Consider the following 57671-nt stretch of genomic DNA (forward strand, 5'->3'; position numbering starts at 1 on the left):
CTGCACCACCGGCTGCTCGACATGGGGCACTCGCACTTCCACGCGGTGCTCATCTTCTACGCGTGGACCGCGACCGTCGCGTTCGGGTGCCTCCTGTTCCTGTTCGTGGACTGGTACTGGGTGTTGACCTTCGTCGCCGTCGGGTTCACCGTCTGCGCCGTCGCCACGTTCGCCCCGCTCGGGCGGAAGCGCGCCGAGTTCGCCGCGCAGGCCGCCACGCGGTCGTCCCCCGTGGTGGACGCCCGCCTCGACCCCCTCGACCGCGCCGCCAACGACCGATCGATCCCTGGAGACCCCTCGTGACCGCACCGAACGCCCTCGACCACGTCCGGCCGGTCTTCCGCCGCATCCTCCTCTGGGCGGGCCTGCTCGCCGTCGCGCTGGCGGTCGTCGGCGGCGTCGTCGGGCTCGTCGTGAGCGGTACGCCCGGCCTGGTCGGGGGACTGCTCGGCGCGGTGCTCAGCGTGGTGTTCCTCGGGCTCACGGCGCTGTCCGTGCTCGTCGCCCTGCGGGTGTCGAAGGGGCAGATGATCTCCGGTGCCTTCTTCGGCATCGTGATGGGCACCTGGATCCTGAAGTTCATCCTGTTCCTCGTGGTGCTCATCGCGCTGCGTGACCGGGCGTGGGTGGACTTCCCGGTGCTCGCGGTCGTGATCATCGTCGGCGTCGTCGGATCCCTCGTGATCGACGTCGTCGCGGTCGCCAAGGCGCGCATCCCGATCGGCGTCAGCCTGCCCGGTGACGGCTCCGCTCCTGGGAACGACACCCCCCGCTCCTGAGAGCCCGGGAAGCCTCTCGCACCTGATAGGCTTCTCGAAGTCCACGTCCGGAGCCTCGCTCGGAGCGGACGAGCCTCCACACAGTCCACCATCGCGTGCCATGACGTGCGCGCGCCGACACAGGAGACAGCGCTGCTATCCCACGCTCTTCCCCTGTCCCTCACCGCTGCGGCCAACACCGTGGCGGCGGGGAGCAGCAAGGCCGCCGAATTCCATGGTCCGTCGATCAACGAGTTCTTCCCGGACCCGATCTTCTTCGCCGGGACCCCGATCGAGATGGACCGCATCGTCCTCATCCGCTTGTTCGCGGTGGCCGTGCTGCTCGTCTTCGCGTTCGTCGGGACGCGCGCGCTGAAGCTCGTCCCGAACCGGGGCCAGGCCTTCATCGAGTACGCGTTCGACGTCGTCCGCCGCAACACCTTCGACAACCTGGGTGAGAAGGACGGCAAGCGCTTCCTGCCGCTCCTCGCCACGGTCTTCTTCGGTGTGCTCTTCATGAACCTGACGGGTCTCATCCCGTTCATGAACATCGCCGGTACCAGCCGCATCGCGATGCCGATGATCCTCGCGATCGTCGCCTACGTCGCCTTCATCTACGCCGGTCTCCGCAAGCACCCGGGCACGTTCCTGCGGAACGCGCTGTTCCCGCCCGGGGTGCCGTGGCCGCTGTACATCATCGTGACGCCGATCGAGATCGTCTCGACCTTCGTGCTCCGTCCGGTGACGCTCACGCTGCGACTGCTCATGAACATGGTCGTCGGCCACCTCCTCCTGGTGCTGTTCTTCTCGGCGACCTGGTTCTTCTTCTTCGACGCCGACAGCCTCTTCAAGCTGTTCGGCGTCGGGACCCTGGCGTTCGGCATCGCGTTCAGCTTCTTCGAGATCCTCGTCGCGCTGCTGCAGGCGTACGTCTTCATGCTGCTGACCGCTGTGTACATCCAGCTCGCGCTGGCTGACGAGCACTGACCTACTGACCCCCTACGGCACGACATCCGTCGGGCCGCACTCGAAAGGAAAACACGTGGACGCAACGACCGTTCTCGCGGCAATCAACGGCAACATCGCGACGGTTGGCTACGGCCTCGCCGCGATCGGTCCGGCCATCGGCGTGGGCATCGTCGTCGGCAAGACGATCGAGTCCGTCGCTCGCCAGCCTGAGCTCCAGGGCCGTCTGACGACCCTCATGTACATCGGTATCGCCTTCACGGAGGCCCTGGCCTTCATCGGTATCGCGACGTACTTCATCTTCACCAACTAAGGCTTCTCGATGCAGACTGCACTCATCATCGCGGCGGAGGAGACCCACAATCCGCTGATCCCGCCGGTGTACGACATCGTGTGGTCCGCGGTGGCCTTCGTCATCATCTTCATCGTGATGTGGCGCGTCGTGACGCCGCGCATCACGAAGATGCTCGATGAGCGCACCGAGGCCATCGAGGGTGGCATCAAGAAGGCGGAAGCCGCTCAGGAGCAGGCCGCGGCCGCGCTCGAGGAGTACAACAAGCAGCTCGCCGACGCGCGTGCCGAAGCCTCGCGGATCCGCGAGCAGGCCCGTGCCGACGCGACCGCGATCGGCAACGAGGTCCGCGAGCAGGCACAGGCGGATGCGGCACGCATCACCGCCAACGCCCAGGCGCAGATCGAGGCCGAGCGGCAGAGCGCGCTCCAGTCGCTGCGGAGCGAGGTGGGCACCCTCGCCCTCGACCTCGCCTCCGGTGTGATCGGCGAGTCGCTCCGCGACGACGCGAAGTCGGCCGCGGTCGTGGACCGCTTCCTCGCCGACCTCGAGGCATCGCAGGGCCAGTCGGCCGGGGAGCGCTGAACATGCGCAGCGCCACCAGGGAAGCACTCACGTCGACGAGGGCGGTGCTCGCCGACCTCGGCGGGTCGGTCGACCTCGGCGCGGGTGTCGAGATCCTCGCCTCCGGGCGTGCGATCGCCGGTGCGCCCCAGCTGCTCGGACTGCTCTCGGACCCGACGGCGGACGTCGTCGGCAAGAAGGTCCTCATCGACCGCGTCTTCGCCGGCCAGTCCGACGCGACGCGTGCGGTCTTGACCGCCGTGGCCGGCTCGCGCTGGTCCTCGCAGCAGGACCTGCTCGCCGGCATCGAGGACGCGGGCATCCGCGCCGTCGCGGCCACCGCGTCGTCGGACACCTCGATCGAGGCCGAGCTGTTCGCGTTCGAGACCGCCGTCCGTTCGGACGCGTCGCTCGAGCTCGCACTCGGCACGAAGCTCGGCAGCCCGGCGGAGAAGGCCGCGCTCGTCGAGCGTCTGATCGGGTCGAAGGCCTCGGCGCAGACGACCGCGATCGTCGCCCACCTCGTGCAGCAGCCGCGTGGCCGCCGCATCGGTGAGCTCGTCCGCGACGCCTCGCGCATCGTGGCCGACCAGGCGGGCAAGCTCGTCGCGACGGTCATCACCGCGTCCCCGCTCTCGGACGGCCAGGCGGCTCGCGTCGCCCGGGGTCTCGCCGAGCGGTACGGCAAGGACATCAGCGTCAACCACGTCGTCGACCCCGCGGTCGTCGGCGGGGTCCGCGTGCAGGTCGGTGGCGACGTCATCGACGGCACGGTGTCCACGCGCCTGTCGGAGCTCCGGCTCCAGCTCGCCGGCTGAGCGTACGGTCGAAGCCGCCCCACCCAAGTCCACAACGGGAACTGCCGAGTCAGGCAGCGTCACCCTCTCGGAGCCGAAGGGCCCCGGAAACCAACAAGGAAAATCCCATGGCAGACATCACCATCAGCCCCGATGAGATCCGTGATGCCCTGAAGGACTTCGTCTCGAACTACGAGCCGACGAAGGCCTCCACGGCCGAGGTCGGGCACGTCACCGACGCGGGCGACGGCATCGCGCACGTCGAGGGCCTCCCCGGCGTCATGGCGAACGAGCTCATCCGCTTCGAGGACGGGACCCTGGGTCTCGCGCAGAACCTCGACGAGGACGAGATCGGCGCCATCGTGCTCGGCGAGTTCGCCGGCATCGAGGAGGGCCAGGAGGTCACCCGCACGGGTGAGGTCCTGTCCGCCCCCGTCGGCGACGGCTTCCTCGGTCGCGTGGTCGACCCGCTCGGCAACCCGATCGACGGCCTCGGCGAGATCCAGGCCGAGGGCCGTCGTGCCCTCGAGCTCCAGGCCCCGGGCGTCATGTCCCGCAAGTCGGTCCACGAGCCGCTCCAGACCGGCATCAAGGCGATCGACGCCATGATCCCGGTCGGCCGCGGTCAGCGTCAGCTGATCATCGGCGACCGCCAGACCGGCAAGACGGCGATCGCGATCGACACGATCATCAACCAGAAGGCCAACTGGGAGTCCGGCGACGTCGAGAAGCAGGTCCGCTGCATCTACGTCGCGATCGGTCAGAAGGGCTCCACGATCGCCTCCGTCAAGGGTGCGCTCGAGGACGCCGGCGCGATGGAGTACACCACCATCGTCGCCGCTCCGGCCTCCGACCCGGCCGGCTTCAAGTACCTCGCCCCCTACACCGGTTCGGCCATCGGCCAGCACTGGATGTACGGCGGCAAGCACGTCCTGATCATCTTCGACGACCTGTCGAAGCAGGCCGAGGCCTACCGCGCCGTGTCCCTCCTCCTCCGTCGTCCGCCGGGCCGCGAGGCCTACCCGGGTGACGTCTTCTACCTGCACTCCCGTCTGCTGGAGCGTTGCGCGAAGCTGTCCGACGACCTCGGCGCCGGCTCGATGACGGGTCTCCCGATCATCGAGACCAAGGCGAACGACGTCTCGGCGTACATCCCGACCAACGTGATCTCGATCACCGACGGCCAGATCTTCCTGCAGTCGGACCTGTTCAACGCGAACCAGCGTCCGGCCGTCGACGTGGGCATCTCGGTTTCGCGCGTCGGTGGTGACGCCCAGGTGAAGTCGATCAAGAAGGTCTCCGGCACGCTCAAGCTCGAGCTCGCGCAGTACCGCTCGCTCGAGGCGTTCGCGATGTTCGCGTCCGACCTCGACCAGGCGTCGCGTCGTCAGCTCGACCGCGGTGCGCGTCTGACCGAGCTCCTCAAGCAGCCGCAGTACTCGCCGTACCCGGTCGAGGAGCAGGTCGTCTCGATCTGGGCCGGCACGAACGGCAAGCTCGACGAGGTGCCCGTCTCCGACGTGCTCCGCTTCGAGTCGGAGCTGCTCGAGCACCTCCGCCGCAACTCGGACGTCCTGACGACGCTCCGCGAGACCAACCAGCTCAGCGACGACACCGTCGCCACGATGGACCGCGAGATCGACGCCTTCAAGAAGGGCTTCCAGACGAGCGACGGCAAGACGCTCGGCTCGGAGCAGTTCGACGCGGCGCAGGCCGAGGACGTCGACCAGGAGCAGATCGTCAAGGGTCGTCGCTAGATGGCGGCACAGGTCCGGGTCTACCGACAGCGAATCAAGTCGGCGAAGACCACGAAGAAGGTCACTCGCGCGATGGAGCTGATCTCGGCGTCGCGGATCCAGAAGGCACAGGCGCGCATGGCCGCGTCCGGCCCGTACTCGCGGGCCGTGACGCGTGCTGTGTCGGCCGTGGCGACGTTCTCGAACGTCGACCACGTGCTGACCACCGAGCCCGAGTCCTCGACCCGTGCGGCGGTCGTCCTGTTCACCTCCGACCGCGGCCTCAACGGCGCGTTCAGCTCCAACGTCCTCAAGCAGGGCGAGGAGCTCGCCTCCCTGCTCCGCAGCGAGGGCAAGGACGTGGTGTTCTACCTCGTCGGTCGCAAGGCCGTCGGGTACTTCACGTTCCGTGATCGTGCGTCGGAGCGCCAGTGGATCGGCGGCACCGACCAGCCGGAGTTCTCGACGGCGAAGGAGATCGGCGACGCGGTCGTGTCGAAGTTCCTCCAGGACACGGCGGAGGGCGGTGTGGACGAGATCCACATCGTGTTCAACCGCTTCCTGAGCCTCGCCACGCAGGAGCCCCAGGTCGTGCGTCTGCTGCCGCTCGAGGTCGTCGAGGGGGTCGAGGCGCCGTCGAACGACGAGCCGCTCCCGCTCTACGAGTTCGAGCCGGACGCCGACGCGGTGCTCGACGCGCTGCTCCCGGTCTACATCGAGAGCCGCATCTTCAACGCCATGCTGCAGTCGGCCGCTTCCGAGCACGCCGCCCGCCAGAAGGCCATGAAGTCCGCGAGCGACAACGCCGACTCGCTCATCAACGAGTTCACCCGGCTCGCGAACAACGCGCGTCAGGCCGAGATCACCCAGCAGATCTCCGAGATCGTCGGCGGCGCCGACGCCCTCTCGTCGAAGAAGAAGTAGTCCGCGGACGCCCGCGGACAGACACCACCCCTCAGGAAGGCACACGCCATGACCGACACCGCCACCACCGCGGTCGAGACGTCGTCGGCGCCCGGTGTCGGACGGATCGCCCGTGTCACGGGTCCCGTCGTCGACATCGAGTTCCCGCACGACGCCATCCCCGACATCTACAACCTCCTGCACACGACCGTCACCATCGGTGACGACTCGCAGGAGATCGGCCTCGAGGTCGCGCAGCACCTCGGCGACGACCTGGTCCGCGCCATCTCGCTGAAGCCGACCGACGGTCTCGTCCGCGGTCAGGAGGTCCGTGACTCGGGCGCCCCGATCTCGGTCCCCGTCGGCGACGTCACCAAGGGCAAGGTCTTCGACGTGCTGGGCAACGTGCTCAACACCGACGAGGCGCTCGAGGTCACCGAGCGTTGGCCGATCCACCGCAAGGCCCCGGCCTTCGACCAGCTCGAGTCGAAGACCACCATGTTCGAGACCGGCATCAAGTCGATCGACCTCCTCACGCCGTACGTGCAGGGTGGCAAGATCGGCCTCTTCGGTGGTGCGGGCGTCGGCAAGACGGTCCTCATCCAGGAGATGATCCAGCGCGTCGCGCAGGACCACGGTGGTGTCTCGGTGTTCGCCGGTGTCGGTGAGCGCACCCGTGAGGGCAACGACCTCATCGGCGAGATGGAAGAGGCCGGTGTCTTCGACAAGACCGCCCTCGTGTTCGGCCAGATGGACGAGCCGCCGGGAACGCGCCTGCGCGTGGCCCTGTCGGCGCTGACGATGGCGGAGTACTTCCGCGACGTCCAGAAGCAGGACGTGCTCCTCTTCATCGACAACATCTTCCGCTTCACGCAGGCCGGTTCCGAGGTCTCCACGCTGCTCGGTCGCATGCCGTCCGCGGTGGGCTACCAGCCGAACCTCGCCGACGAGATGGGCGTGCTCCAGGAGCGCATCACCTCGACGCGTGGTCACTCGATCACCTCGCTGCAGGCGATCTACGTGCCGGCCGACGACTACACCGACCCGGCGCCGGCGACCACGTTCGCGCACCTCGACGCGACGACCGAGCTCTCGCGTGAGATCGCGTCGCAGGGCCTGTACCCGGCCATCGACCCGCTGACCTCGACGTCGCGGATCATGGACCCCCGGTACCTGGGCGCGGACCACTACGAGACCGCGACGCGTGTCAAGCAGATCCTCCAGAAGAACAAGGAGCTGCAGGAGATCATCGCGATCCTCGGTGTCGACGAGCTCTCCGAGGAGGACAAGATCACGGTCGAGCGCGCTCGTCGGATCCAGCAGTTCCTCTCGCAGAACACGTACATGGCGAAGAAGTTCACGGGTGTCGAGGGCTCGACCGTCCCGCTGAAGGACACCATCGAGTCGTTCCGCGCGATCGCCGACGGCGAGTTCGACCACGTCGCAACCCAGGCCTTCTTCAACGTCGGTGGCATCAACGACGTCGAAGAGAAGTGGGCGCAGATCCAGAAGGAGAACCGCTGACATGGCGGCACTCACCGTTAGCGTCGTCTCGGCCGACCGCGAGGTCTGGTCGGGCGACGCCACCATGGTCGTGGCTCGGACGTCCGAGGGCCAGATCGGCATCCTCGCGGGGCACGAGCCGCTGCTCGCCACCCTCGCGCAGGGGCAGGTCCGCATCACCCGAGCCGACGGCTCGACGGTGGCGGCGGACGCCGAGGACGGCTTCCTGTCGGTCGAGCACGACACGGTCACGATCGTGGCGCGCCAGGCCGCGCTGGCGTCCTGACCGGACTGACCGTCCTCCTCCCGCCTTCGGAGACGAAGCGGGAGGGCGGGGACCCGGACCGCACGCTCGACCTGCGTGCGCTGTCCTTCCCGGAACTGGCCGACGAACGGGCCGCGGTGATCACCGCGGCCCGTTCCGTCAGTTCCGAGGAGTCCACGGCACGGACGGCCCTGAAGCTCGGCCCGAAGTCGATCGCCGAGCGTCTCCGCAACCTCGAGCTCGACACCGCGGCGACCCTGCCGGCGATCGAGCGGTACACCGGGGTGCTCTACGACCCGCTCGCCGCCGACGCGGCCGACGACGCCACCCGACGCTGGTGGGCGGACCACGTCGTGGTGCAGTCAGCGATGTTCGGCCCGATCGGCGCCGGCGACCACATCCCCGCCTACCGGTTGTCGCACGACTCGCGCCTCGGCCCGCTCCGGCTCGCCCGGCACTGGCCGGAGGTGTCGTCCCGCGCGATCGGCAGCCGCGGCGCCGGGCTCGTGCTCGACCTGCGGTCCGAGGGGTACCGCGCGCTCGGTCCCGTGCCCGGAGCGGTCGCTCCGCGCGTGGTGAGCGTCGACGCCGGCGGACGACGCAAGGCGTTGAACCACTGGAACAAGACCGCGAAGGGTCGGCTCGTCGCGCTCCTCGGTCGGACGGGGGCGCAGGTCGCGTCGGTCGACGACCTCGCCGCGTGGGCTCGTGCGAACGGCGTGACGTTCGACCGCACGGCCGACGGCTGGGACCTCGTCGCCGAGAGCCTGGAACCCGCTTCGGTCTGATCCTCCACAGGAGCGCTCCGGCGGCTGTCCGTCCACAGACGGGCCGCGGACGTCGGCCTGGAGGCGCGTGGCGCGTCACGATCTCGTGCATGACCTCGTCGACGAACACCCACCCGTCCACCTTCGTGCGCTGGCCACGCGAGATCGCGGCCGCCGTCACCCTCCGCGCGGCCTGCGCCGCGCTCGTCGCCCCGGAGCACCCGGAGGATGTGCTCGACCCGCGCCGCGCCGTCGTCGTCACGACGGCCTGCGGGGCGCTCGCGACGCGCTTCGCGCTGGTCGCGTTCATCGCGGCGCGCGACACCCCGGCGCCGCGCTCGGTGCGGTCGTTCGACCCGTTCCGCGACCCGACCCCGCCGGCGCTCACCGGGACGGGGCCGGCTCCGGACCGCGTCCGGCTGCGGGTCGCGGGGGACCGCTGCGCCTCGGCGTGGCGCCACTGGCGGGCGGAGCGACCCGGCGGGGTGGACGACGTGATCGGGGCTGCCGGAGCCCTGGCCCTCGCCGCGTGGTGCTCGTGGGCACTCGGGTCGCCCGCACGAGCGCTCGTGCGCGCACAACACGCGCTCGACACCTGGGCCGACGATCCCCTCGCGGCGCTCGTAGCGCGCTCGGTCCGCGCCGGCAACGGACCGAGCTGGTCGACGGACCACACGGGGCGGACCGGATCGTCTACGGTGGGATGACGATGCAGCGACAGTGGACGGACGAGGACGACCTCGACGACACGGTGATCCGACCCGGGCGGACCGGCGCGGACCCGGCGGTCGCTCCGGACGACGACACCGTCATCCGACCCCGATCCGATGAACCGGGATCGCACGGGGCGTTCGGTGCTCCCGACGACGACACGGTCATCCAGGTCGCCGGGCCGGCCGCGCCGTCCGAGGTGAGCCGGTCCGACGGGGCAGCGACGATCCTCCCGGCCGATCCCGCACCGGTCCGTCGACTGCCGTCGATCCGTGTGGCCGGCCGTGTCGTCCGGCTCGACCACCCGGTCGTGGTCGGCCGACGGCCGACCCTGCCCCGGGTGGTGCGCGGTCCGACTCCCGAGCTCGTGACCGTGCCGTCGCCGAGTGGGCAGGTGTCGTCCTCGCACGTGCTCGTGCACGCCGACGGCGAGGCCGCGGTGGTCGAGGACCTCCGTTCGACCAACGGCACCGTCGTCCGTCCCGCGGGAGCCGCGCCGTTCCGGATGCCGTCGGGTGCCTCGATCGTCGTGCTGACGGGTACGCTCATCGAGATCGGTGACGGCAACGTGATCGAGGTCCTGTCGCCGCACCTCCGCGTCGGACCCGCGGACGGCATCCCACCGCTCCCTCCGACCCCGTTGCCGCCGATCCCGTCCGCGCCGATCCCGTGACGGCGCCGGTGTGCCCGACGCCGCCCGTTCCCCTGACGACCAGAGAGCGACCCTGAAACCGTGACCGAACTCGGCCGAGCAGCCACCGAGCACGCCATCGACGTCCCCGGCGCCGCCGGCACCACCCTCACGCTCTCGTGGGGCGCCGCCACCGACGTCGGACGCCGTCGGGACCACAACGAGGACAGCTACGTCGTCGGTGCACCGTTCTTCGTCGTCGCCGACGGGATGGGCGGGCACCTCGCGGGGGACCGGGCGAGCGACGCGGTCGTCCGCCGACTCGACCAGGTCGCCGACGGTCCGTTCACGACACGGCAGCAGATCCAGCGCGCGCTCCTGCTCGCGACCGCGGACATCGAGCGGGCGGCCGGCGGCAACGCGCTCGGTGCCGGCACGACCGTGACGGGTGTCGCGCTGGTCGCGTCGCACGGACTCCCGGCCGCGCTCGTGTTCAACGTGGGCGACTCACGCACCTACCGGATCGAGGACGGCACCCTGCGTCGGGTGACCGTCGACCACTCGGTCGTCCAGGAGATGGTCGACGCGGGGCTCCTGCGCGCCGAGGACGCCGAGCAGCACCCGGACAGCAACGTCATCACGCGCGCCGTCGGGTTCGGCGAGCCGCCGGAGCCGGACTGGTGGACGCTGCCGCTGCGCGCCGGCGACCGCTACATCGTCTGCTCCGACGGGCTGACCAAGGAGCTCGGGGACGTCGGCATCGGTCGGATCGCGGCCCGCGTTCCCGCCGCGCAGGACCTCGCCGAGCGTCTCGTCGGGGACGCCGTCGTCGCGGGTGGGCGGGACAACGTCACCGTCGTCGTGCTGCAGGTCGACGCGGCGCCCGCCGATCCGGACGTCGAGGACACGCTGCCCCGCCACTGACTGCGAGCAGCGGCCACCGGCATCGATCGCTGACGCCGCACTCCGCTGCGGTCACCCCCGAAGTGGGGGCGTGGGTCCGTGCTGGGGGGCGGCAGCGGGCCCGGGGCGTCGGTGCCTCGTCCGTAGGATGTCAGGGCCGAGACGACACAGCCGGCCGTCCGGCCGGGGAGAGGGAGGACGACCATGGCGCGACGCCTGCCGTCCACCCCGCCCGTGATCGCCGGCTCCACGCCCGTGCACGTCCTGGGCAGCGGCGGCTTCGCCGACGTGTTCCTCTACGAACAGGACATGCCGCGCCGCCAGGTCGCCGTGAAGGTGCTGCTCGACGAGGTCGTCGACGACCGGGTGCGGCAGATGTTCCAGGCCGAGGCGAACCTCATGGCCCGGCTCAGCACCCACCCGTCGATCCTCACGGTGTTCCAGGCGAGCGTCGCGTCCGACGGGCGGCCGTACCTCGTGATGGAGCTGTGCTCCTCGTCCCTCAGCGAGCGCTACCGCCGCGAAGCGATCCCCGTGTCCGAGGTCCTGTCGATCGGGGTCAGGATCGGGTCGGCCCTCGAGACCGCGCACCGCGAAGGCGTGCTCCACCGCGACATCAAGCCGTCGAACATCCTCCGGACGGCCTACGGCAACCCGGTCCTGTCCGACTTCGGCATCGCGGCCAGCATCGGGAGCGCCGACCCGGACGAACCGGTCGGGATGTCGATCCCGTGGTCCGCGCCGGAGGTCCTGGCCGACGAGTCGCGCGGGTCGATCCAGTCCGAGGTCTACTCCCTCGCCGCCACCGTGTACTCGCTGCTCGCCGGCCGCAGTCCGTTCGAGGTGCGCGGCGGGAAGAACGGCGCGGCCGACCTGATGGCGCGCATCGACAAGGGCGGGGTCAAGCCGACCGGCCGCGCCGACGCGCCGCCGTCGCTCGAGCGGCTGCTCGCCACCGCGATGTCGCGGAAGCCCGCCGCGCGTCCGGCGACCGTGATGGAGTTCGTCCGCGGACTGCAGCAGGTGGAGGCCGAACTCGGCATCCCGCAGACGCCAGCAGACGTCGCGGTCGAGGCATGGGCCGCTGCGACGCCCACGCTCGACGCCGACCACACGGTCGTCCGGGAGCTCCAGCCCGCGGGCCGGTCCTCGGTCCGCCGTCGGACCCGTCGGGCGCTCCAGGGCGGGGCGGCGAGCGGAGCCGAGAGCATCGGTACCCTGCACCGCACCGGCTCGGCCACCCGCGCCCGGCGAGGTGGCCGGTCGACGCTCGTCTGGGCCACCGCACTGTCCACCGTGGTCGTGGCGGCCCTCGCCGTGGTCGCGGTGCTCGTCGTCACCCGACTGGGCACGGGGTCGATCCCGGTGGTGCAGGACGTGCGGGCCGAGGCCGGCGCGGACGCGGTGTCGTTCAGCTGGGCCGACCCCGGACTCCGCGCCGGCGACACCTACGTCATCACCTCCGGTGGGGCCTCCAGCCAGCAGACCGGCACGACCTTCGTCGTGTCCGGGACCTCCGGTACCGAGGAGTGCATCACCGTCGCGGTCAACCGCGACGGCAAGACCGGTGCGGCCAGTGCGCAGCAGTGCGGGACCGTCGGGAGCGCCGGGTGATCCGCGCCTTCCTCGCGAAGCACCGGTCCGCCGTGGTCGGCGTCGGCGCCTCGGTCGTCGTCGCCGCCGTGGTCGCGACCGCCGCGGTGGTCTCGACGGGGTACCACACGCAGCGCGTGGACCTCGGGGACGGCACCGTCTGGGTCCCGTCCGCCGAGTACGGCGCGGTCGGTCGGGCGAACACCGGCGTGCTCGAGCTCAACACCGCGGTCGAGACGGCCAGCGACGACCTGTCCGTCCTGCAGCGCGGGCGCCAGGTGTACAGCGTCGACGGCACGAAGGGCACGGTCGCGAAGGTCGACGTGGCCTCGGCGACGGTCGGCGACCCGGTCACGCTGCCGGCGGGAGCGCCGCAGGTGTTCTTCGCCGGGGACACCGCCGTCGTGGGGAACGGCGACACCGGCGAGCTCTGGGCCACACCCGCGTCGGAGCTCGGCGACTTCGACGCTGCCGCCAAGGCCGACCTCACGCTCGGCGCGGACGCGGTGTTCGACGCGTCCGACTCGCACGTCGCGGTGTACTCGCCGCGGACCGGTCGGGCGTCCCTCGTCGACGTCGGGACCGGTCTGACCGTGGACCGTCGGTGGAACGTCCGGTTCGACCGCGACCACGACTTCCAGGTGGCGTCCTTCGGCGACCACGTCGCCGTGCTCGACCGCACCAGCGGCGCGCTGTCGGTGGACGGCGACACCGTCGACCTGGGGGAGCGCGTCGGCAGCGCACCGGCGCTGCAGCACTCCGTCGACGACGCTGCCGACGTCGTCGTCGCGGGGACGGCGGGCATGGTCCGCGTCGGCGCCTCCGGCCAGGTCGAGCAGACCGCGCTCCAGGTCTCCGGCCGCGCCGCACGGCCGACGGTCGTCGGGTCGTGCACGTACGCCGCGTGGACCGGCGGACAGGCGCTCGACACGTGCGACGGCCGCGCGCTCCAGCGGCTCAGCGACACCGCCGGCGCGAGTGACCTGCAGATCGTGCACAACGGCGACACCGTCGTCGCGAACGACCCGCGCAGCGGGCGCTCGTGGGCGATCGACCGCAGCGGTCAGCTCATCGACAACTGGGCCGACCTCGTCAAGCGGGACGACGAGCAGCGGCAGGAGCAGGTGTCGTCCGACGACCCGGAGGTCGACAAGGACCAGAAGCCGCCGATGGCGGTCGACGACGACCTGGGCGCGCGTCCGGGACGCACCACGAGCCTCCCGGTCCTGCTCAACGACTACGACCCGAACGGCGACCCACTCGTGATCAGCGAGGTCGGCACGATCGACGCGGGGGTCGGGACGGTGCGCATCGTCGGCGACGGCCAGCGGCTTCAGATCACGCTCGCCGCGGGTGCCAGCGGCACCGTCTCGTTCCCCTACACGATCACCGACGGCAACGGCGGGTCGGCGTCCGCGACGGTCCGCGTCAGCATCCGGCCGGAGTCCGAGAACGAACCGCCGCGACAGGTGCGCGACACGTCGGCGGACGTCGTCCGCGGCGGCCACGTCGTGACGAACGTGCTCGCCGACTGGGTCGACCCCGACGGCGACCCGGTGTACCTGAAGTCGGCGTCCGCCGAGGGCGACCAGGTGTCCACCACGCCGGACGGGCTGCTCGACTTCCGCAACCAGAGCGGCCGGACCGGCGACCGTACCGTGCAGATCGTCGTGAGCGACGGCCGCGCCGACGGCCGCGGCGCGGTGACGGTGCACGTCGCGGACCCCGGTCAGGTGCCGCTCTTCGCCGACCCGTTCGCGGTCACCGGGTACGCGGGCAAGTCCTTCGAGGTGCAGCCGCTCCGGCACGTCCGCGGCGGGAACGGCACCGTCACGCTGACCAGCGTGTCGTCGTCGGCCGGCCTGACGGTCACGCCGGCCTACGACGCCGGGACGTTCCGGGTCGTCGGGGCGTCGGCCGGGGACCACCAGCTCGAGTACACGGTCACGGACGGCACGAAGACGACGAGCGGCGTCGTGCGCGTGACGGTCGCGGCGCCGCCGGACGCCTCGACCGCGCCGATCACCACCCCGAAGACGGTGTTCGTGAACACGCTGTCGACGAAGGACACCGACGTCACCGCGACCGACATCGACCCCGCCGGCGGCGTGCTCATGGTGACGGCGCTCGACGCCCCGGACCGGTCCAGCGGCGTCCAGGCGAGCGTCCTCGACCAGCACACCGTCCGGGTCACCCTGACGGCCCCGCTCGACGGACCGGTCACCTTCGGCTACACCGAGTCGAACGGGCTCGCCACCGCGACCGGCACCGTCACCGTGGTCGAGATCCCGAAGCCCGACCGCATCCAGCCGCCCGTGGCCCAGGCGGACACGGCGACCGTGCGCGTCGGGGACGTCGCCGAGATCGACGTCCTCGCCAACGACACGCAGCCGGAGGGCGAGCCGCTCACGCTGCAGCCCGAACTCGTGCAGAACGTGCCCGGCAACGGTGGCCTGCTGTTCGTGTCGGGGGACCGGTTGCGGTACCTCGCTCCCGAGACCCCGGGCAACTACACCGCGGTGTACCGCGTCGCCGGACCAGACGGCCAGTACGCCGACGCCACCGTGTCGATCTCGGTCCGCGAGCGCGACGCGGCGACGAACAACCCGCCCGTGCCCCGGACGGTGACCGCCCGCGTCGTCGCCGGGCAGTCCGTGCGGGTGTCGATCCCGTTGAACGGCATCGACCCGGACGGTGACTCCGTGCAGCTCGTCGGTGTCGCGGACAACCCGGAGAAGGGGTCCGTCAGCGACGTGTCCTCCGACGCGCTGACCTACGAGGCCGGCGACTACTCGGCGGGCACCGACGAGTTCACCTACACGGTCGTCGACGCCCTCGGCGCCCGTGCGACCGGGACCGTCCGGGTCGGCATCTCGCCCCGGGCGGAGCAGGCCTCGAACCCGGTGGCGCAGGCCGACCACGTCACGATCCGCCCCGGTGGCAGCGTCACTGTCCGGGTGCTGCAGAACGACTCCGACCCCGAGGGCGGCGCGCTCCGGGTCACCGCGGCCGAGCCCACGGCGAGCGGGGTCGCCGCGAAGGTGCTCCGCGGGACCGAGGTGCGCGTCACCCCGCCGCGCTCCGCCGACCGCGGTGACTTCGCGGTGCTGTACACCGTCGCGAACGACACCGGCGGCTCGAGCACGGCGTTCCTCACCGTGACCGTCGACCCGGACGCCCAGCCGCTCCGGCCCGAGGTCGAGGACACCACGCTTGACCTGCAGGACATCCTGCACCGGCAGAGCGTGACCGTGGACGTGCTCCGGAACGTCTTCTTCGCCGAGGGATCGACCTCCCGCCTGCGGGTGGGCGTGGTCGACGGGTACGGCGACACCGCGCAGACCACCCCCGACCGGCGGATCACCGTCCGCCTGACCGACGCGTCACAGGTGATCCCGTTCTCGGTCACGCGCTCGGACCACCCCGACGTGGTGTCCTACGGCTTCATCCACGTCCCCGGGTTCGACGACGCCCTGCCCCAGGTCGACCGCAGCGCCGGCGTGGTCACCGTGAAGAGCGAGGCGACCGTCCGGATCCCGCTCGAGAAGTACGTCGTGACGGCGAACGGCCGGACCGCGCAGCTCACCGACCGCGCGACGGTCAAGGCCACGCACGCGAACGGCGACGACCTGGTCGTGGACCGCTCGACGCTCCAGTTCACGTCGTCGAAGCTCTACTACGGCAACGCCTCGATCTCCTTCGAGGTCACCGACGGCTCGAGCGCGAACGGGGGCAAGGGACGCGTCGCGACGCTCGTCCTGCCGATCAAGGTGACCCCGCGGGCGAACCAACCCCCGGCGTTCACGGGTTCGACGGTCGACATGCAACCGGGTGACACCCGGACGATCGACCTCACGAAGCTCACCGACTACCCGTACCCCGCCGACCTCCCCGAGCTGCGCTACAGCGTGGTGAGCCGACCGGGGTCCGGGACGACCGCGACGATCGACGGGCAGCAGCTCCGCATCTCGGTCGCCGACACGGCGCCGAAGGACACGACGGCGTCGATCGGCATCGGCGTCGCGGACGCGGCGAACGCCGGACGCGCCGGCAGCGTGACGGTCGACGTCGTCGGCTCCACCCGGCCGCTCGTGCAACCGGGGGCCGACCGGGCAGTGACGAAGCGCGGTGCGACGACGACCATCGACGTCCTGTCGAACGACCAACCGACGAACCCGTTCCCGGACGAGGCGCTCCGCGTCGTCGCGATCCGTGGTCTCGGCGGCGGTCTGCCCGCCGGGGTCTCGGTGACGCCGAGCAGCGACCGCTCGCGACTCCAGGTGTCCGTCGCGGACGGTGCGCAGCCGGTCGACGCGCACCTGCAGTACCAGGTCGCCGACGCGACGAACGACCCCGACCGGTACGTCTGGGGCGACGTGACGATCTCGGTCCAGGACGTCCCGGACGCACCCGGCGCCCCGAGCCGCACCGGGTCGAACCAGGGCGGGCAGGTCACCCTCGCGTGGTCCACCCCGCAGGCGAACAACTCGCCGATCACCGGGTACCGCGTGCAGGGCACCGACGGGGTCGCGAAGGACTGCGGCACGTCGACCGTCTGCACCGTGACCGGTCTCGACCCGTCCGCTTCGTACCGCTTCACCGTCGTCGCGACGAACGCGATCGGGGACTCCGTCGCGTCGGCGTCCTCGGCGCCGATCAGTGCGGACTTCGTGCCGGCCGCGCCGAAGGGCCTCGCGGTGACGGCGAGCCAGGGCACGCCGAACCAGCTCGACGTGCGGTGGGACGCGGTGCCCGCACCGAACGGCGGCACCCCGGTGTCGAACTACGTCGTGACGATCTCGGGCCCCGGCCTCACGACGACCCGCAGCACGGGGACGTCGACGTCGACCTCGTTCTCGGGCGCGCAGAGCGGGCAGTCGTACGACGTGCAGGTCTCGGCGAGGAACGCCGCGGACCGTGACGGTTCGGTCGTGGAGTGGAACCAGGCGCGTGCGTCCGGGACCGCGGTGGGCGTCCCCGGGACGCCGATCCTGAACGCGACCGGCCAGAAGGACGGCACCTCGACAGCGGTGTCGCTGCAGGCATCCGAGGGCGACTGGGGTGGCGGTGGCAGCCAGAACTGGAAGATCGCCAAGTTCGCGGTGAGCACCCCGATCCCGAACGGCTGCTCGACGAGCGGAGCGGTGCAGGTCTGGAACGCGGCCTCCGCCACGGACCGGATCTCGACGCAGTTCCGCTACGTGGCGTACGCCGACAACGGATCGTTCTGTTCCGCGTCGCAAGCCGCGAGCGTCCAGGGCTACGAGACCCCCGACGCTCCGAGCGGATCGGTCACGACCGACGACGTCGACAGCGACGGGAACGTCGACCTGACCGTGCAGGCCACGCCGACGTCGCCGTACCTGTACTACTCGGTGAACGGCGGGTCGCCGCAGCGGTTCTCCGGTTCCGCCTCGATCGGCGCCGGTGCCGGCTACGGGGTCGACAGCAGCGTGGTGTTCACGTCCTGCGCCGTCGACGGTGACTACTGCGCATCGAGCAGCGCGTCCACCGCGACCGCGTTCACGACACGGGTGAGCATCTCCCTCGCGACCGAGGGACAGCGACCGGTCATCAATCCACCAGCGAACGACTCCGAGTACAAGCCGACCGCATACAAGCTGGCAATCCAGTACTGCCCGGCGGCTGCGCACCTCCTGTGTTCGACGACCAACCCGGCGACCGGGGCAGCCTGGACGACCTCCGACGCCGTGCCGTCGGGCTACGCGACGATCTGGGTCCGGGCGACGGTCAACGGCATCCAGGATCCCGAGGGCGTCACTCGACAGATCGACCAGGCGCCGAGCAACGATCCCTCCACACCCACGGCCGGGTGACCCCGGGCCGAGCCCCGCTCCCCGTACGCTGCTGACACCGCATCCCCGAGAACGAGGACCCTCCCGCATGAGCATGACCCCCGAGCAGGCCACCTGGTTCGCCGACGTCGCCGGCCGCATCGTGACCAACGTCGAGCAGGTGCTCCTCGGGAAGACGTTCGTGATCCGTCTGGCCGTCACCGCGATGCTCAGCGAGGGACACCTGCTGCTCGAGGACGTCCCGGGCACGGGCAAGACCAGCATCGCCCGCGCGATGGCGCAGAGCGTGCAGGGGTCGACGAACCGCATCCAGTTCACGCCGGACCTGCTCCCGGGTGACATCACCGGCATCAGCGTCTACGACCAGCGGTCCCAGGAGTTCGACTTCCACCGCGGCCCGGTGTTCGCGAACATCGTGCTCGCCGACGAGATCAACCGTGCCAGCCCGAAGACCCAGTCCGCCCTGCTCGAGGCGATGGAGGAGTCCGCAGTCACGGTCGACGGCGTGAACCACCGCCTCGCCGCACCCTTCATGGTCATCGCGACGCAGAACCCCGTCGAGCAGGCCGGCACCTACCGCCTGCCCGAGGCGCAGCTCGACCGCTTCCTCATGAAGACCTCGATCGGGTACCCGGACCACGCCGCGACGGTCCGGATCCTCGAGACCTCGTCCGCGCCGTCGGCCTCGGTGCCGCTCGCCGCCGTCGTGCCGGCCGCGACGATCACCGAGATGGCCGCCCTCGCCCGGACGGTGCACGTCGACCCGACGATCGCAGACTACGTGGCGCGGTTGGTCGACGCCACGCGCTCCGCGAACGAGGTCCGCCTCGGTGTGAGCGTGCGCGGTGCCATGGGCCTCGTCCGTGCGTCGCGCGTCCTCGCCGCGCTCAACGGCCGCCACTACGTCACCCCCGACGACGTCAAGGCACTCGCCGTCCCGGTACTCGCGCACCGGCTGGTCCTCGACGCCGAAGCCGAGTTCGACGGGGTCAGCACGACGAGCGTCGTCGCGCAGCTCCTCGTCGAGACGCCGCCGCCGAGCGACCGGGCGGTCTCGTGAACGATCGTCGGTCCGTCGCGACGCGCTCACGGCGCGCCGCGACCCGGTCGCGTCGGGGCGCCACCGTCACGGAGCGCACCGGGACGGTCGCCGGGCTGACGAACGTCCGGACCCGCCTGGTCGGCGACCGGGAGGGGGTCGCCGCCGACGCGGTCGTCGGGCTCGCAAAGGCCTGGTCCACGGCTTGGAGGCTCGTCCGCCGCGGGTGGGCAGAGGTCGCCTCGGTGGTCACCGGCCTGGGATGGGCGGTCGCCGCCGTCACGCTGGTCGCGTTCGTCGTCGGGTACCGGTCCGGGCTGCGCGAGGTCGTCGTGGTCGGGTGGGCGGGGACCGTCCTGGTCCTCGTCGCGGCCGTCGCCCTCGTCGGTCGCTCGCGCCTGCTCATCCGGATGCGCCTGCCACAGCACCGCGTCGCCGTGGGGGACGAGGCCGGTGTCGTGGTCACGGCCGAGAACCCGGCGCGCCTGCCGTCGGTGCCCGCCACGGTCGAGGTCCCGGTCGGTCCGGGGCTGGTGGACGTCGCGATCCCGGGCATCCCGCCGCGGGGCACGTTCGAGCAGCGCGTCCCGGTCCCGACGGTCCGACGCGGTGTGCTCGACGTCGGACCCGTCACGGGCGTGCGTGCCGACCCCGTCGGGCTGGTCCGGCGCGAGGTCGTGTGGACCGCCCGCGAGCAGGTCATCGTCCACCCGCGCACGATCGCGATCCCCTCGACGAGCACCGGTCTGGTCCGGGACCTCGAGGGACAGGCGACCACCGACCTCTCGCCGGCAGACATCGCCTTCCACGCGATCCGCGAGTACATGCCCGGTGACGACCCCCGGACCATCCACTGGAAGTCGACGGCGAAGTCGGGCGCCCTGATGGTCCGGCAGTTCGAGGACACGCGCCGGTCCCACCTCGTCGTCGCCCTCGGCGTCGGACGCGGCGAGTTCGCGGACGACGACGAGTTCGAGCTCGCCGTGAGCGCCGCCGCGTCGCTCGGCACCCGGGCCGTCCGGGACGGCAGGGAGGTCTCCGTCGTCGTCTCCGCGCGGACCCCGGAGTACGCCAAGCGAGCCGTCTACGCCGTCCAGCCACTGCCCACGGTGACGCCCACCCGACTGCTCGACGCCTTCGCGACGGTCGGGCTCGCCGACTCGTGCCTGCCCGTGGCCGAGGTGTCGCGCATCGTGGGGGTCGAGACCACCGGGATCTCCGTCGCGTTCCTCGTCGTCGGCTCCACGGTCGGCCTGCCCGCCCTCCGCCTCGCAGCGACGCGCTTCCCGGTCGGCGTCGAGGTGGTCGCCGTGATCTGCGAACCGGAGGCCCAGCCCCGGTTCCTCCGCGTCGCCGGTCTGACCGTCGTGACGATCGGCTACCTGGACGACCTCCGCACCGCCCTGCACCGGCAGGCGGCGGCCGCGTGAGCGCCGTGACCGGGACCCGGGCCGACGCACGGCGTGCAGCCCGGCGTCGGGACGCGCGTCGCGAACCGCTGCGCCTGGTCGGCGGCACGCTCGTGGTCTGGCTCCTGCTCGCGGTCGGCAGCGTGTCGTGGTGGCCGGTCTACCGCGACGGGTCCATGGTCGCCGCTGCCGTCACCGCGGTGGTCGCCGGCTCGGCGGTCGCCCTCGCGGGCGCGGCGCTCCGCCTGCCGGCCCTCGTCGTCGGCGTCGCCACCGCCGCGGCCTTCGCCGTGACGGGCGTCCCCGCCGCCGTGCCGTCCGAGGCGGCAGGTCTGCTGCCGACCGGACCCGGTCTGGTGGACCTCGCGGCCGGTGTCGCACTCGACTGGAAGCGCCTGGTGACCATCAGCCTGCCGGTCGGGTCCTACGAGTCGCTGCTCGTCCCCTTCTTCGTCACGCTCCTCGTCGCGACGGTGACGGCCGTGAGCGTGGCGACCCGTGCCTCCCGTCCGGAACTCGCGAGCATCCCGGCTCTCGTCCTCTTCGCCGCCGGCGTCGTCGTCGGTCCGACGCGACTCGACGTGTCCGTGGCGAGTGCGGTCCTGCTCGGCGGGATCGCACTCGTCTGGGCGCTGACGGTGCGGTACGTCCGTCGCGCCGCGGCCGTGTCGCGCACCGTCGGGGCGCGGGTGCCGGTCTGGCGTTCGGTGCTCCGACCCGCGCTCGTCGGGACCGGCACGATCGTCGCGGCCGGGGTCGTGGCGACCGGACTCGGACTCGTCGTGCCACCGGCCGCGGACCGGACGGTCGCCCGCAGCGACGTCGTGAAGCCCTTCGACCCACGGGACCACGTGAGTCCGCTGAGCGGGTTCCGCGCGTACGAGGAGTCCGGCGCCGCCGATGCACCACAGCTGACGGTGACGGGTCTGCCCGCGGGCGGGTTCGTCCGGATCGCGACCCTCGACACGTACGACGGGGTCGTGTACCGCGTCGGCGGCGACGACGGGGCGTCGGCGTCCGGCACCTTCGAGCGCGTGCCGACGAGTGTCGACGTGCGGGGCGTGTCCGGCACCGACGTCCGCGTCGACGTGCAGGTCGACGGGTACCGCGGCGTGTGGCTGCCGACCGTCGGCGACCTCCGTTCGGTGACGTTCCAGGGCAGCGACGCGGGCTCCGAACGCGGTGCGTTCTTCTACAACCGCACCACCAGCACCGGAGCGGTGGTGAGCGGGGTGGGCGACCGCACCCGCTACCAGCTCGACGTCGTCGTCCCGGACCAGCCGACGGACGCCCAGCTCGCCGACGCCCGACCGGGCACCGCCTCCGTCCCGACGCCGTCCGGCGTGCCGGACGCGGTGCGCGAGCGGGTCGAGGCGACGACCGCCGACGCGGGCTCCGACGGCGCGAAGCTCCTGGCTGCGGTGCAGGACCTCAAGCGGACGGGCTACGTGAGCCACGGCGTCGGCGACGACCGCGCCAGCCGCTCGGGTCACGGGGCGGACCGCATCCAGGAACTCCTGACGTCCCCGCTCATGATCGGCGACCAGGAGCAGTACGCCGTCACGGCCGCCCTGATGGCACGCGAGCTCGGTTTCCCGGCACGGGTGGTGATGGGCTTCACCGCCGGGGGAGACGCCGGTGGGGACGCCGCCGAGACGGCAGGCGGCTCCGGCGGGACCACCACGTTCCGCGGTTCCGACGTCACCGCCCGGATCGAGGTCGACACCGCGCAGTACGGGTGGGTGATGCTCGACCCGAACCCGGTCGTGCGCGAGATCCCCCAGGAGCAGGACCAGACGCCGCAGCCGGTCACGCGTCCCGAGACCGTCGTCCCGCCGCCGCCGGTCGAGCAGCAGGACCAGGACCGGCAGGCGCCGCCGCAGAGCGACCGGAGCACCCCGCCGGTGAAGCCGCTCTGGTTGCAGGTGTTGCTCGCTGCCCTGCCGTGGGTGCTCGGCGTCCTCGCGCTGGCGGCCCTCGTGCTCCTGCCGTTCGCCGTCGTCGTCCTGCTCAAGCGCCTGCGACGGCGTCGGCGGCGCCGAGCCCCGACCCCGCGCGGGCGGATCGTCGGCGCCTGGGACGAGTACCGCGACGCCCTCGTCGACCGAGGGCACGACGTCACCCGCGCAGCCACCCGCAAGGAGGCGGTCGTCGGTGCGCCGGGCGAGGGCGGGACGGGCCTCGCTGCGCTGGCGGACCGTGCGGTCTTCGGGCCGGACGACCCGGACGACCGCATCGCGAACCGGATGTGGTCGGCGACCGAGGAAGCGGTCCGGAGCCTCCGCACCGGGCGGAACCGACGGCAACGGTGGCGTGCGGCGGTGTCCGTCCGGTCCCTGCGGACGGGCAGCAGCCCCCGAACGGGGTCCCGACGTGTCCTGTCGGCCAGCCGGTGGCACCGCGGTCGTCCGGGCACGCGTGACTACGATGGGCCGGAGGCCGGCGAGCGTCGTGGACGGCCGAGTGAGGACCAACAACCGTGATCAGATGCGAACACTGCGGGTCGATGCTCCCCGAGGGGGCGATCTTCTGCGGTGAGTGCGGGCGATCGGTGAACGTCGCGGCGAACCGTCGTCCCGCGCCGGCAGCCCGGAACGACCAGACGACACCGCCGCCGCTGCAGCAGCCGGATCCGCAGGGCCGTCGCCCCGACCCGGCCACCGAGGCGTGGTTGCCCGAGGCGACCCTGGACCCCGCGACCCGGGCCTGGCTGACCGGCTCGGACCCGAACCCGCCCGCCGCCCCCGCCGCGCCGCACGGCGTCGAGCCGCGNGGCGCCGATCCGCGCGGGGCCGATCCGCGTGGTGCACGGACGCACGCGCACGGTGCGGTCTCCGGCGTCCACGTCCCCGCGACGGGCGCTCCGTCCGCGCAGCCGGAGCCGCCCCTCGACCCGGAGCAGTACCCGTCGACCTCGGTGCCGGACGGTGCCGACGCCGAGTGGACGCGCCCCGCGGCTCCCCGTGAGCGAGCGGCCGAGCAGACCGACCCGGTCGACGTGCCCGAGCCGCCCGCCGCCCCGGTCTGGCAGCCTCCGACGCAGTCGACCCCCGTCGCGCCCTCTCGTCCGTCGTGGTGGGTCGGCCGCCCGCCGGCCGCTGAGCAAACCTCGACCGACGTCACCGACGCCGAGCGGACCGACACCGCCGCCGCCCAGGACCTGTCGCGACCCCAGGAGAACGACACCGCCGTCGTCGAGCCCCTCGTTGACCGGCGCCCCTCGCGCCCGACACCGCTCGTGACCCCCGGGAGCGGACCCGCTACCTGTCACGTCTGCGGACACACGCTCGAACCCGACGACATCTTCTGCGCCGAATGCGGAGCCGTGCGTCCCGCGGTGACCGCAGCGTTCACCGGGCCCGTCGTCCCGCTGCCGATCGCCCGCCCGGACTGGGCTGCCGACGACCAGGCGCTCGTCGCAGCCGACGCGGTGGACGACGGCGACCAGGACGGTCGCGGCGACGACGCGACCGCCGCCGACGCTGATGCGAGCGACGCGAGCACCGCGGACGAGCACGGTGCGGACGGGGACGACGCGACCGAGCACGACACGGACACGAACGCTGACGATGACGAGCACGCCGCCGACCTGAACGCGCACGGCGCGGACGAGCACGGCACGGGGGCAGGCGCGCTCGGTGGAGCGCCCGAGGCCGTCGGCCACGCGCCGCTCCCGCCGGTACCCGGCTCACCGACCGTCCCGTCCGCACCCGCAGCCGAGTGGACCGCGCCGCCCGTCACGAACGTCGCGACCACGGCCTCGGGTGCCCCCACCGCAGCACCGCTCCCGCCTGTTCCGGGGACGACCGGACCGGTCTTGCCGCCCACCGGCTCGGCGACGGCTCCGTCGAGCGCGGATGACCTGGACGAGGACGTCGAAGCGACCCGGATCGTCACGAAGGACACCGGCCGGGATCCCTTCGTCCTGCACTGCAGCACCGGGGAACGCGTCGAGGTGCACGGCACCGGGCTGCTCGGACGCCTGCCGCGGCCGCAGCCGGGGGAGCGGTTCGACGACCTCGTGACCGTCCACGACCCGGGAAAGTCCGTGTCGAAGACGCACCTCGAGCTCGGCCGGGACGGCGACGACCTCTGGGTCTCCGACCGGTTCTCCGGCAACGGCACGGTCATCCGGCACATCGACGGCTCCATCCGCCGCTGCGAGCCGGGGCGACGCTACCGCGTGGAGCGCGGGGCCCGGGTGGACATCGGTGAGCAGTTCTTCCTGGTGCAGTGACTGTGCGCTGTTCCTCCTCCACAACGGAGGAACAGCGCATCGCCCTCCACAGGGCGGGTAGCTCCCGCCTTCGGCAGGTCCGCGCTCTGCTGGACTGATCGGCGTGTCCCTCCTCGTCGCTCGAACCGCCCTCGTCGGCACCGCCGTGCTGCTCGGGCTCGCCGCGGTGCTCCTCGCGCTCGACGGTCCCGCGCGGGCCGTCTTGTTCGGGGCGGCATGCTGCTGCGCCCTGCTCGACCGTGCATCGAGCCGGTCGCTACCGACGACGTCGGACGAACCGGAACCGGAGTCGACCCGGACACGCCCCCTGCCGGGAACCAGCGACGACCCTCCCGCCCGCCAGGCGCAGTCCCGCCGGTCCGACCTGCTCCTCGGGCACGACGACGACGGCGAGCCGATCGGTCACGAACTCGGCACACCTGGGCTTCCGACGCACCTCGTGGTGGTCGGCACCGGCGCCCTCGCACTCGCGGTGTTCGTCGAACTCGCGGACCTGCTCCGTGCGACCGCGACCGCGACCGGGACCGCGACGGCAGGCTTCGGGGGTGCCGTCCGGACGGCTCTCGCCGATGACCTCGTCGACGCTCGGCCGCCGGTCGCCGCGCTCGACGGCGCGCCGGCAGGCGTGTCCCTCCCCGCGGAGACGGCGGTGGCCGTCCTGTCCGATGCGGACGAGCGCATCCGGACGACGATCGTGCTCGTCCCGAGCGAGCGGATGCAGCCCCGGGCGTGGGACACCGTCGTCGAGGTCACCCGCTACGGATGCGCGGTGCGACGGGCGCAGGACCACCGTTCACGCGCGCTCGACCCCGCGTTGCCGTCGCTGTGACGGCGTCGAGCTCAGCGCAGGCCGGCGCCGACCCGCAACGCGCCGACGGGCACTCCGCCGCCGAGCACCTGCTCGCCCGTCGCACGCAGGACGTCCGCGACGCCCTCGGCGTCGACGAGCCCGTTCCGCTGCAGGAGCGTCAACGCCGCGAGGGTCCCGGCGCGCTGCGAACCGTCGAGCGTCTTCACGGCGACGGCCGCGCCACCGGGCAGACCCATGACCATGACGCCCTCGGCTCCGAACTTCGCGAGGACCTGCAGGCGCTCGATCGTGACGGTGTTGGCCCGCCCGACGCCGTCGATCGCCCAGGGGTGGTCCAGGACCGCGTCGACGAGCGCGGCAGAGTCCGCGTCCGCTCGTGCGACCACCCCCGCGAAGCCGCGGGCGAGACCGGTCAGGGTCAGGGGGAACACCGGGGCGCCGCACCCGTCCGTGCCGACCAGGTCGACCGTCTCCCGCGTGAACTCCTCGACGGTGTGGCGGACGCGCTGCTGCAGCGGGTGGGCCATGTCCAGGTAGGTGGCCTCGTCCCAGCCGTTCACCCGGCAGGCGGCGAGCATGCCCGCGTGCTTCCCCGAGCAGTTCATCGCCAGGCGCCGGGGCTCGGCCATCGTGCGGGCCGTCGCCCGGTCGAACGGCATGTCCGGCGGGCAGCCCAGGTCGGCCTCGGTGTGGTCGAAGGACTCGAGCATGTGCAGGGCGAGGGCCTGGTGCGGGGCCGTGCCGGCGTGGCTCGCCGTGGTGAGCACGAGTTCCTCGTCGCTGAAGGACGCCCCGGCTCGGCGGATGGCCAGCGCCTGGAACGGCTTCATCGTCGACCGGGGGTAGATGCTCGCCGTCACGTCGCCGACCGCGTCGAGCACCCGACCGTCGGCACCGACGACGACACCGGCACCCTGGTGCCGGCTCTCATCGAAGCCGTTGCGGTCGAGCACCGCGAGCTCGACGGAACCGTCGGCGGTGAGAGGATGGCGATCAGTGCGGACATCGGTGCTCACCGTCATGCCGCCAGCGTACCGACACCGACGAAGGGCCACCGTGAGCGACCACTCCTACGAGGTCTCCGTCAACTGGACCGGCAACCGCGGCACCGGGACGAGCGGCTACCGCGACTACGGCCGCGACCACGACGTCACCGCCGCGGGAAAGCCGTCCATCCCGGGATCGGCCGACCCGACGTTCCGTGGCGACGCGGACCGGTGGAACCCCGAGGAGATGCTGCTCGGCGCCCTCGCGCAGTGCCACATGATGAGCTACCTGTACGTCGCCGTGCAGCAGGGCTTCACCGTGCTCGACTACACCGACACCGCGACGGCGTCGCTCGACGTCCACCGTGACGGCACCGGCGAGGTCACCGCCGTCCACCTGCACCCGGTGGTCACGATCGCCGAGCCGGACCGCGTCGCCGACGCCGACGCGGCGCACGCCCGCGCGAACGAACTCTGCTTCATCGCCCGCTCCGTGGCGTTCCCCGTCCACCACGCGCCGGTCACCAAGGTCCGTACGGCACACTAGGTCCCCGTGAAGCGTCTTCGCCTGCTCCCGATCGCCCTCGTCCCCGCCGTCGTGCTGGGACTCGCCGCCTGCTCCGGTTCGGGGTCGGGTGACGCGTCGGCCTCGCCGAGCGCGTCCTCGAGCGCGTCGGCCACGCCGATCTCCGCCTGCCCGAAGCCGGGTTCGGCGTCGAAGAGCATCGAGGTCAGTGGCGCCTTCGGCGGCAAGGAGGCCCCGACGGTCACGTTCGACAAGGGCATCAGCGCGAAGACGCCGCAGGCCTCCACGGTCGTGCAGGGCGACGGTGCCGCGCTCAAGGACGGCGAGTTCGCGCAGGTCTCCTACGCCGTGTACCAGGCGAAGGACGCCTCGAAGCTCGGCGCGGTCGGCTTCGACCAGGGCAACCCGCAGGTCCTGTCGGTGGGCGGCACCGGCTTCGGCGCCCTGCTCGCCTGCACCAAGGTCGGCGACCGGGTCGCGGCGGTCGGTGCGTCCTCGGCGCTCGGCTTCACCACGAGCGGCGACATCGTCGTCGTCGCGGACGTGCTCGCGAAGACCCCGACGAAGGCGACCGGCACCCCGCAGGAGCAGAACCCCGCACTGCCCACGGTCAAGGACAAGGCGGACGGCGAGCCGGAGATCACGATCCCCGCCGGCGAGACCGCCCCCGCGAAGACCGAGGTCGAGGTCCTCAAGCAGGGCGACGGTGACACCGTGGCCGACGGGGACAGCGTCCTGGTGCAGTACAAGGGCGTGACGCTCGACGGCGGCAAGGAGTTCGACTCCTCGTGGTCGAAGGGCGCCGCCACCACCTTCACGGTTTCCGAGGGCTCGCTCATCAAGGGCTTCGTCACCGGCCTCGTCGGGCAGAAGATCGGCTCGCAGGTCCTCATCGTGACGACGGCCGAGGACGCCTACGGCTCGAACCCGCCCGAGGGCTCGAACATCCCGAAGGACGCCTCGCTCGTCTTCGTCGTCGACCTCCTGGCCAAGGGCTGACCATGACGCCGACCGGCCCGGCCGACGCGACCAGCCCGACCGGCCCGACCAGCCCGACCGGCCCGACCGACGCGACCAGCCCGACCGGCCCGACCGGACGGCGCCGCATCGTCGTCCTCGGCAGCACGGGCTCGATCGGCACCCAGGCCCTCGACGTCGTCGCCCGCAACCCCGACCGCTTCGAGGTCGTCGGCCTCACCGCCGGCACCAACCGCGACCTCGTCGCCGAGCAGGCCGCGCGCTTCGGCGTCACGGAGACCGCGTTCGGCGCGGCCGACGCCGAACGCCTGGTCCGCGGTGTCGAGGCGGACGTCGTCCTCAACGGCATCACCGGCTCGGTCGGCCTCGGCCCGACCCTGGCGGCGCTGGACACCGGCGCGACGCTCGCCCTCGCGAACAAGGAGAGCCTGATCGTCGGCGGCCCGCTCGTGCAGGCCGCCGCCGCGCCCGGTCAGATCGTGCCCGTCGACAGCGAGCACTCCGCCATCGCGCAGGCGCTCCGCTCCGGCACCGGCGCCGAGGTCCGGCGGCTCGTCCTCACGGCGAGCGGCGGCCCGTTCCGCGGACGCTCCCGCGCCGAGCTCGTCGACGTCACCCCGGCGCAGGCGCTCGCACACCCGACGTGGGACATGGGGCTCGTCGTCACGACGAACTCCGCGACGCTCGTCAACAAGGGCCTCGAGGTCATCGAGGCACACCTGCTGTTCGGCGTGCCGTACGACCGCATCGACGTGACGGTGCACGCGCAGTCGATCGTGCACTCGATGGTCGAGTTCGTCGACGGCTCGACGATCGCTCAGGCATCGCCGCCGGACATGCGCCTGCCGATCGCGCTCGGCCTGGCCTGGCCGGACCGCGTCCCCGGCGTGGGCGTCCCGCTCGACTGGACGACCGCGAGCACCTGGACCTTCGAACCGCTCGACACGCAGGCCTTCGGCGCCGTCGACCTCGCGAAGCACGTCGGGGTCCTCGGCGGCACGTTCCCCGCGGTCTTCAACGCCGCGAACGAGCAGGCCGTCGCCGCCTTCCACGCCGGAGCGATCGGCTTCCTCGACATCGTCGACACGGTCCGGCGCGTCGTCGACGCGCACACGGCGGGGGAGCCGTCCCTGGACGGCGTACTGGCGGCCGAGCGCTGGGCCCGCGACGCGGCGGACCGCGCGCTGACGCGCTGACCCAACCCGTGCCTCCCGTCCGTCCCGTGGTGACCACCTGACGGACGGGAGGCCCGCCCCACCTCTCAGGATGCGCTCGGCTCCGTCATGGGCGGGGTCCCGTACTCTCTCCTGGTGACCGTCGAATCCGTGCTCCTGTTCGTCCTCGGCGTGGTCGTCTTCATCGTCGGCCTGCTGGTCTCGATCGGCCTCCACGAGCTCGGCCACCTGTCCTTCGCGAAGCTCTTCGGCGTCAAGGTCACGCAGTACTCGCTCGGGTTCGGCAAGGCGATGTGGTCCTTCCGCCGCGGCGAGACCGAGTACGGGATCCGCCCGATCCTGCTCGGCGGGTACATCTCGATGGTCGGCATGCTCAAGCCCCGGGCCTCGGGCAAGCCGAACGCGATCACGAACACCGGCATGTACGGCGCGTTCGTGCAGGACGCGCGTGAGGCCAGCGCCGCGCAGATCGCGGACTCCGGCGGCGACGACTCCCGCGCGTTCTACCGGCTGACCCCGTGGAAGCGCATCATCGTCATGGTCGCCGGCCCGGCGATGAACCTCGTCATCGGCATCGTCCTGTTCGGCGTGCTGCTGTGCGGCTTCGGTGCCCCGACGACGACCTTCACGTCGAGCGTCGACTGCGTCCTGCCGTCGAGCAGCGCCACGGCGTGCGCCCCCGGGGACGCCGAGTCGCCCGCGAAGCAGGCCGGCATCCGGGACGGCGACGTCGTCCTGGCGGTGGACGGCCAGCAGGACCCGACGATCGCCGAGGTCTCGAAGGTCTTCCAGCGCTCCGCCGGCAAGACCGTGACGGTCGTGGTCGAGCGCGACGGTGCGCGGAAGACGCTCGAGGTCACGCCGCAGCTCGCCACCCGCGACGTCGTCACGGCCGAGGGCACGGCGGCGAAGAACGCGGACGGCACCACGAAGACGCAGCAGGTCGGTGTCGTGGGGGTCAGCATCGGGCAGTCCCTCGTGCGGCAGTCCCCGGCGGCCGTCCTCCCCGCGACGGGCGCGCAGATCGCCGCGTCGGCGCACCTGATCATCGACCTGCCGCAGCGGCTCGTCGCGGTGTGGAACGCGGCGTTCGGCTCGCAGGCGCGGTCCCAGGACAGCCCGGTCTCGGTCGTCGGCGTCGGCCGGGCCATCGGTGAGGTCTCGTCGATGAGCGGGGTCCCCGTGGTCGACAAGGTCTACACGATCCTCGGGCTCCTGGCGTCGCTCAACATCGGCCTGTTCGTGCTCAACATGGTGCCGCTCCTGCCGCTCGACGGCGGTCACATCGCCGGGGCGCTGTGGGAGGCCGTGAAGCGCCGCGCGTACCTGCTCGTCGGCAAGCCGGACCCGGGCGCGATCGACCTGGCCAAGACGATGCCGCTCACGATGGTCGTCGTCGTGCTCCTGGCCGGGATGAGCGCGCTCCTCGTCTACGCCGACATCGTGCGACCGGTGAACCTGTTCGGCTAGCACTACGCTCGGGCGCATGAGCACAGCCCCCGAGGTCCGCGCCGTCGAGCGCCAGGGCATCGACGTCATCGCCGAGTCCGACCGGAAGGGGCGGCCCCGCGGGCTGTTCTGGCCGTGGTTCGCCGCGAACGTCTCGGTGCTCGGCCTGAGCTACGGCTCGTTCGTCCTCGGGTTCGGCATCTCGCTGGCCCAGGCGACGATCGTGTCCGTCGTCGGCGTCGCGTTCTCGTTCCTGCTCTGCGGGATCGTCGCGATCGCCGGCAAGCGTGGCTCGGCGCCGACGATGGTCCTCAGCCGCGCGGCGTTCGGCGTGCGGGGGAACCGGCTGCCGTCGTTCCTGAGCTGGGTGCTCACCGTCGGGTGGGAGACCGCGCTGGCGTCCCTCGCGGTCCTGGCGACGTCGACCGTGTTCCGGGAGCTCGGCTGGGACGACGGCGTCGTGACGAAGCTCGTCGCCCTGGTCGTGGTCGCCGCGCTGGTGGTCGGGGCGGGGATCGCCGGCTTCGACGTCATCATTCGCCTGCAGACCGTGATCACCGTCGTCACCGCCGTGCTCACGGTGGTCTACGTCGTGCTCGCGGTGCCGTCGATCGACCTCGGCACGCTCGGCGCCCTGCCGTCCGGGAGCGCCCAGAACGTCCTCGGCGCACTCGTCCTCGTGATGACGGGCTTCGGGCTCGGCTGGGTCAACGCCGCTGCGGACTACTCGCGCTACCTGCCGCGGACCGCCTCGACCGGGGGCGTGGTCTGGTGGACGACGTTCGGCGGTGCGCTCGCCCCCGCCGTCCTGGTCGTGGTGGGCGTCCTGCTCGCGGGTTCGTCGAAGGACCTGAACAGCGCGATCGGCGCCGACCCGATCGGTGCGCTCACGACGATCCTGCCGGTGTGGTTCCTCGTCCCGTTCGCCCTCGTCGCGATCCTCGGGCTCGTCGGCGGTGCCGTGCTCGACATCTACTCGTCCGGGCTCGCGCTCCTCAGCGCCGGCGTCCGGATCCCGCGGCCCGTCGCGGCCGGGGTCGACGGCGTGTTCATGGTCGCCGGGGCCGTGTACGTGGTCTTCTTCGCGAAGGACTTCATCTCGCCGTTCCAGGCGTTCCTCGTGACCCTCGGCGTGCCGATCGCCGCCTGGGCGGGGGTGTTCGTCGCCGACGTGCTGCTGCGTCGCCGGGCCTACGCGGACGCCGAGCTCGACGACGTGCGGGGCCGCTACGGCGACGTGCGCTGGGCCGCGATCGGGCTCGTCGTCCTCGGGACCGTCCTCGGCTGGGGGCTCGTCACGAACACGTACGGCGTCCCGGCGTGGCTGAACTGGCAGGGCTACCTGCTCGAGCCGGTCGGCCTCGGTGGCCGGCAGGGCGCGTGGGCGTACGCCAACCTCGGCGTCCTCGTCGCGCTCGTGGTCGGGTTCGTCGGCACGCTCCTCACCGCGCGCGGGTCCGTGCGCCGCCAGGAGCAGGCGTGAGCGTCGTCGTCCCGCCCGACGCGTGGCTCGTCGCGATCGACCTGCAGCGCATCTTCACCGGTGACAGCCCGTGGGCGGCGCCGCGGTACGACGCGGCAGCCGCCGGGACCGGACGGCTGCTGCCCCGGTTCGCCGGTCGCACGGTCTTCACGCGCTTCGTCGCGCCCGAGCGGCCCGAGGGTGCCTGGGTGCCCTACTACCGGGACTGGCCGTTCGCGCTCGTCCCGGACGGCGACCCGCTCTACGGCCTGACCGAGCCGTTCGCATCCGCCGCGGTCGACCGACGCGACCCCGTCGTCACGGAACCGACCTTCGGCAAGTGGGGGACGAGCCTCCGCGCCGTCGTCGGCGACCACCCGCACCTCGTGCTCACCGGCGTCTCCACCGACTGCTGCGTGCTGAGCACCGCGCTGGCCGCGGCCGACGCCGGCGCGACCGTCACGGTCGTCGCCGACGCGTGCGCCGGCGCCACCGACGCCGACCACGAGCGCGCCCTCGACGCGATGCGGCTGTACGCACCGCTCGTCACGATCGTGGACCGCGGGACGGACCTGGTGGCCAGCGCCGAGTGACGGCACCGCGAGCGCGTAGAGTGCACCTCGTGCCAGCAGTGAACCTCGGTCTGCCGAAAGTCCCCGAAACCCTGAGCCCGCGTCGGAAGTCGCGGCAGATCCGGGTGGGCAAGGTCCTCGTGGGCGGCGACGCACCCGTCTCGGTGCAGTCGATGACCACCACGCCGACGACGAACATCAACGCGACGCTGCAGCAGATCGCCGAGCTCACCGCCTCCGGGTGCGACATCGTGCGCGTCGCGGTCCCGAGCCAGGACGACGCCGACGCGCTGCCGATCATCGCGAAGAAGTCGCAGATCCCGGTCATCGCCGACATCCACTTCCAGCCGAAGTACGTCTTCCAGGCCATCGACGCCGGGTGCGCCGCGGTCCGCGTGAACCCGGGCAACATCCGCAAGTTCGACGACCAGGTCGGCGCGATCGCCCGGGCCGCCAAGGACGCGGGCGTCTCGCTGCGCATCGGTGTGAACGCCGGGTCGCTCGAGCCGAGCCTGCTGCAGAAGTACGGCAAGGCCACGCCCGAGGCACTGGTCGAGTCCGCCGTGTGGGAAGCGTCCCTGTTCGAGGAGCACGACTTCCACGACTTCAAGATCTCGGTCAAGCACAACGACCCGATCGTCATGGTGAAGGCCTACCGGCAGCTCGCCGCCGCGGGGGACTGGCCGCTGCACCTCGGGGTGACCGAGGCCGGACCGGAGTTCCAGGGCACGATCAAGAGCGCCACGGCGTTCGGCATCCTGCTCGCCGAGGGCATCGGCGACACCATCCGCGTCTCGCTCTCCGCGCCGCCCGCGCAGGAGGTGAAGGTCGGCCTGCAGATCCTGCAGTCGCTCAACCTGCGCGAACGCAAGCTCGAGATCGTCTCGTGCCCGAGCTGCGGCCGGGCGCAGGTCGACGTCTACCAGCTCGCCAACGACGTCACGAAGGGGCTCGAGGGCATGACCGTCCCGCTCCGCGTCGCCGTCATGGGCTGCGTCGTGAACGGTCCCGGCGAAGCGCGCGAGGCCGACCTCGGCGTCGCGTCCGGCAACGGCAAGGGCCAGATCTTCGTGAAGGGACAGGTCATCAAGACCGTCCCGGAGCGCGAGATCGTGCAGACCCTCATCGAGGAGGCCAATCGGATCGCCGACGAGATGGGTCCGGAAGCCACGACGGGTTCGCCCCAGGTCGTCACGACCCCCTAGTCGCGGGGAGGGCCGCGTGCGCCGCTAGGCTTGCCCCGTGGTCACACGGCTCTCCCATCTCTTCCTCCGCACGCTCCGCGACGACCCCTCCGACGCCGAGGTGACGAGCGCGAAGCTGCTCGTCCGCGCCGGCTACGTCCGTCGTCAGTCCCCGGGGATCTTCGCGTGGCTGCCGCTCGGCCTGCGCGTCCGCCGCCGCATCGAGGACATCGTCCGCCAGGAGATGGTGGCCGCCGGCGCGCAGGAGGTCCTGCTGCCCGCGCTCCTGCCGCGCGAGCCCTACGAGGCGACGAACCGCTGGGCCGAGTACGGCGACGGCATGTTCCGCCTGCAGGACCGCAAGGGCGCCGACTACCTGCTCGCGCCCACACACGAGGAGATGTTCGCGCTCCTGGTCAAGGACCTGTACGGCTCGTACAAGGACCTCCCGGTCACGCTGTTCCAGATCCAGGACAAGTACCGCGACGAGGCCCGGCCCCGCGCCGGACTCCTGCGCGGGCGCGAGTTCACCATGAAGGACGCGTACTCGTTCGACCTCACGGACGAGGGCCTCGAGCGCAGCTACCAGGTCATGCGCGACGCCTACGAGCGCATCTTCGCCCGACTCGGCCTCGAGTACGTCATCGTCCAGGCGGACGCCGGCGCGATGGGCGGCTCGAAGTCCGAGGAGTTCCTGCACCCGATCGGCGTCGGCGAGGACACCTTCGTCCGGGGCGCCAGCGGCTACGCGGCGAACGTCGAGGCCTACGTCACCCCGGCGGCCGACAGCCTGCCGATCGAGGGGCAGCCGGAGCCCGTGCGCCTGCCCGCGGCGGACACTCCGACGATCGACACGCTCGTCGCGCACGCCAACGACGCCGCCCCCCGCGCGGACCGTCCGTGGACGGCTGCGGACACCCTGAAGAACGTCGTGCTCGCCCTGACGCACCTCGACGGCACGCGCGAGGTCGTCGTCGTCGGGCTCCCCGGCGACCGGGACGTCGACCTGAAGCGGGCCGAGGTGGCCTTCGCACCCGCCGAGGTCGAGGCGGCCGGTGACGACGACTTCAAGAAGCACCCCGGCGTGTTCGTGAAGGGCTACATCGGGCCGCAGGTCCTGGGCGCCGACAGCCCCTCGGGCATCCGGTACCTCGTCGACCCCCGCGTCGCCGAGGGGACCGCGTGGCTCACCGGTGCGAACGAGCGCGGCGTGCACGTCTCCGGTCTCGTGGCGGGTCGCGACTTCACCGCGGACGGCACCGCCGACGTCGCGGACGTCCGTGCCGGCGACCCCGCACCGGACGGCTCGGGCCCCCTCGAGACCGCCCGCGGCATGGAGATCGGGCACGTCTTCCAGCTCGGTCGCAAGTACGCCGAGGCCCTCGGACTCAAGGTCCAGGACGAGAACGGCAAGCTCGCGACCGTCACGATGGGTTCGTACGGCATCGGCGTCACGCGCATCATGGCGATCCTCGCCGAGGCGCACAACGACGAGAAGGGCCTGGCCTGGCCGAAGGAGATCGCACCGTTCGACGTGCACGTGGTCGCCACCGGCAAGGACGAGGTCGCCTACGACGTCGCCTCGTCGCTCATCGCGGCCCTCGAGGGCGAGCGGTACGACGTCGTCTACGACGACCGCCCGAAGGTCTCGCCCGGCGTGAAGCTCCGCGACGCCGAGCTCCTCGGCGTGCCCGTGGTCGTCGTCGCCGGCCGCGGCGCCGCCGACGGCGTCGTCGAACTGTGGGACCGCCGCTCCGGCGAGCGGCGCGACGTGCCGGTCGCGGAGCTGCTCGAGGCGGTCCGCGCGATCTGATCGCGACCCCTGACGGACGGGAGGCGCGTGGCGGGNCCGCCACGCGCCTCCCGTCCTGTTCTGGGGTACGCTGGTCGCCGACTTCCGCGCAGATCCACCCCGCGGAGGCGACTCAGCTGAATACGGAGGCACCTCGGTGAAGATCGACCTCGCAGTCCTGCGACTCATGGAGCGCGAACGGGAGATCCCGTTCGACGAACTCGTCCAGATCATCGAATCCGCCATCCTGACGGCGTACCAGAAGCACCGCGCGGAGAACGACGAGCCCGTCGACGCCCAGGCGCGTGTCGAGCTCGACCGCAAGTCCGGCGAGGTCTCGGTGTACGTGCCGGAGCGCGACGAGGAGGGCACCGTCGTCGGCGAGGCCGTCGACCAGCCGAGCGACTTCGGCCGCATCGCCGCCTTCGCCGCGAAGCAGGTCATCAACCAGCGCCTCCGCGACATCGGCGACGACAAGATCCTCGGGCAGTTCCGTGGCAAGGAGGGCGACATCGTCGCGGGCGTGATCCAGCAGGGTCCGAACCCGAAGATGGTGCACGTCGACCTCGGTACGGTCGAGGCGATCCTCCCGCCCGAGGAGCAGGTCCCGGGCGAGGAGTACAAGCACGGCAACCGCATCCGCGTCTACGTCACGAGCGTCGGCCGCGGGGCGAAGGGTCCGCAGATCACGGTCTCGCGCACGCACCCCGGGCTCGTCCGCAAGCTCTTCGCGCTCGAGGTCCCGGAGATCGCCTCCGGCGTCGTCGAGATCACCTCGATCGCCCGCGAGGCCGGGCACCGCACGAAGCTCGCCGTGAAGGCGAACGAGTCCGGCGTGAACGCGAAGGGCGCCTGCATCGGTGAGCTCGGCGCCCGCGTGCGTGCCGTGACGACCGAGCTCGGTGCGGAGAAGATCGACATCGTCGACTACTCGTCCGACCTGGCGTCGTTCGTCGCGAGCGCCCTCTCGCCGGCGAAGGTGACGAGCGCGTTCGTGCTCGACGCCTCGACGAAGGCCGTCCGCGCGCTCGTGCCGGACTACCAGCTGTCGCTCGCGATCGGCAAGGAAGGGCAGAACGCCCGCCTCGCCGCGAAGCTCACCGGCGCACGGATCGACATCCAGCCGGACTCGATCCTGGACGGCGACGAGTAGGGATCGACATCCAGGCAGTGCCGGTCAGGGCTCGATCCTGGACGGCGACGAGTAGGGATCGACATCCAGGCAGTGCCGGTCAGGGCTCGATCCTGGACGGCGACGAGTAGGCGCGTTTTCGCTGGTGGCGTGGCCCGTTCGGGCGCGCCGGATCGCGGTCGTCGGAGGTGAGGAGTAAGGTGGTTCCCGTCAGAACGTGCATCGGCAGTCGTCGCCGTGCTCCCCGGTCCTCCCTCCTCCGTGTCGTCGCCCTGAGCGACGGTCGCGTCGTGGCGGACCCGAAGGCAGTCATGCCGGGCAGGGGAGCGTGGCTCACCCCGACCGTCGAAGCCTACGAACTGGCCGTCAAGCGCCGGGCCTTCCGCCGGGCGCTCCGGCTGGATCGCGAACCCGACACGTCCGCAGTGCTCGACCACCTGCACGGCCTCGCAGCCGAGCAGTCGGGCGGACACCAGGACACGACAGAACAGGCTGAACGGCTTATGGACAACTGATGAGCGGCTCGAAATGAGACCCGTCATCCAGTGAGTCCTGCCCCCTTCGCGGGGTGGGACCCGTGAAGGAGAACAGTGGCAAAACCACGCGTACACGAGATCGCATCCGAACTCGGTGTCGACAGCAAGACCGCAATGGAGAAGCTCAAGGAGCTCGGCGAGTTCGTCAAGGGCCCGAGCTCCAGTGTGGAACCCCCCGTCGCGCGCAAGCTCCGTGCTGCGCTGCAGGCGTCCGGCGCCTCGTCGTCGGCTCCGGCAGCGTCGGCCACGCCGAGCGCGCCCGCCAAGACCGCAGCGCCGAAGTCGAGCGCGCCGAAGCCCGGCGGCCCCCGCCCGGGTCCGGCCCGTCCGGCACCGGCCCCGCAGCCCGAGCCCCAGGCGCAGGCCCCGGCCAGCGACGCCCCGGTGCCCGCTGCACCGAAGTCGGTCGCCCAACGCCAGGCCGAGGCCGAGGCCGCACGCAAGGCCGCAGCCGACGAGAAGGCCGCGAACCAGGCGTCCGGTGGCACGACCGCGCCGAAGGGTGACGCCGTCAAGCCCGGCGGTTCCCCGAAGCCGGGCGCAGCAGCCGGCCCGAAGCCGGGTGGCCCGAAGCCGGGCGCACGTCCCGGCAACAACCCCTACGCGTCGAGCCAGGGCATGGGCTCGCGCCCGCCGCGTCCGGGCAACAACCCGTACTCCTCGAACCAGGGCATGGGACAGCGTCCCGCCGGCGGCGCCGGTGGCGGCAACGGCATCCCGCGTCCGGCACCGCCGCGTCCGGGCGCCCCGCGTCCCGGTGCGCCGCGTCCGGGTGGCCCCGGTCAGGCGAACCGTCCCAACGGCTTCGGGCAGCGCCCGGGCCAGGGTGGCGGCCGTGGTGGCCCCGGCGGTCGTCCGGGTGCCCCGGGTGCCGGCGGCGGCTTCCCGCGTCCGGCGTTCTCCGGCCCGCGTCCCGCCGGTGGCGGTGGCCGTGGTCGTGGCCCCGGTGGTGGGACCGCCGGTGCGTTCGGTCGCGGTGGTGGCAAGAGCCGTGCCCGCAAGTCGAAGCGGACGAAGCGCGCCGAGTACGAGATGCGGCAGGCGCCGTCGCTCGGCGGCGTGCAGGTCCCTCGTGGCGACGGCAACACGGTCGTCCGTCTGCGCCGTGGTGCGAGCATCTCGGACTTCGCGGACAAGATCGACGCGATGCCCGGCAACCTCGTGACGGTGCTGTTCCACCTCGGTGAGATGGCGACCGCCACGGAGTCCCTGGACGAGGCCACGTTCGAGGTCCTCGGCGAGGAGCTCGGCTACAAGATCCAGATCGTCTCGCCCGAGGACGAGGACCGTGAGCTCCTCGAGGGCTTCGACATCGACCTCGATGCCGAGCTCGAGGACGAGGACGACGACGTGCTGCAGCAGCGGCCGCCGGTCGTCACCGTCATGGGCCACGTCGACCACGGCAAGACCCGCCTCCTCGACGCGATCCGCAACTCGAAGGTCGTCGAGGGCGAGGCCGGTGGCATCACCCAGCACATCGGTGCGTACCAGATCACGACCGAGCACGAGGGCATCGACCGCCCGATCACCTTCATCGACACCCCGGGTCACGAGGCGTTCACCGCCATGCGTGCCCGTGGTGCCCAGGTGACGGACATCGCGATCCTCGTGGTCGCGGCGGACGACGGCATCATGCCCCAGACGATCGAGGCACTGAACCACGCGCAGTCGGCCGGTGTGCCGATCGTGGTCGCGGTGAACAAGATCGACAAGGAGGGCGCGAACCCGGCGAAGGTCCGGCAGCAGCTCACCGAGTACAACCTGGTGGCCGAGGAGTACGGCGGTGACGTCATGTTCGTCGACGTGTCGGCGCGCAACAACGTCGGCATCCAGGACCTCCTCGACGCCGTGCTGCTCACCGCCGACGCGGGTCTCGACCTGCGTGCGAACCCCGACAAGGACGCACGCGGTGTCGCGATCGAAGCCCGACTCGACAAGGGTCGCGGTGCGGTCGCCACGGTGCTCATCCAGTCCGGCACGCTCCACGTCGGTGACGCCATCGTGGCGGGTACGGCCTACGGCCGCGTCCGTGCGATGACCGACGAGGACGGCAACGCGGTCACTGCCGCGACGCCGAGCCGCCCGGTCCAGGTGCAGGGTCTGTCGTCGGTGCCGCGCGCCGGTGACACGTTCCTCGTCACCGAAGAAGACCGCACGGCCCGTCAGATCGCCGAGAAGCGTGAAGCCGCCGAGCGCAACGCCCAGCTGGCCAAGGCCCGCAAGCGCATCTCGCTCGAGGACTTCACCCGCGCACTCGAAGAGGGCAAGGTCGACTCGCTCAACCTCATCATCAAGGGTGACGTCTCCGGTGCCGTCGAGGCACTCGAGCAGTCGCTCCTGGACATCGAGGTCGACGACAGCGTCCAGCTCCGGATCCTGCACCGCGGCGTCGGTGCGATCACGGAGTCGGACATCGACCTGGCCACGATCGACAACGCGATCGTCGTCGGCTTCAACGTCCGCCCGGACGTCAAGGCCCGCGAGCGTGCGGCGCGCGAAGGCATCGACGTGCGCTTCTACTCGGTCATCTACAACGCACTCGAGGACATCGAGCAGTCCCTCAAGGGCATGCTCAAGCCCGAGTACGAAGAGGTCCAGTCGGGTGTCGCCGAGATCCGCGAGGTGTTCCGCTCCTCGAAGTTCGGCAACATCGCCGGTGTCATCGTCCGCTCCGGCACGATCACGCGCAACGCCAAGGCGCGCGTCATCCGTGACGGTGTGGTGCTCGCCGACGGACTGGCCATCGAGTCGCTGCGTCGTTTCAAGGACGACGTCACCGAGGTCCGCACGGACTTCGAGGCCGGTATCGGTCTGGGCAAGTACAACGACATCCAGGTCGGTGACGAGATCGAGACCACCGAGCTCGTCGAGAAGCCGCGCGACTGACGCCTGGCTAGTCTGGACCCCGCTCCTCCCTCGGGAGGGGCGGGGTCCACCCGTTCCACCAGAAGAATCCCTGCCCCAGGAGGCACCCAATGGCCGATCCGCAGCGCGCACGCAAGATGGCGGACCGCATCAAGGAAGTCGTCGCTCGTCGACTCGACAAGGGTCTGCGCGACCCGCGTCTCGGCTTCGTCACGATCACCGACGTCCGCGTCACCGGGGACCTGCAGCACGCCTCGGTCTTCTACACCGTCTACGGCTCCGACGAGGAGCGTGCCGACTCCGCCGCGGCGCTCAAGGCCGCGACCGGCATGCTCCGGAGCGAGGTCGGCAAGAACATCACGGCACGGCTCACCCCCTCGCTCGAGTTCATCGCCGACGCCCTGCCGGAGACCTCGGCGCACATGGAGGACCTGCTCGCCCAGGCGCAGATGCGCGACGCGCAGGTGAAGGCGGCCTCGGCCGGTGCGCAGTACGCCGGCGACGCCGACCCGTACAAGCACGACGACGAGGACGAGGACGACGACCGCGCCTGACCCTCACGCACTCGGGAGCGTGTACCCGCCCGCATCGTCCCCGACGGCCAGCCCGTCGCGGAGGAGCGAGGCGAGGGCACGCTCCCGCTGTGCGTCGTCCGGCCAGACCAGGCCGATCTCGGAACGGAGCACGGGGACGTCGCTCGACCGCAGCTCGGCCATGATCAGGCCGCGCACCTGCCGGTCGCTCCCGGCGAAGCGCGCCTGCTTCGGTGGTCGCGGTCCGTCGTGCTCCGGGTACCCCGCGGCGCGCCAGGCGCACCGGTCGGCGATCGGGCAGGCGTCGCACGCGGGGGAGCGGGCGACGCAGACCAGCGCCCCGAGCTCCATCGCGGCCGCGTTCGTCGCCGCCGCCAGGTCGCGTTCCTCGGGCAGCACGGACGCCATCAGCGGCAGGTCCTGCTTCGCCTTCGCCGGTCCCGGCTCGCCCTGCCCGAGCAGCGCGCGGGCGAGGACCCGCCGGACGTTCACGTCGACGACTGGGTGGCGGTCGCCGTACGCGAACACCGCGACGGCACGCGCGGTGTAGTCACCGATCCCCGGCAGCGCGAGCAGGGCGTCGACGTCCCGCGGCACGACGTTGTCGTGCTGTTCCGCGATGGCGGTCGCCGCCGCGTGCAGCGCGAGCGCGCGACGCGGGTAGCCGAGCCGGTCCCAGGCACGCACCGCGTCCGCCGGGGGCGACGCCGCGAGGTCCGCAGGCGTCGGCCACCGGGTGAGCCACGCCTCCAGTCGGGGGACGACGCGCGCGACCTGCGTCTGCTGCAGCATGACCTCGCTGACAAGCGTGCCCCACGCCGGGAAGCCGGGGCGGCGCCACGGCAGGTCACGCGCCTCGGCGCGGAACCAGGCGACCAGCGGGGTCGCGAGGTCGGGTCGGGTCGCGTCCGACGGTTCGTCCACAGGAGGACGGGAGGCTCCGCTCGCGTTCACCACGACAGCCTACGGTGGGTGCATGGCACGCTGGGCACCGCAGGAGACCGACACGTACGCCGCGATCGCAGGCGAGGTGATCGCGCAGGTGGGGACGAACCGCGCCGTGATCGGGGTCGACGGGCAGGACGGCACCGACCTCGAGCGCGTCGCCGCCGGCCTGGTCGCCGGCTTCGAGCAGCACGGTGTCCCCGCGATGGCGGCCGCCGCTCCCTCGGACGACGTCGACCGGCTCCGGGCGGACCTCGTGACGCCGTTCCGCACGACGGGCGCCGGCGCCGGTGTCCTGGTCGTGCACGGGCACGGCCTGCTGGCGCCGGGGGTGCGTGGGCTGTGGCGCTGGTCGCTGTGGGTCGAGCGCGAGGACGGGCGGCTCGAGCGCCGCGCGGACGTCAAGCTCGCCGCCTCCGCGATCCTGGACGCGACCGACCCCGAGCACCCGCGGCGCAACTGGAACGACGCCTGCTGAGCGCCGGCCGCGCAGCGCCGCTGGTACCCTCGTCCGGTGCTCGCTTCCGCGCCTGACGGCATCCTCCTCGTCGACAAGCCGCAGGGCATCTCGAGCCACCGCGTCGTCTCGATCGCCCGCCGCCGCCTCGGCCTGAAGAAGATCGGGCACGCCGGGACGCTCGACCCGATGGCGACCGGCCTGCTCATCCTGGGCGCCGGCCCCTCCACGCGTCTGCTGACGCACCTGGTCGGCCTCGGCAAGACCTACACGGCGACCATCCGGCTCGGCGTCTCGACGGACTCGGACGACGCCGACGGCACCCCGACCGCCGCACCGGGCGTCCTCGGCGCCGACGTCGGCGAGGCCGCGGTCGACCGCGCCGTGGCGGGGCAGCGTGGCACGATCGACCAGGTGCCCTCCACCGTGAGCGCGATCAAGGTCGACGGGCGTCGCGCCTACGACCTCGCGCGGAAGGGCGAGGAGGTCGTCCTGCGCTCCCGCACCGTCACGGTGTCCCGCTTCGACGTGACCGCGCGCACCGAGCACACGGTCCGCGTGGACGGCGCCGACGTCGCCGTGGTCGACCTCGACGTCGTCGTCGACTGCTCGTCGGGAACGTACGTCCGCGCCCTCGCCCGGGACGTCGGGGCCGCGCTCGGCACCGGCGGCCACCTCACCGCGCTCCGTCGGACGGCAGTGGGTCCGTTCGACGTCGCCGACGCGGTCGACCTCGAGGACGACGACGTGGACGTCCTCGGCGCGCTCGCCCGGCCGGCGGACGTCGCGCGGCGGCTCTTCCCGAGCGTGTCGCTCGAACCGCAGGCGGCGAAGGACCTGACGGACGGCAAACGGGTCGCCGCCGACCACCCGGACGACGACGGCCCCGTTGCGGCGGTCGCGACGGCGGACGACCGGCTCGTCGGACTCGTGTCGGTCCGGCGCGGGCGACTCCGCGTCATCACGAACTTCCCCGCGCCGGCGTCCGCCGCTGCGGACGCCGACCGGAGCGGAGCCGACGCGTGATCGAGTGGTTCATGTGGGTGCAGCTCGTGCTCGCGGTCGTCGTGGGGATCTTCACGGTCGTCGTCGGGTTCGTCGGGTGGAAGCCGAACGACTACACGGTCGGAGCGCTCGCCCTCATCGAGGTGCTGCTGCTCGCCCAGGGGGTCGTGTCGCTCGTGCTGCCGGCCGTCGGGTCGCCGCCGCAGGGCAACGGCCTCGAGTTCGGCGTGTACGCGGTGTCGGTGCTGCTCGTCCCGCCGGCGGCCATCGTCTGGGCGCTCATCGACCGCACCCGCTGGAGCACGGTCGTCCTCGGCGCCGGTGCGTTCACCGTCGCGGTGATGGTCTACCGGATGTACCAGATCTGGTTCGCGCTGAACTGACCAGCGCCGACCGGGTGCTCGGGGCGGACAGCGGCCCGGGCTGGCATCGGGTGTCCCAGGGCGTCGGTAGACTCGGTGCCGTGGCGACCAGATCCTCCCTCGCGACCGGTGTCGGCCGTGTCCTCATCGCCGTCTACGGCATCCTCGCCCTCGCCGCGACGGGACGCAGCGTCGTGCAGATCATCGAGAAGTTCTCGCACGCGCCGTTCGCCTACACGCTCAGCGCGGTGGCGGCGGTCGTGTACATCGTCGCGATGATCGCCCTCATCGCCCCCGGCCGGGTCTGGTACCGGGTCGCCTGCGTGACGATCGGCTTCGAGATGGCCGGCGTGCTGATCGTCGGCACGCTGTCCCTGGTCGACCGACAGCTCTTCCCGGACGACACCGTCTGGTCGTACTACGGCCTCGGCTACGTCTTCGCGCCGCTCGTGCTGCCGATCGCCGGGCTCTGGTGGCTCCGCAAGCACCACCGCACGGCTGCCGCCGAGCCCGCCCGCAGCACCGTCGCGGCCGGCGAGTAGGGGCCCGCGTGCAGTTCTACGACGACCCTGCCGACGTCGCCTCGGGCTTCGGACCGAGCGCGGTGACGATCGGCAAGTTCGACGGCGTGCACGTCGGCCACCGCGCCGTGATCGCGCACCTCGAGCGTGCCGCACGCGAACAGGGGCTCGTGTCGACCGTCGTCACCTTCGACCGGCACCCGCTCAGCGTCATCGACCCGAGCCGGGTCCCGCCGGCCCTCACGAGCACTGCGCAGCGCCGTGAGCTCCTGGAGTCCGTCGGGGTCGACGCGACCCTGCTGCTCCGCTTCGACGAGCACCTGCAGACGCAGGCGCCGGAGTCGTTCGTGTCCGACGTGCTCGTCGACACGCTGCACGCCCGGCTCGTCTTCGTCGGCAGCGACTTCCGCTTCGGTGCCCGCGGTGCCGGCGACGTCGCCCTGCTGCGGACGCTGGGGGAGCGGCACGGTTTCACGGTCGAGCTCATCGACGACGTGGACCTGCGGGACGACGTCCGCGAGTCGGACGAGCGCCGCGTGTCCTCCACGTGGATCCGCGAGCTCCTGGGTGAGGGCCGGGTGGCCGAGGCCGCGCGACTGCTCGGGCGAGAGCACGCCGTCCGCAGCACCGTCGTGCACGGCAACCAGCGCGGCCGTGCGATGGGCTACCCGACCGCGAACCTCGACCCGGCGTGCGAGGGCTTCGTGCCCGCCGACGGGGTGTACGCCGCTCGGGTCCTGCACCGCGGCACGGTCTACCCCGCGGCTGTCTCGGTCGGCAACAACCCGACCTTCGAGGGCGTGCCCGCGAAGCAGATCGAGGCGCACCTGCTCGACGTCGACATCGACCTGTACGGCGAGACGATCTCGGTCCTGTTCGTGTCCTACGTCCGGGGCATGGTGGCGTTCTCCTCGATGGACGAGCTCGCTGCCCAGATGCGGCAGGACGACCTCGACATCCGACTGTTGCTCGGCATGCCCGCTCCCGTCTGACCCGGACCGAGCGTCGCCCGATCGACGGTCACCCGATCGACGATCACCTGATCGACGGTCCTCCGGACGACGAAGGCCCCCGCACACGCGGGGGCATTCGTCTTGGACCGGGTGGTCAACCGCTCGGAGCTTCGACCACTCGGATGGTCAACCGCTCAGATCTTCAACCACCGAGCGCGTCGAGCCAGATCTTGCGGGCGTCGAGGGCTTCCTGCGCGTCCTTGATCTTCCGGGCGTTCCCGGAGGCCTGCGCCTCGGCGAGCTCGGCCTCGAGCTTGCCGATCGCGTCCTCGAGCTGGCTCGCGAGCCCGGTCTGACGGGCCTTGCGCTCCGGGTCCGACGCCTTCCAGTGCTGGTCCTCGAGGCTCCGCACATGGTCCTCGACCGCGCGCAGTCGGTCCTCGATGCGGCGGACGTCCCCGCGGGGGACCTTGCCGATCTCGTCCCAGCGGCGCTGGATGTCGGTGAGCGAGCGGCGCGCGGCGACGCGGTCGTGCTGCTGCAGGAGCGGCTCGGCCTCGGTCAGGAGCTCCTGCTTCGCGACGAGGTTGGCGGAGTACTCCTCGTTCTCCACCGCAGCCTCGGCGTGGCGCTGCTCGAACAGCACGTCACCGGCGGCCTTGAACCGCGCCCAGAGCGCGTCGTCGTGGCGCTTGCCCGCCCGACCGGCGCGCTTCCACTCGTCCAGGAGTTCGCGGTAGGCGGGGATCCCGTCCGAGCCGCGCGAGGCGAGTGCCTCGGCCTGCTGCACGAGCTCCTGCTTGCGGCCCCGTGCGTCGCGGTGCTGCGCGTCGAGCTCGGAGTAGAACGCGCGGCGGTGCTGGTCGACCGTCGAGCGGGCGGCACGGAACCGCTTCCAGAGCTCGTTCGCCTCGTTCTTGGGCAGACGGGGACCGTCGTGCTGGTGCTGCTGCCACCGGGCGAACACGTCGTCCAGCTGTGCGGTGATCTGCTTCCACTGCGCACGCGCCGGATCGACGGCCGCGAGCTGCTCGGCTTCCTCGACCAGGGCGGTCCGGTGCGCGAGTGCGTCCGTCAGGGCCCGCTGCGCCTGCGCCTGCTGCTCCTTGGTCAGCGAACCGACCTGCTCGGAGAGCTTCGCGACGCGGTCCTCGAGGGACTTCAGGTCGCCGACGACCCGGGCCTCGGCCACCTGGGCGCGGAGGTGCTCCACCGTGCGGGCGACGTCGTTCGCCGAGGCACCGCGCTGGGTGCGCTGCTCCGCGATCTTCACCTGCCCCTCGAGGTCGGCGTACTTCCGCGCGAAGTACGCGAGCGCCTCGTCCGGGGTGGCGTCGGGGTACTCGCCGACCGCCTTCTCGGTGTCCTCGTACCGGACGTACACCGTCCCGTTCTCGTCGACCCGGCCCCAGGTCGTTGCTTCGTCAGGTCCCACAGGTCTCGCCTCGATCGTGGTCGTGCATCACCGACGTCACCGTCGGCACGGTCAGGTCGTCAGCCTATTGCACGGGAGGCCTCCGCGACCCGCGTCCGTGCGACCTGTGGACTACTGCTGTTCGGCGATGGTGGCGCCGGTGATCGTCGTCGCGACCTTCGGCTCGCCCGTGCCGTCGCTCCCGGGGGAGGCGATGCCCTTCGAGGTGATCTGGGACTGGAGCCGGTCGAGGCCGCTCGTCACCTTGCCCACCACGGTGTAGCCGCCCGTCGAGCCGTCGAGGGTCGTGTCGCCGTAGACGATGAAGAACTGCGTGGTCTGCGACGTCGGCGAGGACCCACGGGCGATCGCGATCGTGCCGGCGGGGTACTCCCCGTCGCTCGGCACGTTCTCGAGTGGCCCGTACTGGAACCCGGCGTCACCCGTCCCGTCGCCGTTCGCGGAGCCGCACTGCAGGAACTTGAAGTCGGCGCTGTCGGCGAGCCGGTGGCACGTCGTTCCCTCGTAGAACTGCTTCCGGATGAGGTCGATCTCGACGCTCGCGGCCTGCGGGGCGGCCTTGCCGTCGAGCTCGATGCCGAGCTCGACGTCCTTGTTCAGGGTCAGCGTGCCGGTCCAGGTCTTCCCGCCGGCGATGGACTTGCTCGGCACGTCTCCGGTGTCGCCCGCGGCACTGGCGGACGGGGTCGCCGTGGCGGTGGCCGACGTGCTCGCGCTGGCGCCGGCCTTCCCGGAGCCCTGCGTGCCCGCGTGGACGAGCTGAGACCCGGTCGCGAGCGCGGCGACCAGGACGAGCACCACCGCACCGACCGTGTTGTCCCGCACCCGGCGCCGGCGCTGCCGGTCGTGCAGCCCCTGACGGGCCTGGTACAGACGGAGCCGCTCGCGCGCCTCGCGGTTGTCGCGCGACTGGTTCTTCGGTGCCACGGTGCTGATCGGACCTCTCGTCGAGTGTGCCGCCGAGCGTAGCGGACGGCGCGGTGCGCCCGGCCTGGAGGCACGCCCACGTCGGTGGGTCGGCCTACGATCGATGCATGGCAGCGGATCGATCGGGCATGCGTGCGCCCACCACCGGCGGTCGCGCCGGCCTGGCACAGGGCTCGGTGCCGCTCGCCGTCCGGATGCGCCCCACCAGCCTCGACGAGGTGGCCGGGCAGCAGCACCTGCTCGGTCGGGGCAGCCCACTCGTGCAGCTCGCGACGGGCACGCGCGAGAACCCGGGTGGGGTCTCGGTGATCCTCTGGGGGCCGCCCGGTACCGGCAAGACCACCCTCGCGCAGGCGATCGCGCGGCAGTCCGGTCGCGAGTTCGTCGAGCTCTCCGCGGTCACCGCCGGGGTCAAGGACGTGCGCGAGGTCATGGAGAAGGCCCTGACCCACCGCGACCTGTACGGCTCGACCACCGTGCTGTTCCTCGACGAGATCCACCGCTTCAGCAAGGCGCAGCAGGACGCCCTGCTGCCCGGCGTCGAGAACGGCTGGGTGATCCTCATCGCGGCGACGACCGAGAACCCGTCGTTCTCCGTCATCTCGCCGCTGCTGTCCCGGTCGCTGCTCCTGACGCTCAAGCCCCTCACGGACGCCGACCTCGGCATGCTCGTCGACCGCGCGGTCGAGGACCCACGGGGGCTCGGCGGGTCGGTCGTGCTCGGTGACGACGCCCGTGCGGCCATCGTGCGGCTGTCCTCCGGCGATGCCCGGCGCGCTCTGACCGCGCTCGAGGCCGCGGCGTCCTCGGCCATCGCGGCCGCTGCCGACCCCGAGGACGACGACGACGCGCCGCTCGACGGCGTCGACACCGTCCCGGTCGTCGACGCGGACACCGTGGCGGCCGCGGTGGACCGGGCGCTGCTCCGCTACGACCGCCAGGGCGACGAGCACTACGACGTCATCAGCGCCTTCATCAAGTCGGTGCGGGGGAGCGACGTCGACGCCGCGCTCCACTACCTGGCCCGCATGATCGAGGCGGGCGAGGACCCGCGGTTCATCGCGCGGCGCATCATCATCTCCGCGTCCGAGGACATCGGCATGGCGGACCCGCAGGCACTGCCCATCGCGGTCGCCGCGGCGCAGGCCGTCCAGCTCATCGGCATGCCCGAGGGCCGGATCCCCCTGGCCGAGGCGGTCGTGTACCTGGCCACCGCTCCGAAGTCGAACGCGTCCTACAACGGCGTGAACGCGGCGATCGCCGACGTCAAGGCCGGGCGGATGGGCGTCGTGCCGATGCACCTCCGTGACGCGCACTACCCCGGGGCGAAGCGGCTCGGGCACGGCAAGGGCTACGTCTACTCGCACGACGCCGAGCACGGGGTGGCCCGACAGCAGTACCTGCCCGACGTCCTCGACGGCACCGAGTACTACACGCCGACCGGCAACGGGTACGAGCGCGAGGTCGGTCCGCGCCTCGAGCGGCTCCGGAAGATCACCCGCGGCGAGTAGTGCTGGCACCGCGGGTCGAGATGCTGCTAGCATTGCCGGGCCTACGTCCTGGTCCTCGCGTGCGGCTGCGCCGAGGACAGAGTCCCGCTCCGGCGGTACGGGGACAGAGGTTCGGACTGTAGCCGTCCGATCCCACAGGCTCATCCCTCTGGATCCCGTCGTCGGGACCGAACACGCCCGCGTGCTTGCAGTGCCCCCGGTACGCAGCGCCCGCGGACGGGTGGTGTCCGACGAGTCATTCAGTTCAGACAGAGAAAAGGACCCTGTGTCTACCAAGTCACGCACCCGCAGCAAGACCCGCCTCTCGCGCGCGCTCGGCATCCCGCTGACGCCGAAGGCGGCCCGCTACCTCGAGAAGCGCCCCTACGGCCCCGGTGAGCACGGCCGCACCCGCCGTCGTGCGGACAGCGACTACGCCGTCCGCCTCCGTGAGAAGCAGCGTCTGCGCGCCCAGTACGGCATCCGCGAGAAGCAGCTCCGCATCGTCTTCGAAGAGGCCCGCAAGACGAAGGGCCTGACCGGTGAGAACCTGGTCGAGCTCCTCGAGCAGCGCCTCGACGCCCTCGTGCTCCGTGCCGGCTTCGCCCGCACCACCGCGCAGGCCCGTCAGCTGATCGTGCACCGTCACATCATGGTCGACGGCAAGCTCGTCGACCGTCCGTCCTTCCGCGTGAAGGAGGGCCAGATGATCCACGTCAAGCAGCGCTCCGAGTCCCTCGAGCCCCTCCAGGTCGCCGCCGCCGGTGGTCACCTCGAGGTCCTGCCGAAGGTCCCGGGCTACCTCGAGGTCGAGATCGAGAAGCTCCAGGCCCGCCTGGTCCGTCGCCCGAAGCGCGCCGAGGTCCCCGTGACCTGTGAAGTGCAGCTCGTCGTCGAGTACTACGCAGCTCGCTGATCCACCGATCACACCCGAACGGCGGGTCGTCCTCTCNGGAGGACGGCCCGCCGTTCGGCGTACCGGGGGTTCCCCGCCACTAGACTCGTCGGGCACGCGCCGCCTGCGTGCGCGAGAGGGAGGGGCACCGTGAAGCAGCTGTTCTTCGTCGCCGTCGGCGTCGTCATCGGGTTCGCCGCAGCGCACCGGATCGCGAACACCCCGGGTGGCGCGCGCTTCTTCGCCGACGTGAACGCCCGGACCAAGGCCTTCACGGACGCCGTGGCCGACGGCTACCGGTCTCGGGACGCCGAGCTGCGCCCGTCCACCGACGTCGTCGACTGACCGCCCGAGCCGCGTCCCCGCGCACACCCTCCCACCGACTCCTCGACCCAGGAAGCACCATGCAGACCGCAGAGATCCGCCGCCGTTGGCTCCAGTACTTCGGCGACCGTGGGCACACCGTCGTCCCGTCCGCGTCGCTCGTCTCCGACGACCCGTCGCTCCTGTTCACGGTCGCCGGCATGGTGCCGTTCATCCCGTACCTGACGGGGCTCGTCCCGGCGCCGTACCCGCGCGCCACGAGCGTGCAGAAGTGCATCCGCACGAACGACATCGAAGAGGTCGGCAAGACCCCGCGGCACGGCACGTTCTTCCAGATGAACGGCAACTTCTCGTTCGGCGACTACTTCAAGGAGCAGGCGATCCAGTACGCCTGGGAGTTCCTGACGTCGTCGGAGTCCGACGGGGGCCTCGGCTTCGACCCGGAGGACCTGTGGGTCACCGTGTACGAGGACGACGACGAGGCGATCGCCTTCTGGAAGCAGCACTCGTCGCTGCCCGACGAGCGCATCCAGCGCCTGGGCAAGGACACCAACTACTGGTCGACCGGGCAGCCCGGTCCTGCTGGCCCCTGCTCGGAGATCTTCTTCGACCGCGGCCCGGCGTACGGCATCGACGGCGGTCCTGCGACGGACGACGACCGCTACGTCGAGATCTGGAACCTCGTGTTCATGCAGTACCAGATCCAGAACGTGCGGTCGAAGGTCGACTTCGACATCACGGGCGACCTGCCGAACCAGAACATCGACACCGGCATGGGCCTGGAGCGCGTCGCGTTCATCAAGCAGGGCGTCGACAACATGTACGAGATCGACCAGGTGCGCCCGGTCCTCGACAAGGCGGCCGAGATCTCCGGCCGCCGCTACGGCGCCGTGCACGAGGACGACGTCCGCATGCGCGTCATCGCCGACCACGTCCGCTCGTCGCTCATGCTCGTCGCGGACGGCGTGACGCCGTCGAACGAGGGACGCGGCTACATCCTCCGCCGACTCCTGCGCCGCACGGTCCGCGCGATGCGCCTGCTCGGCGTCGAGGGCGCCACCTTCCCCGAGCTCTTCCCGGCGTCGCGCGACGCGATGCGGGACGCCTACCCCGAGGTCGCGGAGCAGTACGACCGCATCGCGCGCACCGTCTACGCGGAAGAGGAGACCTTCCTCCGCACGCTCGCGCAGGGGACGACGATCCTCGACGTGGCCGTCGAGCGTGCGAAGCAGGACGGCGCCCCTTCGATCGGCGGCGACACGGCGTTCCTGCTGCACGACACGTTCGGCTTCCCGATCGACCTGACGATGGAGATGGCCGAGGAGGCGGGCGTCGTCGTCGACCGCACCGCGTTCGACACGCTCATGTCCGAGCAGCGCGCCCGCGCCAAGGCGGACGCGAAGAGCAAGAAGACGGCCCTTGCCGACCTCAGCGTCTACAGTGCCTTCCGCGCCGCGGGCGAGACCGTGTTCCTCGGCTACGACGCGCTCGAGGCGGAGTCCTCGATCCTCGGCATCATCGTCGACGGTGTCAGCGTGGACCGTGCGGTCGCGGGCGACATCGCCGAGGTCATCCTCGGTGAGACCTCGCTCTACGCCGAGAGCGGTGGCCAGGACGCGGACCAGGGCTCGATCGTCGGCAACGGCTTCGACCTCGAGGTCCTCGACGTGCAGCGTCCGGTCGCCGGGCTCTGGAGCCACAAGGTCCAGGTCCGGTCCGGCGAGGTCGGGGTCGGGGACGCCGCCACCACCGTCGTCGACGCCGAGTACCGCCGCGGTGCGACCCAGGCACACTCCGCGACCCACCTGGTGAACGCCGCGCTCCGCGACGTGCTCGGCCCGGAGGCGTTGCAGGCCGGTTCGTACAACAAGTCCGGCTACATGCGCCTCGACTTCTCCTGGTCGCAGCCGGTCTCGACGTCGACCCGCTCCGAGATCGAGGAGGTCGTGAACGCCGCGATCCGCTCCGACCTCGAGGTCTCCACCCGCGTGCTGCCGCTCGACGAGGCGAAGGCCCTCGGCGCCCAGGCGCTCTTCGGCGAGAAGTACGGCGCCGAGGTCCGCATGGTCGACATCGGCGGCCCGTGGTCCCGTGAGCTGTGCGGTGGCACGCACGTCGCCTCGAGCGCCCAGGTCGGCCTCGTCAACCTGGTGGGGGAGTCGAGCGTCGGCTCGACGAACCGCCGCGTCGAGGCACTCGTGGGGCTCGAGGGCTTCCGGGACCTGGCGGTCGAGCGCACGATCGTCTCGCAGCTGTCCAGCGCGCTCAAGGCGCCCCGGCACGACCTGCCGGGACGCGTGCAGAGCCTGATGGAGGACCTCCGCGCCGCCCAGAAGCGCATTGCCGAGTTCGAGTCGGCGAACCTGCAGCAGCGGGTGCCGAGCATCGCGAAGCAGGCCACGACGGTCGGCGCGACGACCGTCGTCGCCGAGACGATCGACGGCGTCCAGTCCGCCGACGACCTCCGTTCGCTCGCCACCGGCGTGCGCGCACAGCTCGGCGACGGTGCGTCCGTGGTCGTGCTCGGTGCCGTCGTGAGCGGCAAGCCCGTCGTGATCGTCGTGACGAACGACGCCGCGCGTGCAGCGGGAGTCCAGGCCGGCCCCCTCGCGAAGGAGGCCGCAGGCGTGCTCGGCGGCGGTGGTGGCGGCAAGCCGGACCTGGCGCAGGGCGGCGGGACCGACCCGGCTGCGCTGCCGGCGGCCCTGCGTGCGGTGACCGCGCGCCTGGCGGGCTGACGGTGACGATGCGGTCCGGGCGACGACTCGGCATCGACGTCGGTCGCGCCCGGATCGGCGTCGCCGTGTGCGACCGGGACGGGCTGCTCGCCACCCCGGTCGAGACGGTGCGACGCGACGACAGCAGGGACCTCGGGCGCATCCTGGCGATCGCCGACGAGTACGACGTGCTCGAGGTCGTCGTCGGACTGCCGCTGTCGATGTCCGGCGGTGACACGCCCTCGACCGCCGACGCCCGCGCGTTCGCCGAGCGGATCGCACGGCACCGTCCGGTCCGGCTCGTCGACGAGCGTCTGTCGACCGTGACGGCCCAGCGCGGCCTGCACCAGGCGGGCAAGAACACGAAGAAGTCCCGGGCCGTGATCGACCAAGCGGCCGCTGTTATCATTCTGCAACACGCGCTCGACCACGAGCGTGCGTCCAGCGCCGCCCCCGGCGCCACGCTCCCCTGACCGGTCGGCCGACGACGAGGACGCCGCCACCGACCGTCGTACCCGGACCGACACCACCAGGCGGAGCCCCCGACCCGAGGAACCGAGGATCCGTTGGCAGACGACCTGGACTGGAACGCGATCATCGCGCCCGGTGACGACGCCGACGGGCGCAAGCAGCCCGCGGTACGACCCGACGACATCGAGCGTCCGACGAGCGCCGACCAGCCGCTGTCCCGCCGCGAAGCCCGCGCCGCCGAGGCGGCCCGCGGTCGACGGGAGGGCGACGACGCCGACAGCACGCGTCCGACGTCGCCGGCCGACGCTCCCGTCGCGCAGCACCACGACGAGCTCCACCCCGAGGTGCGGGCGCTCCTGACCGGCGAGGTGCCGGCGGACGCAGCCCGGAACGCCGGGCTCGTCGGTGCTGCCGCAGCCGCCGGTGGCGGTGCGGCACCCGGCGGCGGGGCCGCGGGAGGCGGCGGACGTGACGGCCGTGGCGGTGGAGGGCGATCCTCCAGGCCGCCGCGCGAGCCGCGACCGAAGCGACGACGCGGACCGCTGATCGCGGGGATCGTGATCGTGGCGGTCGTGCTCGCCGCCGGCGGCGGGGCGTACGCGTTCGCGGCACCGAAGATCCAACAGGTGATCGGCGCGATCAGCGGCGCCCAGGAGTCGGACGACTACTCCGGGTCCGGGACGAGCAAGGTCACCATCACGATCAAGCAGGGCGACATCGGCGAGGACGTCGCGAAGACGCTGCAGCGCAGCGGTGTCGTGAAGAGCTCGCAGGTGTTCTACAAGCTGCTGCTGACGTCGCCGAACGTGCAGTTCCAGCCGGGCTCCTACGCGCTCAAGAAGGAGATGAGCGCGAAGTCGGCCCTCGCGGCACTGCAGGACGAGAAGAACCGCGTGCAGGCCTCCATCGTCATCCCCGAGGGCACGGCTCTGCAGGACATCGAGGCCGGGATGGTCTCGAAGGCCGGCCTCACCAAGGAGGAGGTCTCGTCCGCGGCCGCCGACGTGCAGGCCTACGGGCTGCCGGCCGGCACCACGACGCTCGAGGGCTGGCTGTTCCCGGCCACGTACCCGATCAACCCGGGCTGGAGCGCGAAGCAGTACTTCCAGTCGATGGTCGACACGATGAAGCAGCACCTCGCCGCGGCGGGCGTCGCCGAGGCCGACCAGGAGCGGGTGATCATCTTCGCTTCGCTCGTGCAGAAGGAGGCCGGCGTCGCGGCCGACTTCCCGAAGGTCGCGCGCGTGTTCCAGAACCGTCTCGACCAGGGGATGGCGCTGCAGTCCGACGCGACCGTCGCCTACGGGACGGGGAACACCCACACCGTCACGACGACCGACGCCGAGCGCGCCGACGCGGGGAACAAGTACAACACGTACCAGCACAAGGGCCTGCCGCCGGCACCGATCTCGAACCCGGGCGACGTCGCGATCAAGGCCGTCACCCAGCCCGCGAGCGGGAGCTGGCTGTACTTCGTCACGGTGAACCTGGAGACCGGCGAGACCGTGTTCTCCGACACCCTGCCGCAGCACGAGGCCGCGGTGGCGCAGTTCCGGGCCTGGCTGCGGGCGCACCCGTCGTACCAGTGAGCCGATCGGGCCAGTGAGCCGGCTCGGCTGCCGCGTCGCACGGTGGTCCGCTGTGGGAGGATGGTCGACATGCTTCGTTGGTTGACCGCTGGTGAGTCCCACGGACCCGAACTCATCGCGATGCTCGAGGGCCTGCCCGCGGGTGTGCCGGTGTCGTTCGAGTCCATCCGCACCGACCTCGCACGGCGGAAGCTCGGGTACGGCCGGGGCTCCCGCATGAAGTTCGAGCAGGACGAGCTGCACGTCTCCGGCGGTGTCCGCCACGGGTTCTCGATCGGCAGCCCGATCGCCATCCGCATCGGCAACACCGAGTGGCCGAAGTGGGTCGAGGTGATGAGCCCCGAGCCCGTCGAGCAGACCGAGATGTCCCGCGGCCGCAGCGCCCCGCTGACCCGCCCGCGTCCGGGTCACGCCGACCTGGTCGGGATGCAGAAGTACGGTTTCGACGAGTCGCGTCCGATCCTCGAGCGCGCGTCCGCCCGTGAGACCGCGGCCCGCGTCGCGCTCGGCGCCGTCGCGAAGTCCTTCCTCGCCGAGCTCGGCATCCGGTCCGTCGCGCACACCCTGCAGGTCGGTACCGTCCGCGTGCCGGACGGCACGGACCTGCCGCAGCCCGACGACGTCGACCGGCTCGACGAGGACCAGCTGCGGTGCTTCGACGCCGACACGTCCGCACGCATGGTCACCGAGGTCGAGGCCGCGAAGAAGGACGGCGACACCCTGGGCGGCGTCGTCGAGGTCCTGTTCTACGGCGTCCCCCCGGGACTCGGCTCCCACGTGCAGTGGGACCGTCGACTCGATGCCCGTCTCGCCGCCGCGATCATGGGCATCCAGGCGATCAAGGGCGTCGAGGTCGGTGACGGCTTCGCGACCGCCGGGCGACGGGGTTCGGCGGCGCACGACGAGCTGTACCGCGAGGACGGCGAGATCATCCGCACGAGCGACCGCGCCGGCGGCACCGAGGGCGGCATGTCGACCGGCACCGTGCTGCGCGTCCGCGCCGGGATGAAGCCGATCGCGACGATCCCGCACGCGCTGCACACCATCGACGTCGCCACAGGCGAGGACGCCTCCGCGCACCACCAGCGCAGCGACGTCTGCGCGGTGCCCGCCGCGGGCGTCGTCGCCGAGGCCATGGTCGCGCTCGTGCTCGCCGACGCCGTGCTCGAGAAGTTCGGCGGGGACAGCCTCGCCGAGACGAAGCGGAACCTCGACGGCTACCTGGCCGCGATCCCGGAGACGCTCCGCTCCCGGCGGACCGACGCCGCCGAGCCCTCGACCGCCTGGTGAGCACGCCCGACCGGGCGCCGCACGGGCCGGTCGTCGTGATCGGCCCGATGGGCGCCGGCAAGTCGAGCGTCGGCAAGCGCGTCGCGAAGGCGCTCGGCGTGCCGTTCACCGACACCGACCGGGTCATCGCGCGCGAGCACGGCCCGATCCCGGGCATCTTCGCGGAGCGCGGGGAGCCGGCGTTCCGGGAGCTCGAGGCCCGGGCCGTCCGGGACGCGATCGCCACCGGCGGGGTCGTCTCGGTCGGCGGGGGAGCCGTCACGCACGCGGACACCCGGGACGCCATGGCCGGGGCACGGGTCGTGCTCCTGACCGTCTCACCCGAGGCCGTGGCCGAACGCATCGCGGGCAGCGACCGCCCGCTGCTCGCCCAGGCCGGCATCGACGCCTGGCAGACGATCCTGGACGCCCGGGCCGCCACCTACGCCGAACTGGCGCACGCCACCTTCGACACCTCGCGGCGGCCGATGTCGCACGTCGTGCAGGACGTCGTCGCGTGGGTGACCGCGCAGGACACCACCACCGGAGGGACACCGTGACCGAGTCGAACCTGCCCGAGGGCACCACCGAGATCCGGGTCGGCGGTGACGGCGGGTACGTCGTCGCGGTCGGGAACGGCCTGCTCGGGTCCGTCCCCGCGCTGCTCGGTCCGCGCGTCGCCAAGGTGCTGATCGTGCACGCCCCGACGCTCGGCGCCCGGGCGAACGAGCTCCGCGAGATGCTCGCGGACGCCGGACTCGAGGCGCTCATCGCCGAGGTGCCGGACGCCGAAGGGGCCAAGCGCGTCGAGGTGGCGGCCTTCTGCTGGCAGGTCATGGGCCAGGCGGACTTCACCCGCACGGACGCCGTGATCGGGCTCGGCGGTGGTGCGGTCACGGACCTCGCCGGCTTCGTCGCGGCGACGTGGCTCCGCGGCGTCCACTTCCTGGCGATCCCGACGAGCGTGCTCGGCATGGTCGACGCGAGCGTCGGGGGCAAGACCGGCATCAACACGAACGAGGGCAAGAACCTGGTCGGGGTGTTCTCCGCGCCGCGCGCCGTGGTCGTTGACCTCGACCTGGCACGGACGCTGCCCCGGAACGAGATCCTGACCGGGTTCGCCGAGATCGTGAAGGCGGGGTTCATCGCCGTGCCGGAGATCCTCGACGTCATCGAGGCCGACGTCGCACGCGTCACGGACCCGACGACGCCCGAGTTCCGCCGCGTCGTCGAGCTCGCGATCGCGCTCAAGGCCGAGGTCGTCTCGGACGACTTCACCGAGCAGGGCCGTCGCGAGGTCCTCAACTACGGGCACACGCTCGGCCACGCCATCGAGCACGCCGAGCGCTACCAGTGGCGACACGGCGCGGCGGTCTCGGTCGGGATGGTGTTCGCAGCCGAGCTCGCGCGGCTGACCGGG

Annotated in this window: 50 protein-coding genes and 1 pseudogene (1 of these 51 cut by a window edge); 47 read left to right on the forward strand and 4 right to left on the reverse strand. The window is 71.8% G+C overall.

What is annotated here, in order from left to right:
- The 21 genes and pseudogenes from HUN59_RS19410 to HUN59_RS09165 form a co-directional block, all read left to right on the forward strand.
- Positions 1–303: pseudogene (locus HUN59_RS19410) on the forward strand (undecaprenyl/decaprenyl-phosphate alpha-N-acetylglucosaminyl 1-phosphate transferase); the annotation flags it as partial.
- On the forward strand, positions 300–779 hold the full coding sequence (locus HUN59_RS19415) for a hypothetical protein (protein WP_058740386.1): 480 nt from the start codon (positions 300–302) through the stop codon (positions 777–779). The pseudogene HUN59_RS19410 and the gene HUN59_RS19415, both read left to right, overlap by 4 nt.
- A 180-nt stretch (positions 780–959) precedes the next feature.
- On the forward strand, positions 960–1745 hold the full coding sequence (atpB, locus tag HUN59_RS09075) for a F0F1 ATP synthase subunit A (protein ID WP_254630029.1): 786 nt from the start codon (positions 960–962) through the stop codon (positions 1743–1745).
- A gap of 55 nt (positions 1746–1800) precedes the next feature.
- Positions 1801–2037, forward strand: coding sequence for an ATP synthase F0 subunit C (gene atpE / locus HUN59_RS09080; protein WP_096899086.1), 237 nt, complete (start codon positions 1801–1803; stop codon positions 2035–2037).
- 9 nt (positions 2038–2046) lie between these two features.
- Entirely contained in the window at positions 2047–2601 is a 555-nt protein-coding gene (locus HUN59_RS09085) for a F0F1 ATP synthase subunit B (protein WP_058740385.1), read from the forward strand.
- A gap of 2 nt (positions 2602–2603) precedes the next feature.
- Positions 2604–3398 (forward strand): F0F1 ATP synthase subunit delta, encoded by a 795-nt coding sequence (locus HUN59_RS09090; protein WP_058740384.1) that lies wholly within the window; start codon positions 2604–2606, stop codon positions 3396–3398.
- Between the two features lie 107 nt (positions 3399–3505).
- Entirely contained in the window at positions 3506–5134 is a 1629-nt protein-coding gene (gene atpA / locus HUN59_RS09095) for a F0F1 ATP synthase subunit alpha (protein ID WP_174778158.1), read from the forward strand.
- Complete coding sequence (locus HUN59_RS09100; protein WP_174778159.1) at positions 5135–6037, forward strand: F0F1 ATP synthase subunit gamma; 903 nt, start codon at positions 5135–5137, stop codon at positions 6035–6037. It abuts the gene before it with no gap.
- Between the two features lie 48 nt (positions 6038–6085).
- Positions 6086–7540 (forward strand): F0F1 ATP synthase subunit beta, encoded by a 1455-nt coding sequence (gene atpD / locus HUN59_RS09105; RefSeq protein WP_114850004.1) that lies wholly within the window; start codon positions 6086–6088, stop codon positions 7538–7540.
- A gap of 1 nt (position 7541) precedes the next feature.
- On the forward strand, positions 7542–7805 hold the full coding sequence (locus tag HUN59_RS09110) for a F0F1 ATP synthase subunit epsilon (RefSeq protein ID WP_058740380.1): 264 nt from the start codon (positions 7542–7544) through the stop codon (positions 7803–7805).
- Positions 7806–7810: 5 nt separating this feature from the next.
- A complete protein-coding gene (locus HUN59_RS09115) occupies positions 7811–8572 on the forward strand; it encodes a YaaA family protein (RefSeq protein ID WP_254630049.1) in 762 nt (253 codons plus the stop codon).
- A gap of 89 nt (positions 8573–8661) precedes the next feature.
- Positions 8662–9258, forward strand: a complete 597-nt coding sequence (locus HUN59_RS09120; protein ID WP_174778160.1) for a hypothetical protein — start codon at positions 8662–8664, stop codon at positions 9256–9258.
- Entirely contained in the window at positions 9255–9935 is a 681-nt protein-coding gene (locus tag HUN59_RS09125) for an FHA domain-containing protein (protein WP_174778161.1), read from the forward strand. The genes HUN59_RS09120 and HUN59_RS09125 overlap by 4 nt, the downstream gene beginning before the upstream one ends.
- 60 nt (positions 9936–9995) lie before the next feature.
- Complete coding sequence (locus HUN59_RS09130) at positions 9996–10817, forward strand: PP2C family protein-serine/threonine phosphatase (RefSeq protein WP_174778162.1); 822 nt, start codon at positions 9996–9998, stop codon at positions 10815–10817.
- 183 nt (positions 10818–11000) lie between these two features.
- Positions 11001–12410, forward strand: a complete 1410-nt coding sequence (locus tag HUN59_RS09135; RefSeq protein WP_174778163.1) for a serine/threonine-protein kinase — start codon at positions 11001–11003, stop codon at positions 12408–12410.
- Positions 12407–18226, forward strand: a complete 5820-nt coding sequence (locus HUN59_RS09140; protein ID WP_174778164.1) for an Ig-like domain-containing protein — start codon at positions 12407–12409, stop codon at positions 18224–18226. The genes HUN59_RS09135 and HUN59_RS09140 overlap by 4 nt, the downstream gene beginning before the upstream one ends.
- A gap of 67 nt (positions 18227–18293) precedes the next feature.
- The gene (locus tag HUN59_RS09145; RefSeq protein WP_174778165.1) at positions 18294–19265 is read left to right on the forward strand and encodes an AAA family ATPase; all 972 of its coding nucleotides are present in this window, start codon (positions 18294–18296) and stop codon (positions 19263–19265) included.
- Entirely contained in the window at positions 19262–20674 is a 1413-nt protein-coding gene (locus HUN59_RS09150; protein WP_144801015.1) for a DUF58 domain-containing protein, read from the forward strand. Before HUN59_RS09145 ends, HUN59_RS09150 begins: the two co-directional genes overlap by 4 nt.
- The gene (locus HUN59_RS09155; protein WP_174778166.1) at positions 20671–23136 is read left to right on the forward strand and encodes a transglutaminase domain-containing protein; all 2466 of its coding nucleotides are present in this window, start codon (positions 20671–20673) and stop codon (positions 23134–23136) included. The genes HUN59_RS09150 and HUN59_RS09155 overlap by 4 nt, the downstream gene beginning before the upstream one ends.
- A 23-nt stretch (positions 23137–23159) precedes the next feature.
- Positions 23160–24890, forward strand: a complete 1731-nt coding sequence (locus tag HUN59_RS09160; protein WP_174779439.1) for an FHA domain-containing protein — start codon at positions 23160–23162, stop codon at positions 24888–24890.
- 103 nt (positions 24891–24993) lie between these two features.
- Positions 24994–25719: a hypothetical protein gene (locus HUN59_RS09165; RefSeq protein ID WP_174778167.1), complete on the forward strand. Its 726-nt coding sequence runs from the start codon at positions 24994–24996 to the stop codon at positions 25717–25719.
- A gap of 11 nt (positions 25720–25730) precedes the next feature.
- Here the strand turns inward: HUN59_RS09165 and HUN59_RS09170 are convergent, their stop codons facing one another.
- The gene (locus HUN59_RS09170) at positions 25731–26723 is read right to left on the reverse strand and encodes an asparaginase (protein ID WP_174778168.1); all 993 of its coding nucleotides are present in this window, start codon (positions 26721–26723) and stop codon (positions 25731–25733) included.
- A gap of 34 nt (positions 26724–26757) precedes the next feature.
- On the opposite strand from HUN59_RS09170, the gene HUN59_RS09175 reads away from it, so the two are divergent.
- The 12 genes from HUN59_RS09175 (at position 26758) to rbfA (ending at position 40912) form a co-directional block, all read left to right on the forward strand.
- The gene (locus tag HUN59_RS09175; RefSeq protein WP_241490226.1) at positions 26758–27234 is read left to right on the forward strand and encodes an OsmC family protein; all 477 of its coding nucleotides are present in this window, start codon (positions 26758–26760) and stop codon (positions 27232–27234) included.
- 6 nt (positions 27235–27240) lie between these two features.
- Entirely contained in the window at positions 27241–28212 is a 972-nt protein-coding gene (locus HUN59_RS09180; RefSeq protein WP_174778169.1) for an FKBP-type peptidyl-prolyl cis-trans isomerase, read from the forward strand.
- A 2-nt stretch (positions 28213–28214) separates the two neighbouring features.
- A complete protein-coding gene (locus tag HUN59_RS09185) occupies positions 28215–29387 on the forward strand; it encodes a 1-deoxy-D-xylulose-5-phosphate reductoisomerase (protein WP_254630031.1) in 1173 nt (390 codons plus the stop codon).
- Positions 29388–29501: 114 nt separating this feature from the next.
- Positions 29502–30836 (forward strand): M50 family metallopeptidase, encoded by a 1335-nt coding sequence (locus HUN59_RS09190; RefSeq protein WP_175326338.1) that lies wholly within the window; start codon positions 29502–29504, stop codon positions 30834–30836.
- 16 nt (positions 30837–30852) lie between these two features.
- Positions 30853–32298, forward strand: a complete 1446-nt coding sequence (locus HUN59_RS09195) for a purine-cytosine permease family protein (RefSeq protein WP_174778171.1) — start codon at positions 30853–30855, stop codon at positions 32296–32298.
- Positions 32295–32870 carry a cysteine hydrolase family protein gene (locus tag HUN59_RS09200; RefSeq protein WP_174778172.1) on the forward strand — a complete coding sequence of 192 codons (576 nt, stop codon included), beginning with the start codon at positions 32295–32297 and terminating at the stop codon, positions 32868–32870. The genes HUN59_RS09195 and HUN59_RS09200 overlap by 4 nt, the downstream gene beginning before the upstream one ends.
- A 50-nt stretch (positions 32871–32920) precedes the next feature.
- Positions 32921–34054, forward strand: coding sequence for a flavodoxin-dependent (E)-4-hydroxy-3-methylbut-2-enyl-diphosphate synthase (gene ispG / locus HUN59_RS09205; RefSeq protein WP_174779441.1), 1134 nt, complete (start codon positions 32921–32923; stop codon positions 34052–34054).
- Positions 34055–34091: 37 nt separating this feature from the next.
- The gene (locus HUN59_RS09210; protein ID WP_174778173.1) at positions 34092–35846 is read left to right on the forward strand and encodes a proline--tRNA ligase; all 1755 of its coding nucleotides are present in this window, start codon (positions 34092–34094) and stop codon (positions 35844–35846) included.
- 136 nt (positions 35847–35982) lie between these two features.
- Entirely contained in the window at positions 35983–36978 is a 996-nt protein-coding gene (nusA, locus tag HUN59_RS09215; RefSeq protein WP_058742891.1) for a transcription termination factor NusA, read from the forward strand.
- A 179-nt stretch (positions 36979–37157) separates the two neighbouring features.
- A complete protein-coding gene (locus tag HUN59_RS09220; protein WP_174778174.1) occupies positions 37158–37472 on the forward strand; it encodes a YlxR family protein in 315 nt (104 codons plus the stop codon).
- Between the two features lie 75 nt (positions 37473–37547).
- Positions 37548–40379, forward strand: a complete 2832-nt coding sequence (infB, locus tag HUN59_RS09225) for a translation initiation factor IF-2 (RefSeq protein ID WP_174778175.1) — start codon at positions 37548–37550, stop codon at positions 40377–40379.
- Between the two features lie 89 nt (positions 40380–40468).
- Positions 40469–40912 (forward strand): 30S ribosome-binding factor RbfA, encoded by a 444-nt coding sequence (gene rbfA, locus HUN59_RS09230; RefSeq protein ID WP_058742112.1) that lies wholly within the window; start codon positions 40469–40471, stop codon positions 40910–40912.
- A 3-nt stretch (positions 40913–40915) separates the two neighbouring features.
- Here the strand turns inward: rbfA and HUN59_RS09235 are convergent, their stop codons facing one another.
- Positions 40916–41815, reverse strand: a complete 900-nt coding sequence (locus HUN59_RS09235; protein ID WP_174778176.1) for an A/G-specific adenine glycosylase — start codon at positions 41813–41815, stop codon at positions 40916–40918.
- A 52-nt stretch (positions 41816–41867) separates the two neighbouring features.
- Between HUN59_RS09235 and HUN59_RS09240 the strand changes: the two genes are divergently transcribed.
- The 5 genes from HUN59_RS09240 to HUN59_RS09260 all read left to right on the forward strand — a co-directional run bounded on the left by HUN59_RS09240 (position 41868) and on the right by HUN59_RS09260 (position 45173).
- Entirely contained in the window at positions 41868–42314 is a 447-nt protein-coding gene (locus HUN59_RS09240) for a hypothetical protein (RefSeq protein ID WP_174778177.1), read from the forward strand.
- A 36-nt stretch (positions 42315–42350) separates the two neighbouring features.
- Positions 42351–43319, forward strand: a complete 969-nt coding sequence (gene truB / locus HUN59_RS09245; RefSeq protein WP_174778178.1) for a tRNA pseudouridine(55) synthase TruB — start codon at positions 42351–42353, stop codon at positions 43317–43319.
- Complete coding sequence (locus HUN59_RS09250) at positions 43316–43681, forward strand: hypothetical protein (RefSeq protein ID WP_058742116.1); 366 nt, start codon at positions 43316–43318, stop codon at positions 43679–43681. Before truB ends, HUN59_RS09250 begins: the two co-directional genes overlap by 4 nt.
- A gap of 80 nt (positions 43682–43761) precedes the next feature.
- Positions 43762–44202: a hypothetical protein gene (locus tag HUN59_RS09255; RefSeq protein ID WP_058742117.1), complete on the forward strand. Its 441-nt coding sequence runs from the start codon at positions 43762–43764 to the stop codon at positions 44200–44202.
- An 8-nt stretch (positions 44203–44210) separates the two neighbouring features.
- Positions 44211–45173 (forward strand): bifunctional riboflavin kinase/FAD synthetase, encoded by a 963-nt coding sequence (locus tag HUN59_RS09260; RefSeq protein WP_174778179.1) that lies wholly within the window; start codon positions 44211–44213, stop codon positions 45171–45173.
- Positions 45174–45336: 163 nt separating this feature from the next.
- Here the strand turns inward: HUN59_RS09260 and HUN59_RS09265 are convergent, their stop codons facing one another.
- Both HUN59_RS09265 and HUN59_RS09270 read right to left on the reverse strand, forming a co-directional pair.
- Positions 45337–46569 carry a DUF349 domain-containing protein gene (locus tag HUN59_RS09265; RefSeq protein WP_174778180.1) on the reverse strand — a complete coding sequence of 411 codons (1233 nt, stop codon included), beginning with the start codon at positions 46567–46569 and terminating at the stop codon, positions 45337–45339.
- A gap of 111 nt (positions 46570–46680) precedes the next feature.
- Complete coding sequence (locus HUN59_RS09270; protein ID WP_174778181.1) at positions 46681–47496, reverse strand: peptidylprolyl isomerase; 816 nt, start codon at positions 47494–47496, stop codon at positions 46681–46683.
- 128 nt (positions 47497–47624) lie between these two features.
- Between HUN59_RS09270 and HUN59_RS09275 the strand changes: the two genes are divergently transcribed.
- From HUN59_RS09275 to aroB, 9 genes are all read left to right on the forward strand, one after another.
- A complete protein-coding gene (locus HUN59_RS09275) occupies positions 47625–49007 on the forward strand; it encodes a replication-associated recombination protein A (protein ID WP_114849981.1) in 1383 nt (460 codons plus the stop codon).
- A gap of 265 nt (positions 49008–49272) precedes the next feature.
- Positions 49273–49902: a 30S ribosomal protein S4 gene (rpsD, locus tag HUN59_RS09280; protein ID WP_058742120.1), complete on the forward strand. Its 630-nt coding sequence runs from the start codon at positions 49273–49275 to the stop codon at positions 49900–49902.
- 129 nt (positions 49903–50031) lie between these two features.
- Complete coding sequence (locus HUN59_RS09285) at positions 50032–50226, forward strand: hypothetical protein (RefSeq protein ID WP_114849980.1); 195 nt, start codon at positions 50032–50034, stop codon at positions 50224–50226.
- Positions 50227–50285: 59 nt separating this feature from the next.
- Positions 50286–52943 carry an alanine--tRNA ligase gene (gene alaS, locus HUN59_RS09290; RefSeq protein ID WP_174778182.1) on the forward strand — a complete coding sequence of 886 codons (2658 nt, stop codon included), beginning with the start codon at positions 50286–50288 and terminating at the stop codon, positions 52941–52943.
- A gap of 8 nt (positions 52944–52951) precedes the next feature.
- On the forward strand, positions 52952–53395 hold the full coding sequence (gene ruvX, locus HUN59_RS09295) for a Holliday junction resolvase RuvX (protein ID WP_058742143.1): 444 nt from the start codon (positions 52952–52954) through the stop codon (positions 53393–53395).
- 93 nt (positions 53396–53488) lie between these two features.
- A complete protein-coding gene (mltG, locus tag HUN59_RS09300) occupies positions 53489–54982 on the forward strand; it encodes an endolytic transglycosylase MltG (protein ID WP_254630032.1) in 1494 nt (497 codons plus the stop codon).
- Positions 54983–55051: 69 nt separating this feature from the next.
- Positions 55052–56272, forward strand: a complete 1221-nt coding sequence (aroC, locus tag HUN59_RS09305; protein ID WP_144801037.1) for a chorismate synthase — start codon at positions 55052–55054, stop codon at positions 56270–56272.
- Positions 56269–56811, forward strand: coding sequence for a shikimate kinase (locus HUN59_RS09310; RefSeq protein ID WP_368076218.1), 543 nt, complete (start codon positions 56269–56271; stop codon positions 56809–56811). The genes aroC and HUN59_RS09310 overlap by 4 nt, the downstream gene beginning before the upstream one ends.
- On the forward strand, positions 56808–57671 hold the 5' portion of the coding sequence (gene aroB, locus HUN59_RS09315) for a 3-dehydroquinate synthase (protein WP_441307032.1). It continues 234 nt past the right edge of the window; only the first 864 of its 1098 coding nucleotides appear in the window; it begins with the start codon at positions 56808–56810; its stop codon lies off the right edge, out of view. The genes HUN59_RS09310 and aroB overlap by 4 nt, the downstream gene beginning before the upstream one ends.

The sequence above is a fragment of the Curtobacterium sp. Csp2 genome, assembly GCF_013347165.1.

Bases quoted from the DNA above. Each gene is read 5' to 3' on its own strand.
- HUN59_RS09085 (WP_058740385.1), top strand. From the start codon at position 2,047: ATGCAGACTGCACTCATCATCGCGGCGGAGGAGACCCACAATCCGCTG.
- HUN59_RS09090 (WP_058740384.1), top strand. From the start codon at position 2,604: ATGCGCAGCGCCACCAGGGAAGCACTCACGTCGACGAGGGCGGTGCTC.
- atpA (WP_174778158.1), top strand. From the start codon at position 3,506: ATGGCAGACATCACCATCAGCCCCGATGAGATCCGTGATGCCCTGAAG.
- HUN59_RS09100 (WP_174778159.1), top strand. From the start codon at position 5,135: ATGGCGGCACAGGTCCGGGTCTACCGACAGCGAATCAAGTCGGCGAAG.
- atpD (WP_114850004.1), top strand. From the start codon at position 6,086: ATGACCGACACCGCCACCACCGCGGTCGAGACGTCGTCGGCGCCCGGT.
- HUN59_RS09110 (WP_058740380.1), top strand. From the start codon at position 7,542: ATGGCGGCACTCACCGTTAGCGTCGTCTCGGCCGACCGCGAGGTCTGG.
- HUN59_RS09120 (WP_174778160.1), top strand. From the start codon at position 8,662: ATGACCTCGTCGACGAACACCCACCCGTCCACCTTCGTGCGCTGGCCA.
- HUN59_RS09125 (WP_174778161.1), top strand. From the start codon at position 9,255: ATGACGATGCAGCGACAGTGGACGGACGAGGACGACCTCGACGACACG.
- HUN59_RS09135 (WP_174778163.1), top strand. From the start codon at position 11,001: ATGGCGCGACGCCTGCCGTCCACCCCGCCCGTGATCGCCGGCTCCACG.
- HUN59_RS09145 (WP_174778165.1), top strand. From the start codon at position 18,294: ATGAGCATGACCCCCGAGCAGGCCACCTGGTTCGCCGACGTCGCCGGC.
- HUN59_RS09170 (WP_174778168.1), bottom strand. From the start codon at position 26,723: ATGACGGTGAGCACCGATGTCCGCACTGATCGCCATCCTCTCACCGCC.
- HUN59_RS09185 (WP_254630031.1), top strand. From the start codon at position 28,215: ATGACGCCGACCGGCCCGGCCGACGCGACCAGCCCGACCGGCCCGACC.
- HUN59_RS09195 (WP_174778171.1), top strand. From the start codon at position 30,853: ATGAGCACAGCCCCCGAGGTCCGCGCCGTCGAGCGCCAGGGCATCGAC.
- rbfA (WP_058742112.1), top strand. From the start codon at position 40,469: ATGGCCGATCCGCAGCGCGCACGCAAGATGGCGGACCGCATCAAGGAA.
- HUN59_RS09240 (WP_174778177.1), top strand. From the start codon at position 41,868: ATGGCACGCTGGGCACCGCAGGAGACCGACACGTACGCCGCGATCGCA.
- HUN59_RS09275 (WP_114849981.1), top strand. From the start codon at position 47,625: ATGCGTGCGCCCACCACCGGCGGTCGCGCCGGCCTGGCACAGGGCTCG.
- alaS (WP_174778182.1), top strand. From the start codon at position 50,286: ATGCAGACCGCAGAGATCCGCCGCCGTTGGCTCCAGTACTTCGGCGAC.
- ruvX (WP_058742143.1), top strand. From the start codon at position 52,952: ATGCGGTCCGGGCGACGACTCGGCATCGACGTCGGTCGCGCCCGGATC.
- aroC (WP_144801037.1), top strand. From the start codon at position 55,052: ATGCTTCGTTGGTTGACCGCTGGTGAGTCCCACGGACCCGAACTCATC.